This window comes from Bacillus sp. FSL R5-0585 (assembly GCF_038004545.1).
In the GTDB taxonomy this organism is placed as follows: Bacteria; Bacillota; Bacilli; order Bacillales; family Bacillaceae_G; genus Bacillus_A; species Bacillus_A cereus.
This window is the reverse complement of sequence record NZ_JBBORJ010000001.1, coordinates 3,395,490-3,453,160: the sequence shown is the minus strand read 5'-3', so window position 1 is coordinate 3,453,160 and position 57,671 is coordinate 3,395,490. Positions and strand designations below refer to the sequence as shown.

Genomic DNA, 57,671 nt, shown 5'->3' with positions numbered 1-57,671 from the left:
GTACATCTCTTACTGTGTCGTTGGATCCTTTAGAACCTTGAACGGTTGAGAAACGTACAAATACAGGTGTTTTCTTTGAAGGATTAGTAAGAAAATCTGCTTTCGTATATGTTTCTAAAGATTCATAAAGCTGAAAATAACCATGAGCGCCAACCCCGCGTGCATGAACAATCCTTTCGGGAATTCGTTCGTGATCAAAATGGGTCATTTTCTCGCGAAAATGGAAATCCTCCATTAAGGTTGGGCCTCTTAAGCCCATCTTTAAAGAAAATTCATCTTCAGCTATTTTTACTCCTTGGTTTGTTGTTAAAGCATGTTTGCATTGATTGTCAGTAACGTGATGCTTCAATTGTTCCGTTTTTTTATTCACAATATAGGCCCCTCCTTTACTCTGTTAATTTAATAGATACCCTTTTTATTAGTATGTAAACATGTATTATGATTTTTGTATGTAAAAATCATAATTAACCCCTAAAACATCAAGGTGAAGAAAGGGAGTTTGTATAGCACTCTATGCTTAAGAAAAACAGGAGTAACATACCTAAAGTTTTTAATTAAGTATGAACGATAGGTTTAACATTAAAAAATAAAAAAGCCAAGGAGAAAATTTATTTTCTCCTTGGCTTTTAAGATAATTCTTTTCGTTAAAATGCGGAAATTCTTTGCTTCGTTTTTGGTACAATAATAAATTTGATCCAGAGTAACCCGACAATCATAATGATAAGGCTATGTAAAAATTGACCTGTAGCAATGAGTATAACAATTGAAAATACAATGAGTTGGATGCTTAGCAATATAAAGATTAAGCGAAGAAATTGCTTCATTCTTTCTTCAGTACCAATCGGATATAATGCTACAATAATATTTCCCGAAAAATATTTCCACAGAGAGCGAAGTTGCATAGAAATCATATATAGGACGATATAAGCGATAGCACCTTTTACGTATATATTTGGTATGAAATATAAGGCGAAAGCACCGATCAATCCTAAGCGAATATATATACCGAAATAATCATTTCCACGTAAAAATGCGAGTGTATGTAAGTAGAAGAAAGTTGCTCGTTTTTTATGTAATAAAGGTTCAATCCAATTTGTAAGCCATTTTCTTTTATTTACTTGTTTATTCAGTTGCGGAACATCTGTGAAAATGCTAGCAAATTGATAAAAACGAACGTTCATTTTTTCTTCTTGCTCGATTATGTAATCCCACGGTATTCGTTTTGTAGGCTGTTTTTTCGTATATAGAAGTAGGAAAGCAAGTAGTAAGAGTAGTCCGCCCAATATGAGAACATTTGCGGAATAAAACAGCATGTAAATGATTAGGGCGTTACAAGTAATACGAATGATCAGCCATATATTTTTTTCGTGACTATCACGCCACATCCAATGTATGTACATGTTCCAGGCTTTCGTAATCATTAACACGATAAAGATTGTACATAAAAAAGGTACAGTTAATTGTAATGATTGCATAGCAAGTGGAACGAGAATAAGGAACGTAAATAACAATGGGAAAAGCTGAATGATGTAATTGTATAGAAGAGATTTTTTGAAATAAGATGTTAGTTTCTCTTCTAGTGCTAGTAAATAGACAGCATCAGGTTTTTGAATAAATGTACGGATAGGGCATCTCGTTATAATGAATGTAAGTACAATCGTTATAATTATTAAAGATATTCCTTTAGAAGGAGATGCTTTTAGAAACTGAGCATAATAATATGCACCAACGCATGAAATAAAGATAAAGCTATATAGTAAACCGTTAATCATACGTGCAAAGTATGTAATGATATTTTGAATATGTTGTTGGAAGCGACTGCTCCATAGCGATTCAATTGACATGTTTTTCACCTCTTTGTTCTATTATATATGTTTTACAAAAGAAAAAACGAGCAAATTGCGTTATGCAACTTGCCCGTTTTTCTTTTCGTTATTTTTTTTCTGATCACGATTCATTAATGGATAGAAAGCAAATCCAATTACAAATAAACCAATTCCGAGAAGGAACGTTTTTATATCGGATGCGCCGGTTTTAATAACCCATAGTGCGTAGCAAAGTGCGATAACTGCGACTATGCCATCTGTAATTCTTGCCCGCATTTCATTTTTATATGTTTCACCAGTTGCGACTAGTTTTAACTGGAAGATTGGTGAAACGAGATATGGAATGAGGTAGGCGAGTGTCGATACGGTAATAACGAATGTATAAGCTTCCGCAATGGTTCCTGATAATGTTGAGAATAGGAACACTTGCGACATAATGTTTGTTAATCGTAATGAGTAAATTGGACTTCCTTTTTTATTTGTTTTCGTGAAGAAGGAAGGGAAGAAACCTTCTTTTGCTGCTTGATAAGGTACTTCTGAGCTTAATAAAATCCAGCCTAAGATAGAACCGAACAGGGAAGTAAGAGCAAGTAATGCCATCAGTTTCCCGCCGCCATGACCCATTGCAGCGTTTAGTGCATCTGCTAATGGACGTTCAGAAGCTTGTAATTTATCAACGTGAAGTACACCCATTGTTAAAATTGTGATTCCTAAGTAAATTGCAACTGTAATAAGTAATCCCGCAACTGTTGCACGCTTTACCGTTTTTGGAGAAACAGCACGGTTTGATAAAAGAACGGCTGACTCAATTCCGATAAACGCCCAAAGCGTTGTAAGAGCAGCTAAATTTACTTGTGAAAGAAGACCGTGTGATGCACCTGATTTATCAATCATCGGTGTGTACCATTGTCCAAACTTAGAAGCTTCGAATGCAAATAACGTAACGACGATGAATAAAAGGAATCCAGTTACTTTCGTTGTTGTTGCTAAGAAGTTTAGTTTTCCAGCTCCGCTTACACCGTTTGTTAATATAATATGAGTTCCCCAAAGTAAGATGGAACAAATCGTAAATGTAATTAGTTTTCCGACTTCTACGTTAAACGAACCGATTGAAAATAGTAGTCGCGTATCTTTCATAATTGGGAAGAAGAGTGATAAATATCCCGCAAATGATGTAATGATGGCAACGTTACTTGCCCAGTTTGCAACCCAATATCCCCATACCATACTGAAGCCAGCCATTTTTTTCTTTTTTGGTGTTGAGAATAAAGCATATGCATGACTTTGTGGCCCTGTCGTTAAATCAGGACGACGAATTGCTAAATTACCGAAAACAAGAGCTAGCATTAAAACACCAAACCCTGTAGTTAACCAAGCTAAAGTGACACCGAGTGGGCTTGCTGTTTGTGCCAACGTACTTGGCACCATGAAAATACCAGCGCCAACCATGTTACCGACAACGAAAGCTGTTAGTACCCAAAAGCCCCATTTTTTTTGTTGCATAGAAAATACCTCCAAAGTTAGTATAACCAAGTCAAGCGAGGAGATATGTATGTCTTCCTGAGTCAGGAAGAGAAGTCCCAAACAAAACAAAAAAAGCACGTAATTTGCCGCTACATGCTTTCTATCTTATAAGAAACCCACGACATACCTCTCGATAGCTCTCCACAAACGAAACGTTTGTGACAGTTCTGCACTTATTAAATGCAGACCCAGCAAGCGTGCATGGTGGACACGACTTACTTCGGCAACCATTCCTTTCTCATTCCTTCATCAATGCCACTACATCTCCTGAAATGATACTCTTAATGATTGCAACCTCTACCTCACCGAGATACGAATGAGGATTTAAATATTAAATTAACGTCTTTAAGAGTAACAAATGAATTTTTATACGTCAATGGATATAGTAATAATCAGATTATAGAGAAGAGTTTGTGATTAAAAGTAAGAGGGATTGTTATGTAATATTTGAATTTTCGTAATATAATACATGTTATTAGCGCTAGATGATTGAAAAGGGGATGAAGTAAATGTCTGTATGTCATAAACATTCAGTAATAGGTGTGCTAGATTCGGGCGTTGGGGGATTAACAGTTGCGAGCGAAATTATAAGACAATTGCCTAAAGAAAGCATTTATTATATTGGTGATAATAAGCGTTGCCCGTATGGGCCAAGAAGTGTAGAGGAGGTGCAATCTTTCGTATTTGAAATGGTTGAGTTCCTCAAACAGTTTCCATTAAAAGCGCTAGTCGTAGCATGTAATACTGCTGCAGCTGCTGTATTGACTGCGCTGCAAGAAGCACTTTCCATTCCAGTTATTGGCGTTATACATCCAGGAGCAAGAGCGGCAATTAAAGTAACAAAGAAAGAGAAAATCGGAGTAATTGGAACTGTAGGTACGATAAAATCTAATATGTACGAAAAAGCATTACACGAGCTTGATACATATTTGGAAGTGCATAGTCATGCGTGTCCGACTTTAGCTACAGTTGTAGAAAATCGATTAGAAGATATAGCATATGTCACGCAGCAAGTGAAACAAGCTTTACTTCCATTAACGAAAGAAGATATAGATACGTTAATTCTTGGATGTACGCATTATCCACTTTTAGAGTCCTATATAAAAAAGGAACTAGGAGAAGATGTAACGATTATTAGTTCTGCAGAAGAAACGGCGATAGAGTTAAGTACCATTTTACAGCACAAAGGAATTTTGTCTGACAATCTGAATCCGAAGCATCGTTTTTTTACAACGGGATCTGTTTTATCATTTGAACATATTGCTGAGCGATGGCTAGGGTATCAAATTTCTGTAGAATGTGTACATTTGCCTATGAAAAATGCGTGTATGCATAATTAAGATTTAGTAAATTACGTTTTTAAATAAATTAGGTTCGTTTCATAAGAAGGAAAGAATAAGCTTTTAATTGAAATGATTAAGGTCATTTTAATTAAAGGAGAGGTTTGATTATGGAATTATCAAGATCTCAATTATTTGCTTTGGAGTATATTTCAAAATATGCAGAGAACGAAAAACGTGAGGCTAAAGCAACGATTAATCATATACTTAAAATGTCTAATATTACAGATGAAATATTTGAAGAGGCTGTCGCTAATTTAAAATCTCATGCAAGGATTGCTTTACACTTTCATCCAGACAGACTAGATTCGAATATGAAAAGTGTTGCTGAAGCACTGTTTGAGCAAGGAGTATATAAAAGTCAGTTTGAAACATTGCTATCTAATGGAAGCGTATCTGCTTACCCTGGTGGTGAACGTGACCTTTGGGAAAAAAGAATATTTGGAGGAGCATATCAATTAGAAGGCGTAACAAATAATCAACGGCCAAAATATGGAGCGCTAAATTTAATGTTACATCCAGATGGGCCGGCTCCGCGTTTTGGTTCCTGTTATTTTCTCTTATCTCCAAAAGTTTCTTCGCGCTCTACATATACGTATTTAGATTCGCATCAAGATCCGAAAGAAAAGGGGACTTATGAGGAGTTTGATATGATTTTAGCTGCTCTTTTGGAAGAGACATTTGTAAGAGATTTTGCAATTGGTGAAGGAAATTTGACTCCAACAATATTAATTAATCATTTACTGGCTAACCTGAAAAGGCCGTTTATAGATGTAGTAAGCAAAGAGCCAGCCCGTAATCTTAATCATTATATTGAAGCGCAGATTCATGGAGAGATTTCTCTTAAAGAAGACGTGGAGGCGCTTGTTGCAGATCCTTCATTTAAGGGTACGGATGTAGGAAGAGTTTTAGAAGAAATTTGCCTGAAGTATGCGATTGATTTGTATTGGCACATCGGTTTTGTACTTGCGGTAGACGAAGTTCCGATGGATTTTAGAGGTTCAAAAATGCCATCTTTAGCAAGACGTATTGCACGGAATCATTGCATCGATGCAAATATAATTGGCTCTGCTGTAGTGGATTTGAAACGCAATCCATTATCTTGGAGTGATCGTGGAACTTATGAAGAAGTGCTTCAGGAATTAAAATTATTATGGCATGTTTTAGTTCGATTTGGAAAACCAAATCGGAAGTAGAACGAAATACTCCGTTTTTCGGAAGTATTTATATAGAAAAGAAGCTGATCTAAAAATAGATCAGCTTCTTTTTATAAGATTAAACTAAGTTTAATACAGTTACTTTTTCACGTGTCATAGACTCAAGGCTCTTACGAATACCTTGTGCGCCCATACCTGAACCTTTTACACCGATAAATGGGAAGTGGTCAGGGCCGCGCTCTGTGCGTCCGTTAATTTGTACAGAACCAGTTTCGATTTTGTTAGCAATTGCAAATGCTTTGTTAATGTCTTTAGTGAAGACACTTGCTTGCAGACCGAACTCTGATTTGTTAGCAATTTCAATTGCTTGTTCATCTGAAGAAACACGGATGATCGGAAGGATTGGGCCGAATGGCTCTTCCCAAGCAACTTTCATCTCTTCTGTTACGTGATCGATTAATGTTGGGTAAATTAAGTTACGCTCACGTTTGTTACCGATAACGATTGTAGCACCTTTTTCTACAGCGTCGTCAACTAAACCTTGAACGAAGTCAGCAGACTTGTCGTCAATTAATGGAACGATTGTGCTGTCTTGTTCTGGAGATCCAACTGATAGTTCAGCTACTTGCGCTTTTAATAAGCTAACAAGCTCGTCCGCTACGTTTTCGTGTACAAGTACACGTTTAATAGCTGTACAACGTTGACCAGAGTAAGAGAATGCACCGCTTACGATATGGTTTGCAGCATCTTGTAAGTCAGCATCTTCACGAACGATACCAGGATCTTTACCACCAAGTTCTAATACAAGTGGAATCATTGAAGCTTTTTTCGCTAAATGTTTACCTGTGTTTGTACCACCTGTGAACGATACCATATTGATGCCTTCGTGTTCTACTAAGTAGTCACCAATTACAGAACCGCGTCCTGTCGCTACGTTTACAAGTCCTTTTGGAAGGCCAGCTTTATGAAGTGCTTCAACCATTTTAATACCACTAATTGCACCTTGAGTTGCTGGTTTGAAAATAACAGCGTTACCCATAATTAATGCTGGTGCAAGTTTTGCAGCAGATAAGTTTACTGGGTAGTTAAATGGTGCGATTGCTAATACAACACCAAGTGGTGCACGTTGGATAATCGCAAGTTTAGATTTTGTTCCGCCAGGGAAGCTATCGCCCATCATGCTTTCTCCGTGCATATGTAAAGCTTCTTCGATCGTGTAACGAATGAAGTCAGCTGTACGAACAACTTCTTTCTTCGCATCTTTATATCCTTTACCGACTTCTTTCATAATGATATCGGCAATTTCATCCTGCATATTTACGAGCTCATCAGCCCATTTATATAAGTATTTTGCGCGATCCTGTAGGGAAGCTTCGGCCCATGATTTTTGAGCTTCTTTTGCAGATGCAATTGCTTCATCTACTTCTCCGCGAGTAATTGCTTGTACTTGTCCAATTACTTCGTGTAAGTATGGAGATGGAATTTCGATTGTTTCTCCTGAAGAGCTTTCTCTCCATTCTCCGTTTAAATAAAATTTGTACGTATTGCTAGTTGTCATGATTAGTCCTCCTAAAATAGCAACTTGTAAGAGTGAGTATAAGGTGATTGTAGGGGGTTTGATAACATTTTTCAAATGAAATGTTTGTGAAAACGATTTCTTATTCTTTTTTTATTTTGTATGCCCTTTCTTACAGAACATTCCCTTATTTCAAAATGGTGTATCATATATTTTTATTTAAAGTGTGAAAAAATAATTGACAGAATACTCAATAAAGTTGTAAGATTATAAATGGAAAATAAATGAAAGGGGTGTGCGTAATGATTGTAATCGTAAATGTAATGGGCTTAGCTCTGTTAAATGGCAGAAAACATTCATATCATTACGCAACCCGTACGGATATATAGGGCATCTTTGTCTTATAAGAAGCGTACGTTGCGTATATCGTAACGTACGCTTTTTATGCATTCCTGTGCATATCGTCAAGCGGCGGTATGCTTTTTTTTGTTTATTTTCCCTTGTTTAGTTCCGATAAAAAACTTTGGAAGGTGGAAAAATGTGATGAGATTGTATGGGTTACGAAATGTAAATGTGATAGGTCTGGATAGTGGATAAAGAAATGAGAGGTAAACGAGAACGAGAAGGGAGAGGTTACATTGTTATCAGTATTACTAAAGCTAAAATGGTTTTTTAGGGAGCACTGGAAGAGATATAGTATTGCCATTGGAGCTCTTTTAATTGTGAATATAGTTGAAGTGATTCCCCCGAAAGTGTTAGGGGTTACGATAGATAACATAAAAACAGGAACGTTATCGAACGAAGCTATTATACAGTCTATTCTTATTTTAATAGGGGTTACGATCGTTGGATATGGCCTCACTTTCGTATGGCAACATCAATTGTTTGGCGGTGCATTCGTACTTGAGAAAACGATGCGCTCTAAATTTATGGGGCATTTACTTAAGATGACGCCGACTTTTTATCAAAAAAATCGTACTGGTGATTTAATGGCGAGAGCGACAAATGATTTGAAAGCAATCGCTATGACAGCTGGTTTTGGTATATTAACGCTTGTGGATTCTAGTTTATATATGCTTACGATTGTCTTTATGATGGGGTTTACAATTAGTTGGGAGCTTACATTTGCAGCGCTTATTCCGCTTCCAATTATGGCGTATGCGATGAATATATATGGAAAGAAATTGCATGAAAGATTTACAGTTGCGCAAGATGCGTTTGGTGATATGAACGATAAAGTGCTTGAATCAATCGCTGGTGTGCGCGTTATTCGTGCATACGTACAAGAGAATGCAGACGAGGAAAGATTTCATCATTTAGGAGATGACGTCTACGAAAAAAATATGAAGGTAGCAAAGATTGATGCATTATTCCAACCAACTGTGAAAATGCTTGTCGGTCTTAGTTATTTAATCGGCTTAGTGTACGGTGCATACCTTGTGTTCCAGTCAAAGGTGACGCTTGGTGAACTCGTTTCTTTTAACGTGTATTTAGGGATGATGATTTGGCCGATGTTTGCAATTGGGGAATTAATTAATGTTATGCAAAGAGGAAATGCTTCGCTTGACCGTGTGAATGAAACGTTAGCGTATGAGCCAGATGTAAAGAATCCGAAACATCCAAAGCTTGTGCAAGAGCCGGATTATATTCAGTTTGATGATGTGTCTTTCTCATATCCTTCATCAACTGAAGAAAATTTAAAAAAGGTTTCTTTCACATTAAAGCAAGGAGAAACGCTAGGGGTTGTCGGAAAAACAGGAAGCGGGAAAACGACGCTTGTACGTCAGCTTCTTCGCCAATATCCGCTTGGAGATGGAGATATTGCAGTTTCTGATGTGACTTTAGATAAAATGACGAATGAAAATGTACTCGGCTGGATTGGTTATGTACCGCAGGAGCATATTTTGTTCTCAAAAACAGCGCGAGAAAATATTTTATTCGGAAATAGGGAAGCGACTGAAGAAGAACTAGAGAAAGCAATTGAAATTGCTGCGTTTAAAAAGGATTTAGAGTTTTTACCAGAAGGGTTAGAAACGCTCGTTGGAGAGAAAGGTGTTTCTTTATCAGGAGGACAAAAACAAAGGATCTCGATTGCACGAGCTGTTATTCAAAATCCAGAAATTTTAATTTTGGATGATTCTTTATCAGCTGTAGATGCTCGTACGGAAGCAGCGATCATTGAAAATATAAGAACGGAAAGAAGCGGAAAGACGACGATTATTACGACGCATCGTTTATCTGCAGTGCAACATGCGGATTGGATTCTCGTTATGGATGAAGGTGCAGTTATAGAAGAAGGTACGCATGATCAGCTTATCCAAAAGGGAGGCTGGTATGCTGAGCAGTTTGAAAGACAACAAGGTGAAAGTGAAAGTGCGGATAGTGGGGTGAAAATATGAGCGTTTCAAAACGATTGTTTCAATACGCGATGAAAGTGAAAGGGACGATTTTTGCTGCGATGTTAATGTTATTTATTTTCGTCATTGCAGAGCTTGCTGGTCCTTTCGTCGCGAAAACGATGATTGACGATCATATCGTTGGAATAGAGAAACCTTGGTATGAAACAGAAAAGAGTGAAGAGGCTGTTTCGTATAATGGGGCTTTTTATAAGCGAAGTGATCGGTTTGAACAAGGCGAGAAAAAAGGAAAAGAAGTACGCGTGATGCAAGTCGGTTTTCAATATTATTTTGTACCGAATAAAGTAAATGCGGAAGGGTCACGGACTGTAAAAGGGGATATGATTACCGTTCAAAATGGTAAGGCGGTGCAAGTGTATAAAGCGAAAGCATTAACGAAAGAAGAAGTGTTTGCGTTTTATAAACCAGAAATAAACCGTCTATTATTACTTGGTGGTGGCTATTTCGCTTTATTAGTAGTCGTGTCATTATTTGCATACGGAAAGCAGTTCTTCTTGCAGAAGGCAGCGAACAAAATTATTCAAATTATGAGGGAAGATGTTTTTTCTCATATTCAAACGTTGCCAATTCGGTACTTTGATCATTTACCGGCGGGGAAAATTGTTTCGCGTGTGACGAATGATACAGAGGCCATTCGTGATTTATATGTAACGGTGCTGGCAACATTCGTTTCTAGTATCATCTATATTATTGGGATATTCGCTGCGTTATTTTTATTAGATGTGAAGCTCGCTTCATTATGTTTATTAATTATCCCAATTTTAATTGTTTGGGCGATTCTTTATAGAAAATACGCGTCTGTATACAATCATAAAATGCGCTCTCGCTTATCTGATATTAACGGAACAGTGAATGAATCCATTCAAGGGATGCCAATTATTCAAGCGTTCCGTCAAGAGCGTGAAACGAAAAAAGAATTTGAAGAATTAAATGGCGATTATTTTAAGTATCAAAATAAAATTTTAAATTTAAATGCAGCAACTTCTCATAATTTAGTATCCGTATTAAGAAATATCGCTTTCACAGGTGTGATTTGGTATTTCGGTGGCGCTTCATTAAGTGCTACAGGCGTCATTTCTCTAGGGATACTGTATGCGTTCGTTGATTATTTAACACGATTGTTCTCACCGATTACAAATATGGTGAATCAGCTTGCAAACTTAGAGCAAGCGCGCGTTGCATCAGAACGTGTCTTTGAATTGTTAGAGGAAAAAGGGGAACCGGTAGAAGAAGAACGTATGCCTCGTTTAAAAGGAAATGTAAAATTTGATAATGTATCATTTTCTTATAATGGAAAAGATGAAGTGTTAAAAAATATTTCTTTTGAAGCGAAACAAGGCGAGACAGTGGCACTTGTCGGTCATACTGGATCAGGAAAAAGTTCTATCATGAATGTACTCTTTCAATTTTATGAGTTTGAAAAAGGAAAGCTTACGATTGATGGTCACGATGTAAAAGAGATGCCGAAACAAGCAACCCGTGAACATATGGGAATCGTACTGCAAGACCCGTTTCTTTTTAGCGGGACGGTCGCTTCCAATGTAAGCTTAGAAAATGAAAAAATTTCAAAAGAGCGTATCATAAAAGCATTGCATGATGTTGGTGCTGAAAGATTTGCGAATAATATAAATGAAGAAATTACAGAAAAGGGAAGTACACTTTCCACTGGAGAACGTCAGCTTATTTCATTTGCTAGGGCGCTTGCTTTTGATCCAGCTATCTTAATTTTAGATGAAGCAACGTCTAGTATTGATACAGAAACAGAGGCGATGATTCAACAAGCACTAGAAGTTGTAAAAAAAGGAAGAACGACATTTATTATCGCTCACCGCCTTTCAACGATTAAAAGCGCAGATCAAATTATTGTGCTCGATAGAGGAACCATTTTAGAAAAAGGCTCTCATGATGAATTGATGAAAAAGCGCGGGCGTTATTACGATATGTATAAAACGCAAATGGAAGGCAATCAGAGTGCTTAATATGCATGGAGGAGAACTTGTGATTTTCACAAGTTCTTTTTTATTGATGAACATGTCGACTCTTTAGCGAATTACGACAGTTAAATAAGAAGTATTGTTTTACCTTTTTCTCCATAAATGCTATATTAAAAAATGTTACTTATTTTTTGTATGTAGCGTTATTTTTCCCTTTTGTTTGATTATGAAGAAAAAGGATAAACTAAATAAGAACATTTTCATTGAAAAATTGTTCAAGATTGCATACAATCAATATAGTTTTTAAATTCCTATCAGAATACTTGGAGGATTACTATCATGAAGAAATTATTTTCAGTGCTTGCAGTAACTACATTAGCGATCGGGATTGTAGCCGGCTGCGGTAAAGAAGAGAAAAAAGATACAGCTAGTCAAGACGCGTTACAAAAGATTAAACAAAGCGGTGAACTTGTAATTGGTACAGAAGGTACATATCCACCATTTACGTTCCACGATTCAAGCAATAAATTAACTGGATTCGATGTTGAATTAGCAGAAGAAGTTGCAAAACGTTTAGGTGTAAAACCTGTATTTAAAGAAACACAATGGGATAGCTTACTTGCTGGCCTAGATGCAAAACGTTTCGATATGGTTGCAAACGAAGTTGGTATTCGTGAAGATCGTCAAAAGAAATACGATTTCTCTAAACCATATATTTCATCTTCAGCGGCATTAGTTATCGCAAAAGATAAAGATAAGCCTGCTACATTTGCTGATGTAAAAGGGTTAAAAGGAGCACAATCTTTAACGAGTAACTATGCAGATATTGCTAAGAAAAACGGTGCAGAAATCGAAGGTGTAGAAGGATTTAGCCAAGCGGCAGAATTATTAGCTTCAGGACGCGTTGATTTTACAATTAATGATAAGTTATCAGTATTAAATTATTTAGAAACGAAAAAAGATGCAAAAATTAAAATTGTAGATACAGAAAAAGAAGCTTCACAAAGTGGATTCTTATTCCGTAAAGGTAGCGATAAGCTTGTACAAGAAGTAGATAAAGCGTTAGAAGATATGAAAAAAGACGGTACGTATGACAAAATAACGAAAAAATGGTTCGGTGAAAATGTATCTAAGTAGTGCATTAGTTTCAGATCGATTGTCTACTTGGATAGATATTATGCAGACTTCCTTCATGCCTATGCTGAAGGAAGCTGTTTTTACAACAATTCCATTAACGCTTATTACATTTATTATCGGTCTTATACTTGCGACGTTAACAGCGCTCGCACGTATTTCAGGTAGTCGTATTTTACAATGGATTGCTCGTATCTATGTATCTATCATTCGCGGAACGCCACTTCTTGTACAGTTATTTATTATTTTCTATGGTCTTCCAACTCTTAATATTGAAGTTGAGCCATATACAGCAGCAGTTGTTGGATTTTCATTAAATGTCGGTGCATATGCATCTGAAATTATTCGTGCTTCTATCCTTTCCATTCCGAAAGGGCAGTGGGAAGCAGCTTATACAATTGGGATGACATATCCACAAGCATTAAAACGTGTTATTTTACCACAAGCAACGCGCGTATCAATCCCGCCGCTTTCAAATACATTTATTAGCTTAGTGAAGGATACTTCATTAGCATCGTTAATTTTAGTAACAGAAATGTTCCGAAAAGCGCAGGAAATTGCGGCGATGAACTACGAGTTTTTAATTGTTTATTTTGAAGCAGGTCTTATTTACTGGGTTATTTGTTTCTTATTATCAATCGTACAACAGATGTTAGAAAAGCGTTCAGAACGCTATACATTAAAATAATCCTTTTACAAAAGGAGTTTTTGTTTTTATGATTTCAATTCAGCACTTACAAAAAAGTTTCGGAGATAATACCGTACTAAAGCATATAGATTTAACAGTTGAGAAGGGCGAGGTTGTTGTTATTATTGGGCCGTCTGGATCTGGTAAAACGACATTCTTACGTTGTCTCAATGTATTAGAAACGCCAAACGCTGGTAATATTCGTATCGGTAATAAAGAGCTTAACTTCTCTCAAAAAGTAACGAAGAAAGATATTGTTAATCTTCGTACGCAAACAGGTATGGTATTCCAGCACCATAATTTATTCCCGCATTTAACAGCACTTCAAAATGTAATGGAAGGGCTCGTTACAGTGAAAAAGATGGGGAAAGAAGAAGCGAAGAAAAAAGCAAACTATTTCCTTGAAAAAGTTGGTTTAGCAGATAAAGTGGATTTATATCCGTTCCAATTATCAGGCGGACAACAACAGCGCGTTGGAATTGCGCGCGCACTTGCGATGGAGCCGGAAGTGTTACTATTTGATGAGCCGACGTCAGCGCTTGATCCTGAACTCGTTCAAGAAGTTCTGAAAGTAATGAAAGAACTTGCTAAAGAGGGCATGACGATGGTTATTGTAACGCACGAAATGCGTTTTGCACATCAAATTGCGAACCGTGTTATTTTCATGGATGGTGGTGTCGTTGTCGAACAAGGTACACCAGAAGAAGTATTTACAAATCCAAAAGAAGAACGTACGAAGAAGTTTTTACAAATGTTGCAATAAATTAAGGAAGGTCTCAAGGCATATGCCTTGAGACCTTTTTGCCATATATATTTATTTGTGGAATCCGCCAAGGCTTTGCTCAGCCATTGCAACTAGACGTTTTGTGATTTCTCCACCAACTGAACCGTTAGCGCGAGCCGTAGAATCTGCTCCTAATTGTACACCAAATTCTTGAGCGATTTCGTACTTCATTTGATCGATTGCAGCTGTTGCACCTGGTACTACTAATTGATTTGAAGAATTTTGGTTTGCCATAGGAATATATCCTCCTTAGAGTTATAAAAGTTTTTTGGTTGGACTAGCTGGAGTTGAACCAGATTATCGCCCCGGTTGGCGCTAATCCATCGGTAATTAAGTTTGTACTCATAGTATGGATGTTACCTAGAAAGATATACAAAATAATAATTTGTAAATTTTGTAAAAAAACGTATTGATTTCGTAAATTATGAAATAAGAGTAATCGTTGTATTTTTAAGAAAACAGGCCAAACTAAGGAGGATATTAAATATAATTTTTTCATTGTAGCCTGCTACTTGTAGGCTAATTATTAGCTTCTTATTTATGATTTATTGAAATAAAAATGAAATCGGTAGCAACTTCATAGTTCTATTTTTAAGTAGGGATGGAGTGGGCGCTCCTATGTCTGGATAGTTGCTCTCTTCACTCTAAAAAAGAGAGGCTTTAAACGATAACGTATGGAGGAATCATGATGGGAATTTGCCCGCTTTGTAACGCATTAGAATCACAAACATATTCTTGTCAAAATTGCCAAAGTATACTCCAAGATTATGGGAAGTCTGTAGATTACATAGACGATTATAGTGCCTATATGGATCAAGAATTATTAAGTGCAGTAGATGGTTTAACGCATAATAATTCAAATGAATATTGCAATCATATTTTTTATTGCAGAGTATGTAATGTGGAAACTGAGGTTGTAGTAAAACTTGTGTAAATAGAAAACTTCCACCTTATTATCTAGGTGGAAGTTTTTGTTTTTGTATTTGTGAGTGAATCATAGGAGAAGGGATACATTCGGTGTTTGATGAAGTCCCGGATTTTATTTGGGACATTTTTTCCTTTGCATCACGTAAGGAATGTTCAGTTAAGTAGATGGCATATTCGTAAAATAATTGGCGTGTCAGTTCACTTTGTTCTTTTAATTTGGCATCTTGGAATACAGTTCGCCCAGGTTTAGAGTTGGCTTCAAATAACCAAGGATTTTCCTTTGTGTCTAAACCGATATCAAAACCGATTTCTCCAATATTTCCAGTTACTTGTTCATCGAGCGCGTAACTTATTTGTAAGGCAGTATGTTTTAATTTATTTTCAATTTGAACTTGTTTCGTTGAATCTGGAAAAAGCTCTTGTAATAATTTTGTATCACCGCCACTATTTACGTGCGTTGTTAAACTGCCTTTGCCGGCGATTTTGGCGACGATTGCACTAACTATCCAATTACCGAAATGGTTTTTATTTGTATGAATGCGGAAATCAACAGGTTGCCCATCGAAGCGAAGTAACGAAATACCTTGCTGTACGATAAACTTTTTTAAATCATGTCCTTTTAATACGTGGTTTAGAAGCGTTTCTAATGATTGATACTTTCTCAGTTTATTTTCTTCATTTTCGCGATAACGACAGTAGTAGCAATTCTCTGTTTGAGAATAAAATATTTGATGAATATTTCTACCAAAGCTCCCGTGTATTGGTTTCATGTACACTGATTTATACGTGCCAAGAAACCGTTCTACTTGTTCAAAATGCTGAAATGCTTCTGTATTTGGTAATAAGGGTTTAATTGATTCGTCTTTCGTAAGAAGTTGATGAACTTCCCATTTATTGAAAAAACCTGGGTTAAACCATGGAATGCAGTAGTCTTGTTCTAACTTTCTTTTTGCTCTGACAATTGGTTTGTAATTTTCCGCTTGTCGATTCGGTAGTCGATCGTAAATGACGTTTGGTAAAGGAACCTTTTTCTTTATCCATTGTTTCTCTCGAAAGAAATATCCTTCAATTGTTTCTTCTTCCCAGTTTATATGTTGAACGCCAAAGACGAATACGAACGGTCGTAATGAGAATGGTGGTGTTAACAACTCACTCAGAGCAATTGAACGATTTCCTAAAGGGTTAGAAGAATCATCATTAAAGCCAGTTGTAAAAATGCCGATTAATGGTCCGAAAATAATTGTTTGGTTTTGTGTAAATGCATGAATAGTAGTTGATTGAGGCAGTAAAAGTTTTTCGGCAATATGCTTTCCGATAATAATTTCGCGAGTAAAGGAATAATGAATTTTCACCTCTTCACTTGCAATGTGACGTATACCGAAGGATAGGGATGTAATAGGTGGTGTAATAGAAAAAACGTAAGGTAAAGTAATGCTATTTGGATGTTCATCTGAAATGTTTAATGTATATATATGTTCTTTCAAAATAGGTTTACCTCCTTTCATTATGGTGTAAAGCGACTGAATTTAAGTGGTCCGTGAAATATCTTTTCGGCTAATGAATCACTATGACGAATGTATTGTTCGTAAGGAGGAATCGTGTTGACATACATAAGCCAAATTGCGCCTTTTTGATCCATAATTGTGGAAAGTTCTAGTTCAAATAACGAAGAATAAGACTGATCTAGTGTTTGGAATACTTCATTTATAATGTCGTGTAAAGCGTCTTGCAATAGTTGCACACCTGTACTAGATAGTACGTATTTAATTTTTGAAAATGAATGCAATGAATCATCGTCTGTTGCTGAAGGTAAAAGCTGATTAGGAAATGAACTTTTTTGTATAAATTGACCGATAATATTCCAAGTTTGTTCTTTGTTTTTTTGCAAAATAGTTCGAATGTGGAGTGGGTATGTTAATTGATTTGGTGGTTGTAGCATGGTATGCACTATGTAGCGTGATGAACGTATGTTAGATTTACACCAAGATATAAATTCATCTGTCCGCTTGATTGAAAGAGAAGTATGGTATTTTTCATGTACTGTATCGATATGAAACGTTTTATTTTTGTAAGCGACTCGATATAAGTTATCTTTAGAATGTATATTAGTGGGGCGTATAATAATATCTTTAGTTTTTAACAACAATTTGAAAATGTTTTGTATCGTTGCCACTTCAAATTTGGGTATATAAGGAGACAGTTTTTTATTAGTGAGAAATAAATCATGTAGTTCACTTAAGTTAATAAGTGTGTTATTTAAAAAGGTAATGGAAGGACGGTTGTGCAAAGAGTGAATAATTGATTTTGCTTTTTCAAAGTCTGTTTCCTCGTGAAAAGAATAACGATCATATATATAAGAAGGAATAGGGAATGTTTGCTCTTTCCATTTTCCTGTATCTGTATCGTAAATAAGACCAGAAACAAGGTCTGTTTTAGAATCAATACAAAATGGCGTAAACTGGGCAACGACATTATGATAAAGCCGAGCGCGTTTAGCGATTTCGGTGTAATACGTTTGCTCATAATGAAGTTTAGAAGTTAAAAGGCCGAGAACCAACGAAATCACTCCTTTACTACTATTTGCATAATAGGCGAAGCTATATATTGCAAATACGTTTTTATACCATTATACTTTTGTCCGTATGATGATATGCTATAGTTTTGGAGAAGTGAAAGGTTGATTGTAATGAATATATGGTTAAATATGTTAACGACGACAGGACTCGGAGCAATTATTGGGGGATACACGAATCATTTAGCGATAAAAATGTTATTTCGTCCTCATCGTCCTATTTATATCGGAAAGTTTCAAGTTCCATTTACACCAGGGTTAATTCCGAAGCGGCGTGATGAACTTGCTGTTCAATTAGGAAAAATGGTTGTAGAACATTTGTTAACACCAGAAGGAATCGGAAAAAAGCTAACAAATGAAGAGTTTCAAAAAGGTTTAATTCACTGGGCGCAAGTGGAAGTGGATAAAGTAATGACTAATGAACAATCACTGCGATATATGTTAGAAAAATGGAATGTAGCGCATGTAGAAGAAGAAGTGACTCGAAAAATCGAACATGTGATTACAGAAAAAATTCATGCATTTTTAGCAGAGTATTATACATATACATGGGAACAGGCTTTACCTCATTCTGTACATGAAAAGATAGAGAATGCGATTCCGAATGTCTCGGCGTTTATTTTAGAGCGAGGAATTAGCTTTTTTGAAAGTGAAGAAGGGAAAGCACGTCTTTCAAAAATGATTGATGATTTCTTTGCTTCTCGCGGAACGCTACTTAACTTAGTCGGAATGTTTTTAGGAAATGTAAGTGTTGTGGATCGTGTGCAGCCAGAAGTTATTAAGTTTTTAGGGCAAGATGCTACAAAGCAGCTTTTAACTGACGTACTGCAAAAAGAGTGGGAAAAGTTAAAAGGAAGAGATGTAAAAGAATTAGAAGCATTTGTAGAGAAAGAAATGATTGTAAGCTCCGTGCTGTCAGCAGTTAAAGTAGAGGAAACAGTGAGTAAGTTTTTAAATCAATCTGTTCAGCAAGTATGTGAACCAGTTCGAGAAACAATTATTGAAAAAGTGGTTCCAAGTGCAGTAGCGAAAGGCTTAAAGTGGGGAACAGAAAATGTAGAGAGTATACTAAATAATCTACACCTTGCGGAAATTGTCCAGCAAGAAGTGTCTACATTCTCAACAGAAAGATTAGAAGACTTAGTTCTGTCTATTACGAAAAATGAACTAAAAATGATTACGTATTTAGGAGCGTTATTAGGCGGAATGATCGGGCTCGTACAAGGATTGTTACTATTGTTTCTTAGATAATAAGGTGAGTACATAGAAATAAAAGTGAAATTTCTTCACATCTCTTGCATAGTTTGATATGGTAAGAAGAGGTGCGTATGTAAATGCACGTAAAAGGCAGTGCGAGTGAAAAGCGCTAGCCTTCTAAAGGAGGAAAAATAAAATGACAAAGAACATTCATGATGTTGCATATGAATTACAAAAAGCAATCGCTGAAAACGAAGACTTCAAAACTTTAAAAGAGAGCTACGCAGCAGTTCAAGCTGACACAGCTTCAAAGAACTTATTCGATGAGTTCCGTACAATGCAACTTAGCCTACAACAGAAAATGATGCAAGGCCAAGAAATCACTGAAGAAGACAACCAACAAGCACAAGAAGTTGTAGCTCGCATTCAACAAGATGCTAAAATTACAAAATTAATGGAAACTGAGCAACGCCTAAACGTTGTAATCGGTGACGTTAACAAAATTATCATGAAGCCACTTGAAGAATTATATAGCGCGCAACAACAAGCGTAATAGTGGAAGACGCTCCTAGTTTAGGAGTGTCTTTTTTGTTTAGGGAATTTAATAGTTATACCACAAAAATTCCCTTTCAAAATAGCCATTTCTTATTGGTTATTTTGAAAGGGATATGTAACACATCTGTTAATTTTTTTTATTGCTGTTAATTGAAGTTTTAATATTTTTTTCGTTCAAAAACGTTTCAATCTCTTTTTGTTTCCTCCCATTTATTTTCTCAAGGCGTTTTGTAAAAGAAAAATTGGCTTTGAATAAGTTACCATCTTGGGTGAGTTTGTCTAATTCTTGATCTAGCTCTACGAAAATATCCGTAGATGATGACATAAATGCATAGATTTCTTTTGAAGGTTTTTTATAATCAGTAGGTAAATTATTATTACTAATAAACTCATGGAAATTCATATCGTTTTGTTTCGCTAAATCAATTAGTTTTTGTAATTTTTCTCGGTCAGATTCCGTGAAATTCTTATCAGAATTTGTTGAAGCGAGAGCGATAATATTTTCAGATAACTCCCAACTATAATCTATATAATTTTTTATATTTTGTTTCATTTCGTCTTCACTAATAGTTTCGTTTTTCTTTGAGGAACTAAATATATTTTCTGGAACTTTAATAGCAACATCTTTAATAGATTGTACATCGTTTTCTTCCTTAGGTTGTACACTGTTTGAACAAGCTGATAGAAATAAAAGAGTAAGTAGCATGAGTGAATATAAAGTATATTTCTTCATTTTAATCTCCTTTTACATTCATTAGTGTCTTTGTAAAATAGCAATATTCCATTTCAAATACTTTACTAAAAGTGCATATAGATGTTTTACCATTTGATAAGATATGACGGATATGAGTAAACCGACGCAAAAAGCGATGAACACATTATAAACATCGGAATAACTAATTTGATGAAACCCTTTAAAGAATCCTAATCCTATTAATAAAATAGGCGAAATAATTAATACTGGCGTGGCAATAATAAGTGCTAGAAGAATCGGTAATAAAAAGAGTAGTACGAAAAAGGCGATAATGATACATATAAAGTTTAAAATACTTAAGCTCATAACAGAAAACAGTGCTGTCATAATATTTTTTAGGCTGCGCCTATTGTCAGCGTTACTTATTACATATGAAATATTAAGTTCTTTAGCGATAGTTTTAGGATTTCCTAGCTTTTTAGAAATTTCCTCTTCAGATATTCCATCTTGTTTACCACTAATAAAATGAGTTTCGTACTCCCAGATAATATCCTCCTTTTCTGAATTAGGCATATTCCGTAGGGAAGAACTAAGTTGTTCTAAAAATTCACTCTTGTTCATAACGATCACTTTCCTTTATAAAATGATGAATTATGGCTGAAAATCCTATCTTTTTTCTAAGCAGCACACACAATCTATATCTACTTTTTGAAAGGAGATATACTAATCGTGAATAAAATTACAAATAATGGGCATTCCATTATTTACAAATGTATCACTTACTATTATTCTTTGCAAGGTACTATAAATTTGTTAATAATGTGAATAGGTGGAAGTATTTTTGTACATTTTTAGAAGAGATATAAAAATGTTATTTTAAGATAAACAAAAGGTTGTAAGCGCATTCTTTAAATCTTGTCAAAATAATGTCGAATTCATATTCTTGGAAAAATAATGCATTTGTAATATAATGATAACGATACTTCACCACATTAATTAATTAGGTGAAATTAAAATCTTTATTACACACATTATGAAATAAAGGGATGATTAGTTTTGAGTACAGGTGTAAAAGCAAACGACGTGAAGACAAAAACAAAGGGAGCAGATCTTGTTGTTGATTGTTTAATTAAACAAGGTGTTACACATGTTTTCGGTATTCCAGGAGCGAAGATTGACTCTGTATTTGATGTACTGCAAGAAAGAGGACCAGAGTTAATTGTTTGTCGTCATGAACAAAATGCAGCATTTATGGCAGCTGCGATTGGTAGATTAACAGGGAAACCGGGCGTATGTCTTGTAACTTCAGGACCAGGGACATCAAATTTAGCGACAGGTCTTGTTACTGCGAATGCGGAGAGTGATCCCGTTGTTGCTTTAGCTGGTGCAGTACCGCGTACGGATCGATTAAAACGTACACATCAATCTATGGATAATGCTGCACTATTCGAACCAATCACAAAATATAGCGTAGAAGTAGAGCATCCTGATAATGTGCCAGAAGCACTTAGTAATGCATTTCGAAGTGCGACTTCCACAAATCCGGGAGCTACTTTAGTAAGTCTTCCGCAAGACGTTATGACTGCGGAAACAACTGTAGAGTCTATCGGTGCGCTTTCTAAGCCACAGCTTGGAATCGCTCCCACACATGATATTACATATGTAGTAGAAAAAATAAAATCAGCGAAATTACCAGTTATTTTACTCGGTATGAGAGCGAGCACAAATGAAGTGACGAAAGCCGTTCGTGCATTAATCGCGGATACAGAACTTCCTGTCGTTGAAACATATCAAGCGGCTGGTGCCATTTCACGTGAGTTAGAAGATCATTTCTTCGGCCGCGTTGGACTATTCCGTAACCAACCAGGTGATATTTTACTAGAAGAGGCAGATCTTGTTATTTCTATCGGTTATGATCCAATTGAGTATGATCCAAAATTCTGGAATAAACTTGGCGACAGAACGATTATTCATCTTGACGACCATCAAGCAGATATCGATCATGATTACCAACCAGAGCGTGAATTAATTGGTGATATTGCCTTAACGGTAAATAGCATCGCAGAAAAGTTACCGAAACTTGTGTTAAGTACGAAATCAGAAGCAGTGTTAGAACGATTACGCGCGAAATTATCAGAACAAGCAGAAGTTCCAAATCGTGCTTCAGAAGGTGTTACGCATCCACTTCAAGTGATTCGTACACTTCGTTCTTTAATTAGTGACGACACAACCGTTACATGTGACATCGGTTCCCATTCTATTTGGATGGCGAGATGTTTCCGTTCTTATGAACCACGTAGATTATTATTTAGTAATGGCATGCAAACGTTAGGTGTTGCACTTCCTTGGGCAATCGCTGCTACTTTAGTAGAACCAGGTAAAAAAGTAGTTTCCGTATCAGGTGACGGTGGTTTCTTATTCTCAGCGATGGAGTTAGAAACGGCGGTACGTTTAAATTCTCCAATCGTCCATCTTGTTTGGAGAGACGGCACATATGATATGGTTGCATTCCAACAAATGATGAAATACGGCAGAACATCAGCTACAGAGTTTGGCGATGTTGATCTTGTTAAATATGCGGAAAGTTTCGGGGCGTTAGGTCTTCGTGTTAACACGCCTGATGAATTAGAAGGGGTATTAAAAGAAGCACTAGCAGCAGACGGTCCTGTCATTATTGATATTCCAATCGACTACCGTGATAACATTAAATTAAGCGAAAAATTATTACCAAACCAATTAAACTAATGGAGGCAGATTTGAGATGACTGTTGCGCAATTAATCGATATTGATGCAAAAAGAACGAAAATGAGTAATGAAGTATATCAAACATCTACAATGCTTGCGCTATTAGATGGTATATATGATGGTGTGATTAGCTTTGAGGAATTGAAAGAACGTGGTGATTTCGGCATCGGCACATTTGATCAATTAGATGGTGAAATGATTGCATTTGATAACGAATTTTATCATTTACGTTCAGACGGTTCAGCAGAAAAAGTAGAGCCAGAAGAAACAACACCGTTTGCGACTGTAACGTTTTTTGAAAAAGAAATGAGTTATACGGTAGAGCGTCCGATGAATCGTGAAGAAGTTGAAGCGTTATTACATGAATTAATGCCAAGTAAAAACTTATTTTACGCTATTCGAATGGACGGTACGTTCCGTGAAGTAAGAACGAGAACTGTTCCAAGACAAGAAAAACCGTATACACCACTCGTTGAAGTGACGAAATCGCAACCAATCTTTTCGTTTGAAAATACAGAAGGTACGCTTGCTGGATTTTGGACACCAGATTACGCACAAGGTATCGGGGTAGCTGGATTCCACTTACATTACATTGATGATGAAAGAAGCGGAGGCGGACATGTTTTCGACTATGTTATAGAAAACTGCACGATCCAAATTTGTCAAAAAGCTCATATGCATTTAGCACTTCCAGAAACAGCAGATTTTATGGCGGCTGCATTATCAAGAGAAAATTTAGAGGATAATATTGCAACTGCGGAAGGTGCAGAGTAAGAGGGAAAGACTGTTCCATTTTGGAACAGTCTTCTTTTATTCGTAATGTTATTATTTGTCGATAAATCGATATTTCTTGTTGAACCGTTGATATATTGTAAGTTACGATAGATATATTTGAAAAATCGTTGATATATTGTAAGTTACGATAGATATATTCGAAAAATCGTTGATATATTGTAAGTTACGATAGATATATTTGAAAAATTGTTGATATCGCTTATTTTTTTGAAACAAACGGATGTCCCTCATAATAAAAACGCCACGGATAGTGTACAGCTTCTTCTGCATAGTCGATATTAATACGAGGTCCTGCTGTTATTTTATATTGTGATGATATGTGTTCTTCTTTTGGAACTAATTCAATATGTAACGTATCACTTTGTAACGATACACCGCGTTCTTTTAAAGTGATGCCAAGTGCACGGCATAGTTTGCCAGGACCGTTCGTTAAATTTTTGTACTGCGCTTTTGTAATTTCGGTCTTATTGTAGCGCGCTAGTTTTATTTCTTCTATTCCATCTACCGGCTCAAGAGCTCGAATGAGAACACCTTGCGGGGTGCCCACTGGCGCTGTAATAACGTTAAAGCAATGATACATACCGTAAATTAAATATACGTAAGCATGCCCTGGTGCACCAAACATAACTTCTGTGCGATCTGTCCGTCTGCCTCCGTAACTATGTGCGGCCTTATCATCTGGGCCTTTATATGCTTCTACTTCTACAATGATTCCGCTTCGCTTTATTCCGTCTACAATATGAACAAGTTTTTGCCCGAGTAATTTTTTTGCGACTTCTAACGTATCGCCTTCATAAAAAGAAGGAGGTGCCTGCATTGTACTATCTCCTTTGCTAAGTGTATATGTATATAGTAAACCAAATTTTCAGTAGTAATTCTAACTCGTTCTATTTGCTACATTTATTTCATAAATTATGGATAGAGTACAACAGCGAAGAGGGGGAGTGCGACATGATTTATCGCTTACTAGCTCTTAATATAGATGGGACACTACTATACAACAATGGAAAAATTGCAAAAGGATTAAGAGAAACAATTGAATTTGTGAAAAGAAAAGATGTATACGTTACGTTATTTACGAGTCGTAATTTTCAATCCGCTCATAAAGTAGCAAAGGCGTTAAAATTAGATTCTATATTAGTGACACATGGTGGTGCTTTCGTTTCAGCAACGTTAGATAAGCCGTACGTTCAAAGAAGATTATCTGAAGAGAAGACTTTTAATATTGTGCAAGTGTTAGAGCACTTTGATTGTAACGTACGTATTTCTCATGAACGGTTTTCAATCGGAAATCGTGAGAGAAATACACCAAACTTAATTGCGCGCACTGTGTTATCAAGTGCAGACCCGTTATTTTATCCAGTTCAATTTGTAGATTCGTTAGGTGATGCGCTTCGGGACCATCCGGTAGCGGCGCCAAAAATTGATGTTATTTTCCAAAGTAAAGGTGAAAAAGAAAGAGGACTGAACACATTAAGAAAAGCGTTCCAAGATGTAGAGTATGTTGAATGTGATTCAAAACGAATAGAAATTTTACCGCAAAATGTATCAAAATTACGTGGACTACAATTGCTTGGAGAGCATTTAAATATTTCGCTAAATGAAATGGTTGCGATTGGAGATAGTATGGAAGATTTAGAGGTTATTGAAAACGTGGGACTTGGGGTAGCGATGGGGAACTCGCCTGTAGAATTAAAGCAAGCAGCAGATTGGATTACACGTTCAAATAGCGAAAACGGTGTAGAGTATATGATTAAAGAGCATTTCCGTAAGCAATTCCCGCTTCCGTTTCTGAAGAATCACAAAAATACACCGAAACGATGACAGAAAAACGTAGCTTTTTGGCTACGTTTTTTTGTTGAGCTTATTAAAAGGAATGGAAACGTTTTAAAATATGAATTGTGTATGAAATCTATACAATTCACTTGAATCCTTTAGAAAACTAATGTAAAGTGAATGATGTTGCCAAAATAGTTACACCACATGAAATATTCTTCAGATTAATTTTATTGGGCTCCCATATGTAAAAGTATTTCCGCATGACAGTTTAGTTCACGTATTATTTCAAAAATGAATTGTAGCAATCTTATTAAGTAGTTGTAGTGTTTCTTTGTTTTATTTAAATGGATTATTTTAAGTTAATGTGAGTAAGGTTTGGTACATATGATATGTACTTCTTTTTGTGGTTTTAGGAAGTTTAAAAGGGGGAATGAATTTCTTGAGGAAATCATTTAATCAAAAAATTAAAAAGTTAAGTAGTAGTTTAATAGTTGTATTACTAATATGTATGAATTTTTTAATCCACTTACCATTTAAAGCAGAGGCGGCTACAACAGAATTAAAAGGTTTAGGTGATGTATCTTATTACAACGCTATCATTTTTGGAGATCATAGTGCAACGAGTGCGGATATTGAAGGTGCGATGGCTGTTCAGAAAAATATGAACGCATCAAGTTATACAGTCGTAGCGGCTGCAACTGGAGCAAATAACTTAGCTGGAGCAACTTGGGTAGATGAAGGATATCCATCATTATTACTAGGCGGTCAATTTACGAAAGCGGGAGCAGGACAAGTAATTATTCAAGATGGAACAGTGGCGATGACAAAAGACGGTGACCCAGATGGCGCAATGAAAACATCATATGACCGTATCTCTTATAAAGAGCAAGCGGAGATTGATGCTAAGTTTAAAGAATTTAGAAAAGACGTTGATGGTGTAATTGGGGATGCAAGTAAACTACAGACTGATAAGCCAAAACCTAATATGAGCTTTGGCATCGGTGAAGATGTAAATAACCCTAATATTTATGTCTCTTCAGGCCAAACTGGAAAGAAAACATTTGATGTAAAAGACGTTTTTCTTCCGAATGTAGAGAATAAAGACTTTATTGTTATTTATTCAGATGCAGAAGAAGTGAGTTTTGGTGGCGGTGCAATTTTGTATGATACAAGAAATACTGGGATGGCGACGGATTTAATTAATACATCTCAAGCATATGACCCTAATTCATCTTTTACTGAGTTAGCTAGTAAGGTAATTTGGGTATTTCCTAATGCTACAAAGATAACAACTAAAGGTTATGGTGTAGTAGGTAGTGTGTTTGCACCTAATGCAGTTGTAGAAACAAAAGGTGGTTCTATTAATGGACAAGCCTATGTTGGAGGATTACACCAAAGAGATGGTTTTGAGGTTCATAACTTTAAATTTAACTGGCCAAAGTGGAATAAGCCAGCAGCTGAAAAAGGACATTTACAAATTAAAAAAGTTGATGAAAACGATGGAAATATTGTTTTAAAAGACGCAAAATTTGATGTTATAGACAAAGATAATAACGTTGTGGCTACTGTTACAACAAACGAAAAGGGTATTGCGGAAGTTAAAGATTTACCACTTGGTGACTATTTTGTAAAAGAAATAAATGCACCAGAAGGATATATAAAAGTTGATACACCAGTCAAAGTAACAATTGATAATACAAACGTAATTGAACTTGTTATGAAGAATACGAAAAAAGTAGAGAATGGCCAATTTAAATTATTGAAAAAAGATAGTGAATCCGGTCAACTTCTGCCAGGTGCAAAATTTGATGTTATCGATAAAGATGGGAAAGTTGTGGAAACAATTGTTACAGATGATAAAGGTGAAGCCTTATCGAAACAACTTCCAGTTGGAAGCTATACATTAAAAGAAGTAGAAGCACCGAAAGGATATGAATTATCATCTAGTTCAGTCTCTGTTGATGTAGAGGCTAATAAAGTAGTGACTGTAGATGTGGTGAATAAAAAGATCCCCGAAAAAGTAACAGGTCAATTTGAAATTGTGAAAGTAGATGCGGAAGATAAAACGAAGGTATTATCAGATGCAGAATTCGAAGTGTATAAAGATGGTAAAAAGGTAGCGGAACTGAAAACAGATGAGAGTGGAAAAGTGATGTCACCGAAATTACCGCTAGGTGAATACACAGTGAAAGAAACGAAAGCACCAGCGGGCTACAAACTTTCAAATAAAGAATGGAAAGTAACAATTCAAAATGAGAAAGAAGTAGTAAAAGTAGAGGCAGAAAACGAAAAAATCTTAGGTTCTCTACAAATTATTAAAATGGATGATAAAGATCAAACGAAACGCTTAGCAGGCGCAGAATTTACATTGAAAGATGCGAAAGGAAATGTTGTAAAAGAAGGAATTACAACAGATAAGGCTGGAACGGTTAAAGTAGACGGACTTGTGCCAGGTGAATATACGTTAGAAGAAACAAAAGCACCAGAAGGTTATGAGTTAACAAAACAAATAATTCATGTAACAGTTGACGGTGAAAAAGTTGTTGGTGTAAAAGTAACGAACAGTAAGAGCCTTGGTCAATTCGAAATTGTAAAAGTAGATGCGGAAGATAAAACGAAGGTATTATCAGATGCAGAATTCGAAGTGTATAAAGAGGGTAAAAAAGTAGATACGTTACGAACAGATAAAACTGGTAAAGTAATTTCTCAGAAATTAGAGCCAGGAACATACACATTAAAAGAAACGAAAGCACCACAAGGATATGAGTTGTTAAAAGAAGAAATTGAAGTCGTTGTGGAAGCAAACAAAGTAGTAGAAGTACAAATAGAAAACGCAAAAGAACTAGGAAGCTTACAAATAATCAAAAAAGATGCGGAGAGTGGAAAAGTTCTAGCAGGTGCAGAATTTAAATTAAAGAACGAAGCTGGTCAAATAGTTGGAGAAGCGAAAACAACGAATAAAGACGGCGTTGTGAAATTCGAAAGCTTAGTGCCAGGAAAGTATACGTTAGAAGAAACGAAAGCACCGGAAGGTTATAAAGCGCTAGAAGTAACAGTAGAAGTAAATGTTGTAGCGAACGAAGTAGTAAAACAAGAAGTTATGAATGAAAAAGTAAAAGAAGAAATTACAGGTCAATTAGAAATTACAAAGGTAGATGTTAATAATACAAATAAAACATTAGCAGGCGCAGTGTTTGAAATTTGGAAAGACGGAACAAAAATTGACACATTAACAACAAATAAGAGCGGTAAAGCAATTTCTCAGAAGTTAGAACCAGGAGATTATATTTTAAAAGAAATCCAAGCGCCAGAAGGATATACTTTATCCGATAAGGAAATGAAATTTACGATTTCTAATGAAAAAATTGAAGTTGTAAAACTTCAAATTACAAATAAAAAAGATACAGAAAAAGGTCCGGAAAAACCAGGTGAAGGAACAGAGAAGCCAGGTGAAGGAACAGAGAAGCCGGGTGAAGGAACAGAAAAGCCGGGTGAAGGAACAGAAAAGCCGGGTGAAGGAACAGAAAAGCCGGGTGAAGGAACAGAGAAGCCAGGTGAAGGAACAGAGAAGCCAGGTGAAGGAACAGAGAAGCCAGGTGAAGGAACAGAAAAGCCGGGTGAAGGAACAGAAAAACCAGGTGAGGGAGTAGAAAAACCTAATTTACCAGAAAAAGGACAAGGTTCTTCTAATAATCAACAACTTCCAGCTACAGGACACAATACGAATTACGTTCCATTCATCGGTTTTATGCTTCTGCTATTAGGCATACGTTTAAGATTCATGGCTAAAAATAGCTAAAAGATGTATAAAAGGCATCAGAGATATATAATCTCTGATGCCTTTTAAGTGAATACAGATAAAATGAAAATATCTATATGGAATGATAAATATGTTAAGCTTCAATTACGCTAAGCATTCTGTTTATAAATGCAGCTGCGTGTGCACGTTGTGATGGTCCTTTTGGTACGAATTGATTAAATTCATTACCTTTTACAATTCCATATCCATACACTCTTTGTACTTCTTCTTTAGCGTAAATTAAGTTTTGGTCTACGAATGGTAGTTCAACTTGTTTTGCAAAAATACCAGCGTGTTTTAGAGAACGATCGATCATAATAACAGCTTCTTCGCGTGTAATTGTAGTATTTGGATCAAATGTATTATCACCACGTCCGCGGATTATACCTGCGCTTGCTGCACGATTAATACCGTCTCTTAACGATGGGTGTACTTGTTCTAAGTCTGTGAAATTAGCATTTCCACTTGGTAATTGTAAAGCACGAGTAATTAGTGTAGCAAATTCAGCACGCGTTACAAGACGTTCTGGGAAGTACTTGCCGTTCCCTTCTCCTTGCATAATGCCTCTAGCTGCTAATTGACGAATGTCTTGTTCATACCATCCACCTGTAATGTCATCAGTTATGGGATTTTTTTGATTTTCCTTATAGTATGTTTCAGTTCCTTTTAAGAAAGCATCCCATTGTCCGCGTTGAATCATAAACGCAGGGCAGTTTTTTCCTGACCAAAATTGGTGTTTTTGGACCTTATCTAGAGAAATATTTAAGTCGTTCATTAAATAAGCTGCCAATTTACGGGCATTTTCTACCGCTTTTTCATAGTTTCCATCTTGATTAACGGCAATTTCAATTCCGATAGATTCATAGTTTCCAGTTTTATTTCCAGCATGCCATCCAACTTCATTTACTGGAAGATGTTGATAAATTTCTTTATCATCTACTGTGAAATGCCAAGATGCGGCGCGATCAGCTGTTCCGCGTGCTTGATTATCTAAGAATTTTGCATGATTTAGAGCATTGGCACCCTTCGCTGTATTAGCTGTTTCGTGAATCGTAATATATTTAGGTACCATCGGGTAGCCAGGGCGAATATCGTCATTTCCTTTTGGGACAATCATTTCTTTAAATGTAACGCCATAAATATTGTTTGTTTGTAGAGCTTCTGGCGATCTCAATAAACTATTTTTAGCAGTACGACTGTTTTTTAATAATGAAGCTTTTGTACCTTCAAATGTAGCAGAAGGTGCATAAATCCATTTTGCTGTTTCGTTTATTTGGACTTTAAACCAATTTCCAGCTTGTTCAGTAGGAGTAATGACTTGTGGCTCTAGTTTCCCTTCTTCTTTAAACGATTGGAACGGAAGTGCATGTATGGAAGCTTCTTCTTTTACGATTAATTTTTGGTTAGATAGTTTATGAATCTCTTGAACTTCTAAACTATTATCATTGTTATCTATCCATCCAGCGCCAGTTGACGTCGTTATGTAGTAAGCATTTCCTTTTTTCTTTGTCGCCGTTACGACTTGTTCTGTAATCTCGATATTCGATTTGTTTTTTAAATCATTCGCGGTATATAATGAATGTTTTTTTGAAGTGTATAGTAGGAATTGGCCAGTAACCTCGATATCTTCTTCATGAGTACTATGCTCATTAACATGTTCTTTAATACTTTTAAAAACTTGATCCTCCGTATATACTTCGGCGGATTTTTCAGCACTCTCTGCAAATGAATAAGTAGGTGCAAGAACAGTTTGTAATGCAAGAGAGAGAGTTAAAACACTATAAAATTTCTTTTTCATATTTGTTTTTAACACATTAGATTGTGGAATCTAGTGTTAACAGTCCTCCTTTTATATTGTATTTTCACTATGTATCGATTTTAACACTAATAAATTTTAACAAGAGAAAATGATGATGTCTATATACATGAGCGATATTCATAAAAAGAATTATTTGAAAAAATGTAAGAGAAACAGGTAAAACCTTCTGTATTGACCTGTAAACGCCCTTCAAGTAAACTAAAGAGAGTTTGCAAATGAAAAGGTGATAATGTTGTTAATTTCAATTAAAACGTTACAAGATGATCGTTTTTTACGTCCGCTACAAAATATTGGCGGCTTATTTTTTGAAGATAGTACGATTGGATTTGAACAAGAGGAAGCAAATCTGATCGTTGATATACACATTGAGGATAATGTGAAAGCATCCGCTCGATTAACGGATGTTAGCACAGGAAATGTGTATGAAGAAACATTCTCGAAAGATTTATCTGCTTTCACAGATGAAAAAGAGCGTATGAAGCAAGTGAAACACGTTGTTTCTTATGTATATCTTTCTGTTCTTCAGCAATTAACTGGTATTGAACAAAGCTGGGGTATTTTAACGGGAGTACGTCCGACGAAACTTCTTCATAAAATGCTTCAAAATGGTATGTCAAAAGAAGAAGCGCATCAAGAACTTCGTGAAAGTTATTTAATTCATGAAGAGAAAATTGAACTTCTTCAGCGTATTGTTGATTGCCAATTAGCAGTTGTTCCGGATTTATACCGTTTGAAAGAAGAAGTAAGTATTTATATCGGTATTCCGTTCTGCCCAACGAAATGTGCATATTGTACATTCCCGGCTTATGCGATCAATGGACGCCAAGGGTCTGTTGATTCGTTCTTAGGTGGTTTACATTATGAAGTTCGTGAAATTGGTAAGTTTTTAAAAGAAAAAGGTGTAAAAGTTACGACGATTTATTACGGCGGTGGTACACCTACAAGTATTACAGCAGAAGAGATGGATATGCTGTATGAAGAAATGTATGAAGCGTTCCCAGATGTGAAAAATGTGCGTGAAGTAACAGTTGAGGCAGGTCGCCCAGATACGATTACTCCAGCAAAGCTAGAAGTGTTAAATAAATGGAACATTGACCGTATTAGTATTAATCCACAGTCATACCATCAAGAGACACTAAAAGCAATTGGACGTCATCATACTGTAGAAGAAACAATTGAGAAATACCATTTAGCTCGTGAAATGGGAATGAACAATATTAATATGGACTTAATTATTGGTCTTCCTGGTGAAGGGTTAGATATCTTCAAGCATACGTTAGATGAAACAGAAAAGTTAATGCCAGAATCATTAACAGTTCATACGTTATCATTTAAACGTGCTTCTGAAATGACGCAAAACAAACGTAAATATAAAGTAGCAGGTCGCGAAGAAATTACAGCGATGATGCACGAAGCAGAAGAGTGGACGCAAAAGCATAATTACGTACCATATTACCTATATCGTCAAAAGAATATTTTAGGTAACTTAGAGAATGTTGGTTATGCAATGCCGACGCAAGAAAGTATTTACAACATTGTAATTATGGAAGAAGTACAATCAATTATCGGACTTGGTTGTGGTGCATCAAGTAAATTTGTTCATCCGAAGACGGGAGCAATTACGCACTTTGCGAATCCGAAAGATCCAAAATCATATAATGATGGCTTTGTGAAATATACAGAAGATAAACTGAAAATTTTAGAAGAGCTATTTGCATAAGAAGAAAGAGGTTGTTCCGAGTCGGAACAACCTCTTTTTTATCCTGCAGTAACGGGCGGTCCGATTATATCTTGTCAGTTTTTGTCGGTAAGTCGATATATTCGAAAAATCGCTGATATAAATTGAGTTGTGGTTGATATATTTTGAAAATCGCCGATATAATTTCATTTACCGTCTAACGGTACCGTATGTAAAACTATGTCGATAATAATCAGAAAAATTAGTCAAATCATTAGAGGACAATGTCTACTTATGGACGAAATGATAGATTTATGAAAGAGAAAAGGGGGAAATTGTTGGCATGTATATGACGATAGGGAGAATTTTTGATTTATCAGTTGGTAAGTATCCAAATAAAGAGGCGTTAGTGGAACCTGAAAAAAATATTCGCTGGACGTATAAACAGTGGGATGAACAAATAAATAAAACAGCGCACGCTCTATTAGAAGAAGGGGTAAGAAAGGGAGATACGGTATCTGTTTACTTATATAATTGCCATGAATTTGTAAACGTTTACTTAGCCTGTGCGAAAATTGGTGCGATTTTTAACCCGATTAACTTCCGCTTAAAGGCGAAAGAAGTATCTTATATTCTTCAGGACGCATCCTCGAAAGTCGTTGTCTTTGAAAAAGCAGTTGAGTCAACTGTTGCTATAATTGAAAGAGATTTTCCAAATACATCTTTTTGGTCTATAGAAAACGATAAACCTTCCTATGCAAGTTCCTACCATGAAAAAGTGAATGAAGCATCTTCTGAGAAAGTAAATATCGAAATTGATGAAATGGATTATTGTTCAATGCTTTATACGAGCGGTACGACTGGGCATCCGAAAGGCGTATTACATCGTCATCGCGAAATGACTGAGCATAGTATGATTTGTACGTATTTCCTTAAATATAATAGAGATAGTGTTGGGCTTGTTGTTGCGCCTTTATATCACTGTGGTGAATTAAATGCCGGAATCATACCACGCATTCAAGTTGGCGGAAAGAATGTTATTTTGCATCATTTTGATACAGAAACAGTATTACATACGATTCAAGAAGAAAAGATTACGACGTTCTTTGCAGCGCCGACGATGTGGAATATGTTGTTGCAAAAAGATTTAGCTCAGTATGATTTAACGTCAATGAAAATCGGTATATATGGCGGAGCAGCAATGGCACCGGCGTTAGTGAAGGAATGTAAAGAACGTCTTTATATTGATCTTGTTCAAATATACGGAATGACAGAAATGGGGCCAGTTGTTGCGTTTCTCGTAGAGGAGGATCAAATTACGAAAGCTGGTTCAGCAGGCACGCCATGTTTTAGCCATGAAGTTCGTATTGTGAAACCGAACGAGGATGCACCGGCAGAACCAGATGATGTATTACCTCCTTATGAAGTGGGAGAAATTATTTTACGCGGCCCAACTATGATGGCTGGCTATCATAATCGTGAAGAAGCGAATAAAAAATCGATGTATAAAGGATGGTATCATTCTGGTGATCTAGGCTATTTTGATAAAGACGGTTATTTATTCGTTGCTGATCGCGTTGATGATATGGTAATTAGCGGTGGCGTAAACATTTATCCTCGTGAAATTGAAGATTTCCTTCATAGTCATCCAGGTATATTAGATGTGGCGGTACTTGGTGAGCCAGATGAATTATGGGGAGAGCGTGTTGTGGCAGTTATTGTGAAGAAAGATGAAACAATAACAGAAGCTGATTTAGAAACGTATTGCAAAGAAAGTGATGAACTAGCAGATTATAAACGTCCGCGTCATTATTTATTTGTAGATGAACTCCCTCGTAATGCGAGCGGGAAGTTGCAGAAGTTTGTACTGAGGGAGTCGTTGAAAGGTGCGAAAAAATAGAAAATGCAGGATGCCCCATATCTATGGGGTATCCTGCATTTTTCTGTATTAAACAGAAGAAACAATATCTTTGTTAATTCTCATTTCTTCTTGGTGAAGGTTAATTAGCGCATTTGAAATAAGGTGGAAAAACAAAAGGGATGTAATGCACAAAAAGAAAAGACACCCTAAGGTGCCTCTCTCCGACTTGAACCATTTCATTTCATACGAATCGGAATCTATCCGTATTACCATTACCCCTTTGTTATGAGTGTAAACACACACTATAAAGCAGAATCGTCTATATACACTAGATTGTTAGTTCACAAAAGACAAGAGATTTGAGATCAATATCGAAGTGACGCCACATCCCCTATAATAATTGATATGTTACGCCTTTTAAAAGAATCTGCTTTATAGAACGTGCCCACAAGTTATATTTTACTACATGTAATATTCATTTAGTGTATTTTTTGATGAATATGTATAATTACATAAACTGTATGAAAAAAAAGAGAGTATACTCTAATATTGTGTAATAAAGATGAAGCCCGCCTACGAATAGGGGGCTTTTCTTACTTTTTATAAATATTTATTCCAATTATATTATCAGATGAGTCTAAACGAATATAAACGTCAGCTGATAAAAGGTGTGCATTATATATTCGTTGTTTATATGTTGATATCTCGAAGCGTTTTCCATTTAATTCACATTCTAGAATAATCATATCGCCATGTTCTTTCCAAGTTATTAATTTAGCAGTTGTATTCATATAAACCTCCTCTGAATCATTTTATGAAAATTAATAGAGATAGTGTGAGAAAGGAGTTTATATAACAAAAAAAGACACCTTAAGTGTCTTCTTTGATTACTATAAAAGTCGTTGAATAAAATAGGTTTCTATTTTTATTTGCGTGAAAAGCCTTCTTCATCAAGGTATTCCGCAGCTTCTGGATAAGAGTTGAATGTACCGTCTAAGTTTACACCAGCGTACACGTTCCACATGTCATCCTCTGAAATAAGAGTAAGAATATGACCATCTTCGTTCTGCCATTCTTCTTCTTTCGCAGGTTCTACAGGTGCTACTACTTCTTCTTGTGATAGAAGGTCAATTGATTTCTCAATTACTGAACGTAACTCCTCTGCTGAAAACTCACGGATGTTAACCATGCCTTTATCATCTGTTTTATAACCTTTAATACCGCTTGCATATACAAATCCATTTCCATTTGGGTGTAAATGAAATACAACGTTCTTTTTATCTAAACGACTTTCTTCAAAGTGGAAGTTTACACGTTTTAATGATACGTTCTTTCTTTCTAGTTCTGGGAAAGATTCAATAATCGATAATTTTTCTTCAAAAGTTAGCATAGTGCCTCCAAGTATATAGTAAAAGATTTAATTTGTTCATTATAGCATAGTTGCAATTGTTTCCAAAGATAAGGGGAAAACTTTTCGTTGAATACGTTTACGTCACGAGAATGTAAAAAGTGAGCTAACGAATGTATCTTTTTAGGTGTACAATGGAACATGGACTTTATACAAAGGTGGTTTTTTTATGTTTCAAAAAATAGCAAAGGAATGTTTAGCAGGATTTACTGTTGCGATTGTTGCGTTACCACTTGCGATTGCATTTGGTATTGCTGCGACAGGAACGTCTGAGGGAGCGCTTGTTGGATTGTATGGTGCAATTTTTGCAGGTTTATTCGCAGCGTTATTTGGCGGGACACCTGGGCAAGTAACAGGACCAACTGGACCAATTACCGTTATTGCAACAGGAGTTATTGCGACGCACGGGTTAGAGGCAAGTTTTATTGCCTTTATGATGGCAGGGTTATTTCAAATTTTATTCGGTGTATGTAAGCTCGGTTCTTACGTTCGATATATTCCGTATCCTGTCGTTTCGGGATTTATGAATGGTATTGCATTAATCATTATTTTAGGCGAAATAAAGCACGTACAAAATAGTTTTTTACTTGTTGTGTTAACGATTATTGTAATGATTGTTTCTGGTAAATGGATTAAGGCGATTCCGTCTAGTTTAGTAGCACTAGTCGGTGTGACAGCTTTGCTACCTTTATTTTCTTCCTTACTCGAAGGACTTACAGTAAAGTTACCGATTATCGGAAATCTTTCACTAAATAAAGTAATTGAAAAGATTGGAACCATTCCAGAAGCGATGCCTACGCTTCATATTCCATCTTTAAGTGGAACAGGAATAGCAGCACTTATTTTGCCAGCGCTTAGTATTGCTTTATTAGGATCGATTGACTCGTTGTTAACATCGGTCGTAATGGATAATGTGACAGGTACACGTCATAAAAGTAATAAAGAACTGGTCGGACAAGGTATCGGTAATATGATGAGCGGATTGTTTGGCGGATTAGCAGGTGCAGGTGCGACTGTAAGGTCTATCGTGAATATAAGAAGTGGCGGTAAAACGGCACTTTCGGCATGTATGCATAGTGTTATCTTATTTATTTTTATTATGGGTCTTGGTTCGGTCGTACAATATATTCCACTTGCTGTATTATCAGGTATTTTAATTTTAACTGGTATTGGAATGTTCGATTGGGGAAGCATGAAAAAGATGCATGTCGCTCCTAAAGGTGATGTCGTTGTTATGCTCGTAACGATGATTGTAACGGTGAAGTTCGATTTAATGATTGCTGTTGCATTCGGTATTATTCTTTCGTTCATCATATATATGGTGAAATGTAAAGAACGCAAAACTTCTATCGTAAAAGAAAAAGAAGAAACGTACACAATTCAAGGGCCGCTCTCTTTCCTATCAGTAGATCGTATTTTCTCTACTTTACAAGATGTGAAGTCACCGGTTGTTTTACGTATGAAAGATGTGCGTTATATGGATGTATCAGGAGCTATGGCATTATTAAATTTTGTTGAGCAATCAAATAAAGTAGGAGCAAGTGTAAAGCTTGAGCAAGTACATCCGAGTATTGAAAAAACAATCGCAGTAATGGCAAGCAATGAACAGAAAGAGCAATTGAAAATCTTAAGTGTTTAGATGGTAATTAGAATATCTCACAATCTTACATAAATTATAATGTAGAGTTGTGGGATATTTTTATAATGTTTTTAGTAACATGTATCGCAGTGATAGAGAGGAAGGGCTCTTTTTGCGTAACAGAAAAGGTTATAGTGTGTACATATATAATGGAAGGAATTAGAAAAAATATTGTAAAGAGACAGGCTTAAAAGGGTTCGCTTTTCTATTTTGAAAAAAAAACCAAGTATTCAACCTATAATAAATTTGTTATGATAACCAATGGGATAAAATGAATCCTTATTGTTTAAAACAATATGTTTGAGAGTATATGTATAAAAGAAAAGAGAAAAAATATGAATAAAACATTTGTAAAAGGAGCAGCAATTTTAACCATTACAACTTTTTTGTCGAAATTGCTTGGTAGTTTTTTTCAAATTCCATTACAAAATATTGCAGGAGATGAAGTGCTCGGTATTTTTCGTCTTGTTTTTCCTGTATATATGATTGCTCTTACATTATCGGTAGCCGGAGTTCCACTTGCAATTTCAAAACTAATTGCGGAGTTGAACGAAAAAAATAAGCAAAAGGAAATTGCGAAATTATTTAAATCAGCGTCAATTATTGGGATAGCATTTGGCGTTTTCGGCTGTTTAGTCATTGTATTATTTTCTATTGAAATTGCAAATATGCTTGGTGGACAAGAAACTAGAATGCCGTTGCTTATTACTTCACTAGCGTTGCTCATTGCGCCATACATGGCGGTGTATAGAGGGTATTTTCAAGGTTTCGGTGATATGAAACCAACAGGGGTATCACAGGTCATTGAGCAATTTGTACGTGTGTTTTTTATGTTAATAATTGCTTACATACTAGTATCATGGGATAAGAGTAATACTGTTATTACTAGTGGTGCGATGGTTGGCTCTTTTCTTGGAGTCATTAGTTCGCTTATATATTTGCGTATAAAGTATAATAGAAGTCCATACTACAATAAAAGCAATTCCTATTCGCTCCGAGATTTGAGAGAAAACGGCAAAAAGATATTGCGGGTATCGATTCCAATCGCTATTGGAGCTTTATCAATGCCACTTTTAAATTTAGTAGACTCCCTTACAATACCACATGTATTACAAGGATCATCAACAGAAATTCAAGAACAATTTGGAATATACAGTCGCGGTTTTGCATTCACGCAAATAATTGTTATTTTTGCAAGTGCAATTGTATTTCCGTTAATACCACTCTTAACTTCCGCATTGGCCAAAAGAGATATAAATTTGGCGAAAATAACAATTCAAAATACAAATCGACTAGCGCATGTTTTGACAGCACCGTTAACAATATGGTTGATGGCATTAACAGTACCGTTAAATGTCGGATTGTTCACAGATGTAAAAGGTAGTAGTATGTTAACAGTTATGATTGGCAGTTCGTATTTTACTGCGGTTATGGTATTATCAATAGGTGTTTTACAGGGCATTAACCGTTCTGCACAAGCTGCATGGATTGTTATTGGTGCGAGTTGTGTGAAAGTCGTGTTAAACATAATGTTCGTGCAGAAGTTTGGCATAGATGGAGCGGCGTATAGTACATTAATTACTTACGTATTGATTTGTATTGTAAATCATTTGTATATTCGAAGCTATATTGCCTATTCTATTCATTTAAAAAGCTTTTTTGGTGTGCTAGCAATAGCATGTATTTTGGGACTAGGATTGTATGAATTATGTAATTTGATAAATATTGCATCTTCAAGAATTATGACGTTATTATTCAGTGGTATAGCATTAAGTATTACAACCATTTTGTATGGTGTATGTGCTTTAAAATTAAAATGGATATCAATAAACAAAATACCATTTTTAAAAAGATAAATATAGAAATTTAATTTTTTATTATAATTCATATGAACTGATAAAGAGGAAACTATGTAGGGTATCAAGTGTTTAGGTAAGGAATGGGTACTAGTTTATGTTAGATGAAATAAACGGTTACCTAGTTTTGGAGGAGATTTAGGGTGCGTTTAGTCTTATCAGGATATTATGGTTTTTATAATGTTGGAGACGAGGCGATTCTACAATCAATTATTGAATCGTTAAGTAAAGAGAACCCGGATATAGAACTAGTAGTACTATCAAATGATTCTAAATATACAAAGGAAATGTATGGTGTAGAATCGGTAGATCGCTGGGATATAAAAGCTGTTTATCATGCAATCAAAAACAGTGATGGAGTTATTAGCGGTGGCGGGAGCCTTCTTCAAGATCAGACAAGTACGAAGAGTATTCTATATTATACGGGTATTATGGGACTCGCTCGATTATTAAAAAAGCCGTATTATATTTATTCACAAGGAATAGGTCCAATTACAAAAGGATATAATCGTCTATTAGTAAAATGGAACTTGTCAAAAGCTTCCTATGTATCAGTTCGAGATGAGGATTCGTTTTTATATTTAAAAGAACTTGGCATAAAAAACGATATTGAAATTGTTCCAGACCCTGTTTTAACATGGAAACGGACAAAACAATCGGATTGGTTGCAAAAGCATTCGATACATGGAAAAGTAATTGCGGTTAGTGTGCGTTATTGGAATGCAAAAGAAGATTATATAAAAAAATTAGCTGCGGCATTAAAAAAATTAAAGCAAGAAGGATACCAAATTCTATTTGTTCCAATGCATGAGCCATTTGATCAAAAAGCTTCGCGTGAAGTAGTAGACTTAATGGGAGAAGAGACGTATATGCTTCCATATAAAATGGATATCGACGAGAAAATATTCATTTTATCACAATGTTCATTACTAATTGGTATGCGGCTTCATGCACTAGTTTTTTCTGCTGTAGCCAAAACTCCAATGGTCGGGATTTCATACGATCCGAAAATTGATTCGTTTTTAAGTCAAGTGAATCAGCCAGTTATAGGAAGTGTGGATGGCGAATGGAGTGCTGAATATTTATATGAAATTGCGAAAAAGCAATTAATGCAACAAGGAACTGTGCAGCAAGAGTTACAATTGACAATAGATGAGCTTCGGTTGCAAGGCAAACAGGCAACAAAGAAACTCATTAATCATATGGAAAAAGGCACTTTATTAAAAAAGTAAAGTGTCTTTTATTTTGTTTTGAATGTAATGAAAATTCTAATTACAAAACGTTTTATTTTAATTCCTATTTATTATGCTAAAATGATTGTGATTATTATATAATCAAATTTGTGATAATAAATTCGTAGATTACGAGGAGGATAACCTTGAAGACTTTTTCAAAAGGTATAACAGCAGTGGCATTAACGGGATCATTACTTTTAACTCCTATTTCAAGTTATGCGGCAAATGATGATATTACAGGACATATGTTTGAGACGAATATGCGCTCACTTATTACTAAAGGAGTTTTAATGGGGTATGGAGACAATGTATATGCGCCTGATAAATTAGTAACAAGAGCAGAGTTTGCTACATTCATAGCGAGGGCTTTAAATTTACCGAAAGCTGATTCGAATTTCGAGGATGTGCCGAAGACTTACGGTTTATATGATGGTGTAAGTAGAGCATATGGAGCAAAAATTATTAATGGTCGTACGAACGAGACGTTCTCACCAAATGATGTGATTACACGTGAAGAAATGTCGATAATGGTAAAGCGAGCGTTAGACTATAAAAATATTAAAGTAGCTGTAAGTCCGCTTACCTTTACTGATAAAGATAGTATTAACTATAAAGAGCATGTGCAAGTTATGGTGGCTACTCAAATTATTAAAGGGTATCCAGAAGATAATACATTTAGACCACATTTATCAGCTACAAGAGGGATGGCTTCAGCTATGTTGGATCGCATGCTTCAGACGATTGAAAAAAACGGAAATAGCAATCCTGTAGAAACTAAGAAATATGTTGTGACAAATGTAAGAGAAAACGGAACAGAGCAAGAAGTAGAGCGCTATAATACGTATAAAGAAGCGGTTACGGCTGCTCAAAATAAAGGTATGAATGCGGTAAAATACGAGAACGAATTTTTATGGATTAAAGATGGTTTTGCAAGTGCGAAAAGAATAACTGGGCAAAACATCATTAATATTTATGATGAGAATTTAGCAACAGTATATACGTATATTCAGTATGGAACAGAATTGAAAGTGTTAGAAGTTGGCGAAGATCGTGTGAAAGTTCAACTTTCTGGTTTGACAGGTTATGTGAAGAAGAATGAAATCACTTTAATTCCTAAAAATGAAATGAAACAGTCTTCTTATTATGTGAAATCAGATGGATATTTATACCATAAATATTATACATATAATACAAGTTCACCTGGATATACAGAATTTAGATATGGTGTGGCACCTTCTTTCATGAAGCAAGGACAGCAAATGTATAGTGTAGATGGAAAGACATTCGGAGACGAAACTTTCTATCAATATTTCAATTATTTATCATTACGTTCGAAAACAGATTATACAGCTGAACAACTAGATAGTTATGTGAAATCGATTAAGCCAGACTCTCCATTAATTGGTTTAGGAAAGAAATTTAAAGAAGTAGAAAGCAAGTATAATGTAAATGCATTATTCTTATATTCATTAGCAATTCATGAAAGTTATTATGGAACAAGCGCTCTTGCAAAAGACAAAAATAATTTATTTGGTTTAAAAGCAACAGACGATAGTCCATATGGTAACGGAGAAGCATTCAATTCAAAAGAAGATTGTATTGAACATGCAGCAAAATTATACATGAATGAAGGATATTTAAATCCAGGACATTGGCGTTATACAGCAACATATACAGGTGATAAAGCTGCTGGTTTAAATGCGAAATATGCATCTGATGCGAACTGGGGTAAAAAAGTAGCGGGGCATATGAACCGTTTTGATTCTTATTTAGGTAAAAAAGAATACAACAAGTACAAACTTGCACGTGTGATGAATAACGTGGAAGTGAAAAAGAATCCTAGTATATCAAATGAGCGACTGTATCGTTTAAATACAAATGTAGTTGTCACAGTTACTGGTGAAGAGATAATAAATGGAAAAGCGTGGGTTAAAGTTATTTCAGATAATCCTACTGTAACAGAAGCGTATATTGCAAAAGAAAGCTTAGAATACGTAAAACATTAATTAAATAAAAAAGAAGGTGCTACTAATATTTCGTAGCACCTTCTTTTTATCCCGCTATTTGCCGGGCAGTAATCCCCCACCTCAAAATTCAGTGGAAGCAAGGAAGTTAGGTGGGGAATGAACTGCCCGTAAAAGCCCGATGGGTTCAACTAATAATCAGTGGGGGATGAACAAAACCCCCACTGATTAAAGTTTCACTTTATTCAATTTCAAAATCAACAATGATATAGGCGAGTATAACAACGAAGAAAATGCTAACGGCTGGCGCTGTTAATACGTGGCCAGACATAAAGCCAATGCCAAGTGATAGAATGAGTGTGCTCGCTAATAGCATATACTTTACGCTCATGATTTTCTTAAAGTTTGTGATCATGCGGATGAATAATGTAATACCAAAGTATAGAAGTGGTATTAAGTAAATAAGGAAACCGATAATTCCAAATGCGAAAAATAGGTCATGGAAGTCCATTTCAATTAATTTAATTTTATCTGTGTAGTTACCAGCATAACCCATTCCGAATAGTTTTTGTGAAAGCGGTGCGTCTTTATAGTACTGTTTGTATGTTTTTAAGAATTTGTCGCGATCGCTGTAAATTAAACTTTTTACTTCAGAATCTGTAAGTTCACCTTTTGCATGTTTTTTTGCATCTTCTGGATCTGCTTTAATTACTTTTCCTTCTTTTCGATCTTTCTCTTCTTGTACTGATTTTTTGTATTCGTATATTTGCATGTGAATGCCCATATTTTTTGCGATAGGAGTATGCGGTGTAAGAGCAATTAAACCTCCTAGTATAACTGCGACAACAACGGTATTTACAATATGTGTGAATCCTTTTCCTTCTTTTTTACGATTTATCATATATTCAATGAATGAGAAGAAAAGTGCTACGCCTAATGTAATAACAATTGCGCCATATCCGACTTTCGTTCCGACCATAATACTTGCATACATCGCAAGTATTGTTGGAATCCAGTAATATATTTTCGAGAAAGAAGTTGTTTTATGAATCGAATATAAGACAATGATTGGGAACATAATGGCGAAAAGAGAACTTAAATCATTTCCAGCGAAGAACCAACCTCTTGAACCGATTTTTGAGTGAGGATAGCTTGGGAAATCCGTTCCAGTTTGCATTGCGACAATCATTGTAATGCTTAAAATTAAAGTTGCATATAAGAAATATGTAATGATTTTATGGAATACATACTCTTTATTTTTTAGCTCTTTAAAGGCGATAATATATCCAAACAGTAGCACAATTGGATATATGCTCTTTAAGATGAATTTAACTTCTTCTCCAAATGAAACTGGAGATTTAACCATCATATTATTTACAAGGCCGATTGCGAGTGCGATTCCAAGTAAACATAAATAGAGGATGTACTTTTTCGCATCTTGTTGTTTGTGATGAAGAAGTAGGTATCCTAATGCAAGAAGCATAAAGGCGAAACGGACTACAACTCCAACTGTTGCGCTCATGTGTAGTATATAGATTGAAAAAGATGTTAATAAATCTAAAATTGGTTGAAACACAATGAATAGCAATAGGAAATGTGGGAAGTAGTTATCCGTTTGTTTCAACTTATTAACCATATGTTCCTCCAGTTCTTCATTCCTTTATTACAACACCCAAAAGATGGGTATAAAGCCTTTTTTACATAGTAAGGCGAATGAATTTCAATATTTGTTTTTTTATCAAACTTAAGAATACACCATTTCATTGTAATGGTAAATAGATGAAAAGCATGGATAAACCGACTTTAATTTCTATATTTTTCAACGGAATTGTATGTTTTATACGGTAAATGTACAAATTGCGAGATTATTAGACAGAAAATTGAGAAAAAAGAAGGATTTTTCAGTGGTTTTCTATAATTATATAAGTATAATCTTTATGGAGAAAAGAGGGGTATATATAATGGAAATAACAAGTAAAACAGAATCTGTCGTTGTGAAATATGAAGGCCACGTTGCAACGGTTATGGTCAATCGCCCAGAGGTGTTAAATGCGTTAGATGAGCCGACCTTAAAAGAGTTATTACAAAAGTTGAAAGAAGTAGCGGAAAGTTCTGCGCATATCGTTGTGTTATGCGGGAACGGCCGTGGTTTTTCTGCGGGTGGGGATATTAAATCGATGCTTTCAAGTAATGATGAAAGTAAGTTTGATGGCATTATGAATACCATTTCTGAAGTTGTCGTGACATTATATACGATGCCAAAGCTTGTTATTAGTGCAATTCATGGACCGACTGCAGGTCTTGGGTTAAGTATTGCGTTAACAGCTGATTATGTAATGGCGGATATATCATCTGTTATTGCAATGAACTTTATTGGAATCGCTTTAATTCCAGATGGAGGCGGTCATTTCTTCCTTCAAAAGCGTGTCGGTGAAAATATGACGAAGCAAATTATTTGGGAAGGTAAGAAATTATCAGCGACAGAAGCGCTTGATATCGGCTTAATTGATGAAGTAATCGGCGAAGATTTCCAAACGGCTGTGAAACAAAAAATTAATGAATGGTCACAAAAACCGATTAAAGCAATGATTCAAACGAAGCAAATTTTATGTGAAGTAAATCGCTCTAATTTAGAGCAAACATTGCAATTAGAAAAGCGTGGTCAATATGCAATGAGACAAACAGCGGATCATAAAGAAGGTATTGCTGCATTTTTAGAGAAACGTTTACCAGCATTTAAAGGGGAATAAAGTTTGTCCATTCCTCACTGATTATTAGCTCGTTAATTCGGGATAAAGGGGAGAAAGTGCTAACACATTTTAGTATAATTGTGTTAGCACTTTTTTTTAGGAGTAATACATGAAGAAAATAATCGGTGTTATCACTATTATTCTGCTTACATATTCTGCTTTGCATAGTACACCATCTTTGGCAGTTCGGACTGCGTTATTTTTTGAGGGACATCCAAGTGTTGCATTTTCTGACGGGGTGACGAAAGAAAAAGATGTGAAAAAAGAAGCGATTCCAGATGAGTATCAAACTCTATATGGTAAGGACGAAGACTTAGAGCACTATTTCTTTCCACATGTAAGAGCACATGGATCAGGAATTGATATGTTAAGTGCGTGCGTGAAGAAAAAATGGTTTTTCTATAAAGCAGAGCTCGGATGTTATTAAATATAGGAGGATGAATGATGTCAGCATATAACAAGTTAGTAAGAGATCGTGTTCCAGAGAAGATTTTAATGTCTGGAAAAACGTATACAGCACAAAAATTAACAGGTCAAGCATACATACAAGCTTTAGCGAAAATTGGAACGGAAGAAATTCGTGAATTTGCTTCTATGAAAGAACGCGAACATGCACTAGATTCTCTTGCAGATGCGCTAGAGGTTATCATTTCATTAGCACGTGCAGAAGGTGCATCGATTGAAGATGTGGAACGCCTTCGTAAGCAAAAAGAGATAGAGCGCGGTGGATTTGAAAGAGGGATTTATTTATTAGACGTTTCAGAAGAATAGTTTTATAGGAAAAGCATAGCGTTAATGAGTAACGCTATGTTTTTTTGTTGCAATGAAGCTAATAATGAAGAAGATAGCTGTTAATATCCAGCCGATTGTAATAGAAGTAGTAGTATGAATGGCATAAGAGATTTGTAAACAAAATAATGATGCTAAAAACCAAATGAGTGCAATGTGTATATATTTTTTGGATATATTCATATTTCAGGACTCCTTTTGTATACTAAAAAGAATTTTACTACAATTTAGAAAATTAAGCTATATAAGTAGAGGTTTTCTGGAGAATTTTGTATACTGAATAGTAGAGAAAATGAGGAGGAAACGACAATGGCACATCATACGAAAGAAACGATGGAACTGATTAAGGAGCTTGTCTCTATTCCGAGTCCATCTGGAAATACAGCAAAAATTATTAATTTCATTGAAAACTATGTCAGTGAGTGGAACGTAGAAACGAAGCGTAATAATAAGGGAGCTCTTATTTTAACGGTAAAAGGGAAGAATGATGCGCAGCACCGCTTATTAACGGCACACGTTGATACGTTAGGTGCGATGGTGAAAGAAATTAAGCCTGATGGTCGCCTAAGTCTTTCTATGATTGGTGGATTTCGCTGGAACTCTGTAGAAGGAGAATATTGCGAAATTGAAACATCAAGTGGCAAGACATATACAGGAACGATTTTAATGCATCAAACATCTGTACATGTATATAAAGATGCAGGTGAAGCAAAACGCGATGAGAAAAATATTGAAGTTCGTATTGATGAGCGCGTATTTTCAGCTGATGAAGTACGCGAATTAGGAATTGAAGTAGGAGACTTCGTTTCATTTGATCCGCGCGTTCAAATTACAGAGAGTGGATACATAAAATCACGTCATTTAGATGACAAAGTAAGTGTTGCGATTTTATTAAAATTAATTAAAAGATTACAAGATGAAAACGTAACATTACCATATACGACGCATTTCTTAATTTCTAATAATGAAGAGATTGGATACGGTGGTAACTCTAACATTCCAGAAGAAACTGTTGAATATTTAGCAGTTGATATGGGAGCGTTAGGTGATGGACAAGCATCTGATGAATATACAGTATCTATTTGTGCAAAAGACTCTAGCGGCCCGTATCATTACGCACTGCGTAAACATTTAGTAGAGCTTGCGAAAACGAATCATATTGAATATAAAGTAGATATTTATCCATACTACGGATCTGATGCATCAGCTGCGATTCGCGCGGGATTTGATGTGAAACATGCTTTAATTGGAGCGGGTATTGATTCTTCTCACGCATTTGAACGTACACATGAAAGTTCTATTGCGCATACAGAAGCATTAGTGTATGCATATGTAATGTCTAATTTAATTGAAGAATAATTTCATAGATAATAGAGAGCTGATTAAAGATATTATTTTTAATCAGCTTTTTATTTGGCAAAGCGATTAGGAGACATGTTCTAATCGCTTTTTTATCCCGCTATTTGTGAGCTGATTAAAGTTTTTTTATATACATTCATTATAAGTTATATATATGCGATTTTTGTTATACGGCCGGAAACGTATTTACTATAGATATATAATGTTATACACTATGAAAGGAATTAATTAATAGTTAATATTTTTTAGTTAGCTTGATTAAAAAAATTGTATGAATATGAAGTTTTGAGAGGAGATTTATTTTTCATGAAGTACAAAGCAATAGCCGCAGGTTTATTAGCAGCAAATTTACTAGCACATCCAATTAGTAGTTTAGCAGAAACGAAGAAATTTCCTGATGTTTCAGATAGTGCGTGGTCAAAAGACGCAATTTATTATTTAGTAGAGAGAAATGTAATTAACGGTATGCCAGATGGTAACTTTATGCCATACGGAAATTTAACACGCGCCCAGGCAGCAAAGATTATCGCAACAGCAATTGGTGCTAAAATAGATCCAAATGCAAAGCCGTCTTATAATGATGCAAAAAATAGTTGGGCAGCTTCATTTATTGCAGCCATGGAAAAAGAGAATATTATTAAAGGGCGAGAACCAGGAGTATTTGATCCTGAAGGAAAAGTAACTCGTGCTGAAATGGCAGCTATGCTTGTAAGAGCATATAATCTGAAAAGCAAAGTAACAGGACCAGTTCCTACAAAATTCGCTGATTTAGAGAATCATTGGGGTAAAGAAGAAGTTAATATTTTAGTAGAATTAAAACTTTCTTTAGGTACAGAGAATGGCTGGAAACCGAATGATTCTATTACGCGTGAACAAGCAGCTCAGCTTACTGCGCAAACAGATAAATTTAGCAAGAATAGTGATCGTCCAGTAGAAACAAAGAAAATGTACATAGATAGAAAATTCATTACATATCACGCACCATCATTAAGTTCTGGGATTAGTGCGAATCAGCATAATCCACAAATGGTTGAAATTAAAGAAGAACGAGATGGATGGATTAAAATTGCAACAAGTAAAGGTGATAAATGGACACCTCTAGTAGAGAAAACAGAAGTTATTAATGAAGGGTTCACTACTTATGCAGAAGCTTCTTCTTCTTCAAAAGTAATGGGAACACATAACGCACAACAAGTAACTGTTATTGAAGAGAACGGCAGCTGGATTCGTATCCGTATGGGCGCTGGTTTCCAATGGGTTAATAAAAATCAATTAAATCCAGTGAAGCAAGGTAACTTCTTAGAAGGAAAAGCGATTATCATTGATCCAGGTCATGGTGGAGCGGATTCAGGTAATCCAGGTTATTATGAGAAAGAAAGTGAAACTGTATTAGATGTATCACTACGATTACAGAAGATATTTGAGAAAAAGACACCATTTACTGTGTTATTCACTCGTACAGATGATACACGTCCAGGAACAAGTGCTTCTGATTCTTTAAAGAAACGTGTAGAATTTGCTCAAAAAAATAATGGGGATATTTTTGTAAGTATTCATGGTAATGGTACGGAAAAGAAAAATGGACAAGGTACAGAAACATTCTACTATGAATCAGCGACAGCAAGAGGAACAAATCCTAACGTATCAGAAAGTCGTTTACTAGCAGAAAAAATTCAAGAGCGTCTTGTAGATGCACTGGGAACAAAAGATCGTGGTGTGAAAAAAGGCGATTTATACGTAATTAGAGAAAATACAATGCCAGCTGTATTAGCAGAATTAGCATTTGTAGATAATAAAAGTGATGCAGATAAAATAGCTACACCAGCGCAGAGACAAAGTGCAGCGGAAGCTATTTATCAAGGTATTTTAGATTACTATGAGGAAATGGGTAACAACGTGTCTTCTTTCCGTTAATAAATAATAAGAGATTGCCATTGGCAGTCTCTTTTATTTATTAACGTTTCTCTTTATTTCCGGCATATGATATCATTTAATTTTATATACAAAAGAAAAGTATTTGAGTAATTGTAATCATAACAATTTTAAACGATAGAGGATGATAATAGATTGAATAATCATAGTAAAACACCTGCCTGTATATATACGTATGCATTTCGTGAGGAGGAGCGTGCTTTATGTTACTTGGAAATGCGCTCGTTCTTTGGAATGGAGTCGCACGTTAATATTTTAAAAAGTGATGTAAAAATTGACCCGAGTAGAAGTGCGTTTATGAAAGAGCGCGTTGAGGTTATGTATGAAGGGGACGACTTAGAAAGCATTTTAAAACAAGTGGAACAAATTGATTTAGCGGGGGCGTCGTTTAAAGTTATCTTCGTTAAAATCAATGACCTCGTTGGAGAAAATAAAATTGAATATGGAGAAAGACGTCTTATTGAACGAGACCTTGGCATGCATATTGAAGGAGAAGCGGATGTTCGTAATCCAGAGCGTGTATTCGGGATTGTTCCTCTTGGAGGACGCTGGTACTTCGGGCACTATGTAGAAAGCGAACCAGTTTGGTATCATCACATAAAAAAACCGCATAGTTATTCGACATCACTTAGCACACGTGTTGCGAGATCAGTTGCAAATATCGCTGTACCAAATCCAGAGGGAGTACGAGCAATTGACCCGTGCTGCGGTATTGGAACAGTAGTAGTAGAAGCACTTTCTATGGGGATTAACATCGTTGGTAGAGATATAAATCCACTTGTAGTTCTTGGAACAAGAAAAAATATCGCACATTTCGGATTTGAAGGAACAGTAACAAAAGGACCAATCGAGGAAATTACTGAGAACTACGACGTTGCCATTATCGATATGCCGTACGATCTATTTACGCACGCCACACCAGAAGATCAACTATCAATTCTCTCAAGTGCACGCCGCATCGCGAAAAAAATAGTCGTTGTCACGATGGAAACAATGGACGACATGATCCATGAAGCAGGATTTGAAATTACAGATCGCTGTATTACAAGAAAAGGATCATTTACTAGACAAATTCTTGTTTGTGAATAAGAAAGGAAGGTCACCCGTTTGGGTGACCTTTTTAGTTTGTATTGATGTGTAATTGGTTGGTGGTTTAGGTAGATGAATTAGCGAAATTTGTCGGTAAGTCGATATTGCATGTCGAATCGCCGATAAATTTAAAAAATCGCTGATATATTGTGTTGAATCGCTGATATATTCCGAGAATCGCCGATATTGTTACATTAGAATGTTACTGTTCTTTTAATTTCTCTTGTTGTGCAAGTAGTAAATTGCGCAAGATGTGTCCGCGGTAACTTTCTAGTTTTCGTCCTTCATGATAGCGCACACCTAATTTTTTTAATTCAGCTACGTACCAGCCCTTTGTTCCGTAATACATGGGATCACTTCCTTTTTGCTTTTGAACAGTATATGTTTGGGAGCGAAGTAACTTTACATTGAAAATAATAATGATAAAAGGAATTTTGCATGTGTATACCAGTGAAATTGCAAAGTTATCGAGGTGTTTTATAACGTAACGTCCAAGCCGTGTATAAAAAAGTAGACAGTTGTATATGAATTTGTTGAAAAAAGAATACACATTACTGAGGGGATTTGAAAAAAGTAATGCTATACGCTTTGGCATGATACTTGCGTTGGAAATAGTATCAACATATAGGGGAGAGATTGAAATGAAGGTTAGTAAAATATATACAACGATTGATGCACACGTAGCTGGGGAGCCGCTTCGAATTATTACAGGCGGCGTGCCAGAAATAAAAGGAGAAACGCAGCTGGAAAGACGCGCCTACTGCATGGAACATTTGGATTACCTTCGTGAAGTTCTGATGTATGAACCGAGGGGGCATCACGGCATGTACGGTTGTATTATTACCCCGCCTGCAAGTGCTCACGCTGATTTTGGCGTATTATTTATGCACAATGAAGGTTGGAGTACGATGTGTGGGCACGGTATTATCGCTGTTATTACAGTTGGAATTGAAACGGGTATGTTTGAAGTAAAGGGGGAAAAACAAAAGTTTATTATTGATAGCCCGGCTGGGGAAGTCATTGCGTATGCAACATATAACGGGAGTGAAGTAGAGTCCGCATCATTTGAAAATGTTCCTTCCTTTGTATACAAAAAAGACGTTCCTATTAAAATAGATAACTATGAATTTCAAGTAGATATCGCGTTTGGAGGAGCATTTTACGCGGTAGTAGACTGTAAAGAATTTGGCTTGAAAGTCGATTTCAAAGACTTATCTGCTATTCAAGCGTGGGGCGGTAAAATTAAGCACTACATCGAGAGCAAAATGGAAGTGAAGCATCCACTTGAAGAAGGATTAAAAGGGATATACGGCGTTATTTTCTCAGATGAACCGAAAGGAGAGGGCGCAACTTTACGAAATGTAACAATCTTTGCTGATGGGCAAGTAGATCGTTCTCCTTGCGGTACAGGAACTTCCGCAAGAATCGCAACTCTTTTTGAAAAAGATGCTTTACAAAAGGGAGAAATTTTCGTCCATGAATGCATTACTGACGGGAAATTCGAGGGGGAAGTATTGTCGGTAACCGCAGTAGATACATATGAAGCTGTCGTTCCAAAAGTAACGGGGAATGCCTTTATTACAGGATTTCATCAGTTCGTTTTAGATCCAAGAGATGATTTGAATCGGGGATTTTTGTTAGGATAAGAGGAGGGGGTGGAAAGATATGCTAGTCATAAGCGCGAACGAACAAAGAAACTTAGTAAATATGAATGAAGTTATTGAATACGCGGCGCTTGCTTTAAAAGAATTTTCCGCAGAAAGAACGATTACACCAATAAGAGGTTCGTTACCATTTGCGAACGAGCAAAATACGGCATTAATTATGCCTTCAGTAGCGGAAGGGCTTGAGGCACTTGGAGTAAAAATAGTAACGGTAGTCCCGCAAAATAAACAGATAGGAAAGAAAACAATCAATGGGATTGTGATGCTATTAGACTTTCAAACGGGAGAACCGCTCGCACTTTTAGAAGGATCGTACTTAACGATGATCCGAACAGGCGCCTTATCAGGAGTAGCGACAAAATATTTAGCTCGTCATAACGCAAAAACTTTATGCATTATCGGCACGGGTGAACAAGCGAAAGGAATTGCTGAAGCAATATTTGCGATTAGAGATATCGAAAAAGTTATCTTATACAATCGCACAGAAGAAAAAGCGTATGCATTTGCGCAATATATACAAGAGAAATTTGGAAAACCAGCTTACGTTTACAGGGATTCAAATGAAGCAATACGTGAAGCAGACATTATCGTCACAACTACGAATGCATCCACACCAGTCTTCTCAGAAACACTACAAAAAGGCGTCCACGTAAACGCCGTCGGCTCATTCAGACCAAGCATGCAAGAACTACCCTCACATGCCATAGCTAAAGCAAACAAAGTAGTAGTCGAATCAAAAGAAGCAGCACTAGATGAAACAGGGGATCTTCTAGTTCCGATAAGAGAAGGTTTATTTGACGCAAGCGACATCTACGCCGAACTCGGACAAATCATAAGCGGAGAAAAAGCCGGCCGCGAAAACGACGAAGAGATTACTATTTTCAAATCAGTTGGTTTGGCAGTGGTAGACATAATTGTTGCGAAGTATTTGTATGAGAGAGCGGTGGAGAGTGGGGTTGGGAATAGGATTGAGTTTTGAGACTGCCTTTCGGTGGTCTTTTTTGTCTTTAATCCCATTCTACATTTCCGAGTATATATAACAATCATTTTAGAGGCATTTTCTGTAAGCTGCTAGTTTTTTTACTTATTTTACGAGGTCTTTTTATTTTATTATCCTTATAAATATAGTTTATCGCAAGAATTCATTAATAGATGTCAAACTTTCTAGTTTTACAAAAAAGTTTGACTTTACATACAGGTAGTGGTAATTTAAAACTTATAAGAAAACTCGGGATTAATTCCGAGTTTTCTTATGGGTATAACTAGTTTGAGGGGGCCGAAAGATGAAACGGAAATTATTTGCATTACCATTTGTTCTAATACTACTTATTGCATTAGCGGCTTGTTCTGGGGAAAAAGATTCTTCGAAGCAAGCGGGCACTAGTAAATCAGGGACTCCGAAAGATGGAGGAACGTTAACGATTGGTGTTAGCGATAATCCAGATACGATGAATCCGCTTTATGCGAACGATCGTGTGTCATTAACTGTGCAGCAAGCTTTATACGCGCCGCTATATCATATGGAAAACGGTAAGAAAAAGTTTGTTCTTGCTGAGAGCTTTACGCCTTCAGAAGATCAATTAACGTGGACATTGAAATTAAAAGATAATTTGAAATGGCATGATGGTAAGAAAATTACATCAGACGATATAGCATTTACATTCCAATCTATTTTGGATGAAAAGCAAAATAGCTCAAGTCGTGAAAACTTTATTTTTAAAGGAAAGCCGCTTGAGGTGAAAAAGGTAGATGAGTTAACAACTCAATTCGTTTTACCACAAGTAAGCGCATCTTTTGAAGGTGTGATGAATGATTTCTTCCCAATTCCGAAACATGTATTTGAAGGGGAAGCAGATTTAGCGAAGAGTAAGAAAAACTTACAGCCTGTAGGATCAGGTCCGTTTAAGTTTAAAGAGTATAAATCAGATGAGTATGTTGCATTAGATCGATTCGATGAGTATGTAGGTGGAAAAGCTAAATTAGACTCTATCGTATACCGCGTTGTAAAAGACCGTAATACAGCAAATGTTTCACTGCAAAATGGTCAAATCAACATGAAAATGATTGAGCCGCAAGACTTTAAGAAACTAGATAGTACTGGGAACTTCTCAATGGTGACATTCCCTGAAGGTAGATTATTCTACTTATCTTATAACATGAATACAGATTTGATGAAGAAAAAAGAAGTGCGCCAAGCAATTGCGCATGCGTTAGATAAAAAAGAAATGATTAACTCAGCATTCGTTTCGGGTGAATTTGCAGAACCAGCAAATTCAATCTTAACGCCAGACGCTATGTATTATGCGAAAGATATTAAAGACTATAAGTATGATAAAAAAGAAGCGAAAGATTTATTAGCAAAAGCTGGCGTGAAAGATAAAGAAAAAGTACGCGTGATGTATGTAACGAATAATAAAATCATGGAAAGCTTAGCGCTTTATACACAACAAAAATTAAAAGAAGTTGGCTTAGAAGTTGAACTAAATGCATTAGATGCTAGTGCAGCAAGTGAAAAAGGCTTAGATAAAGAGAATAAAGAATATGACATTACATTTGGTGGTTACATAATGGGACCTGAGCCAGATTCATATAAGAGCTTATTCTTAAGTAATGCTGAATACAATTATGCACGATATAAAAACGCTGATTTCGATAAGTTATGGGAAGAAGCTGCAGTTGAAACAGATAAAACAAAACGTGCAGAGCTATACCATAAAATTCAAGAAACAGCTAGAGAAGATGTACCTTATCTACCAATCGCATATCCGAAAGCAGTTATTGCAGTAGATAAAAAGTTTGATGGATTAAAAGAAGCGAAAGCAATTCCTGTCACAATGTTTGAAGATCTATCTAAGATTTATGAAGTGAAATAAGAAACACTAAAGAAGCTGGTGGAAATCAGCTTCTTTAGCTTGAGGGGGGAAGTTTGTGTATAAAGTAATTGCGAAGAGGCTTTTAAATGCAATTCCGCTTTTATTTGTTATTTCTATTATTTCTTTTCTATTAATAAAACTAGCACCGGGGGATCCAGTTCGAAACTTTGTAACGCCAAATATGAGTCCAATTGATGTGGAGCGTATTCGCAAAAGTTTAGGACTAGATCAACCAATTTACGTGCAGTATTTTTTATGGTTAAAAAACATTTTAACAGGAAACTTTGGTTACTCACTTCAAAATCATCGTCCTGTTTTGGAACTTATCACAGAAAGATTACCTGCAACAATTGGATTAATGGGATCATCTTTACTCGTCTCATTCGTAATCGCAATACCGCTTGGACTATTTACAGGTGTGAAAAAGAATTCATTCTTTGACCGCATTGTAAACTTTATTTCATACGTTGGTATTTCTATGCCGGTTTTCTGGTTTGCACTATTATTAGTCTACTTATTCTCTTTAAAATTGAACCTACTTCCGAGTATGGGTATGCGCACCGTAGGTAAAGATTCTGTCTGGGATATTGTGCAACACGGCATTTTGCCTTGCATGGTGCTTGCGTTCCAAAACGTATCTGTTTATATGAGATATATTCGTTCAAGTACGATTCAGCAATTAGAAGAAGAATACGTACAAATTCAATATGCGTACGGCGCTTCAAAGAAAACGGTGTTATTTAATCACGTACTTCGAAATGTATTAATACCAATCATTACAATTTTCGGATTATCGATTCCAAGTTTAGTAGGCGGAGCGTTTATTACGGAAACAGTATTTTCATGGCCGGGTCTTGGTTCACTTGGGGTAAATGCTATTTTTAGATTTGATTATCCGATTATCATGGCAATTACATTACTATCATCATTCATGTTAATTCTCGGTAACTTAATTGCTGATATTTTATATGGCGTAGTAGATCCGCGCATTCGAATGAGGGGGTGATTTGGCATGAATAATAGGAGATTTCAAACGATAAAACATAGCTTTACGAAAAATAAGTTTGTTGCAATGGGAGTTATTATACTTGCGGTTTTAACGGTCGCATCAATTTTCGCATTCGTATCGCCGTACGATCCTAGCAAAATGTCAATTCCAGATCGCTTACAAGAACCAAGTATGAGTCATCCTTTCGGAACGGATGATTACGGAAGGGATTACTTAACGAGAGCGTTATATGGCGGACGAGTTTCACTTGCGGTCGGTTTTCTTGCGATGGTTGTTTCTATTACAATCGGTACCGCAGTTGGAACAATTAGCGGATATTTTGGCGGAAAGTTAGACAACTTTTTAATGCGAGTTGTTGAAGTACTGATGTCAATTCCATCATTCTTCTTAATGCTACTATTAAATGCGTATTTAAAACCAGGAATTACGACGTTAGTTCTTATTATCGGATTACTAACATGGATGGACACCGCCCGTATTGTAAGGGCAGAAACGTTATCTGTAAAAGAGCGTGAGTACGTTTTATACGCAAAAGTATCAGGGCAAAAATCACTAATGATTATTGTAAGACATATCATTCCGAACATTTTATCAACCATTATTATCGCTGCGACATTAACGATTGCGACATCGATTTTAATGGAATCATCACTTAGTTTCTTAGGTTTAGGTATTAGAGAACCAGATTCTTCTTGGGGCAGCATGCTAAACAATGCGCAAGGATATATTGGTGAAGCTTGGTATTTAACACTCTTCCCAGGATTCCTTATCCTTTTAACGGTACTTAGTTTTAACGTAATTGGTGAAGCATTGAAGAAAGCTTTCGCACCAAAAGGAGCCGGACATGAAAACTAAAGTGTTAAGCGAAAGGAGTGAGAAGCGTGTCTGAAAAACTACTAGAAGTGAAAAATTTAAAGACTTCTTTTTTCATAGAAAGTGGCGAAGTTGAAGCGGTTCGCGGCGTTACATTTCGCTTAAATAAAGGAGAAGTAGTCGGTATCGTTGGGGAATCTGGAAGCGGAAAGAGTGTAATGGCGAAGTCTGTTATGTCTCTCGTTACGTCACCAGGAAAAGTGAAAGAAGGGGAAATCCTTTTTCATAATGAAAACATACTTTCTAAATCTGAAAAAGAATTACGTTCTATTAGAGGAAATCAAATTTCACTTATCTCTCAAGACCCAATGTCAGCGCTAAATCCAGTCGTGAAAATTGGGAAACAAATGACGGAAGTAATTATACGTCATCAAAAAGTGAAAAAGAAAGAAGCAGAGCAGATCGCGATCAACTTGTTAAAACAAGTCGGCCTTTCGTCACCAGAAGAAAGGGTAAAACAATATCCGCATGAACTAAGCGGTGGTATGA

Annotated in this window: 48 protein-coding genes and 1 riboswitch (2 of these 49 cut by a window edge); of the genes, 32 read left to right on the top strand and 16 right to left on the bottom strand. The window is 35.9% G+C overall.

Annotated elements, in window-relative coordinates:
* The 3 genes from MKY38_RS17780 to MKY38_RS17770 all read right to left on the bottom strand — a co-directional run.
* A protein-coding gene (locus MKY38_RS17780; RefSeq protein WP_070179748.1) for a catalase crosses the window boundary here: on the bottom strand, positions 1–370 show its beginning. 1,628 nt of this gene lie to the left of the window's left edge; only the first 370 of its 1,998 coding nucleotides appear in the window; its start codon is at positions 368–370; the stop codon falls past the left edge of the window.
* 274 nt (positions 371–644) lie between these two features.
* Entirely contained in the window at positions 645–1,844 is a 1,200-nt protein-coding gene (locus MKY38_RS17775; RefSeq protein ID WP_070179749.1) for an ABC transporter permease, read from the bottom strand.
* A 60-nt stretch (positions 1,845–1,904) separates the two neighbouring features.
* Positions 1,905–3,329, bottom strand: a complete 1,425-nt coding sequence (locus MKY38_RS17770) for an amino acid permease (RefSeq protein WP_001186301.1) — start codon at positions 3,327–3,329, stop codon at positions 1,905–1,907.
* A gap of 147 nt (positions 3,330–3,476) precedes the next feature.
* A riboswitch (Lysine riboswitch) is annotated at positions 3,477–3,658 on the bottom strand.
* Positions 3,659–3,859: 201 nt separating this feature from the next.
* Here MKY38_RS17770 and racE point away from each other — a divergent pair.
* Positions 3,860–4,690, top strand: coding sequence for a glutamate racemase (gene racE / locus MKY38_RS17765; protein WP_341049321.1), 831 nt, complete (start codon positions 3,860–3,862; stop codon positions 4,688–4,690).
* Positions 4,691–4,800: 110 nt separating this feature from the next.
* Positions 4,801–5,886, top strand: a complete 1,086-nt coding sequence (locus tag MKY38_RS17760; protein ID WP_341049318.1) for a DUF3626 domain-containing protein — start codon at positions 4,801–4,803, stop codon at positions 5,884–5,886.
* Between the two features lie 79 nt (positions 5,887–5,965).
* Here MKY38_RS17760 and gapN read toward each other — a convergent pair whose 3' ends face one another.
* Complete coding sequence (gapN, locus tag MKY38_RS17755) at positions 5,966–7,405, bottom strand: NADP-dependent glyceraldehyde-3-phosphate dehydrogenase (RefSeq protein WP_000213634.1); 1,440 nt, start codon at positions 7,403–7,405, stop codon at positions 5,966–5,968.
* 596 nt (positions 7,406–8,001) lie between these two features.
* Between gapN and MKY38_RS17750 the strand changes: the two genes are divergently transcribed.
* The 5 genes from MKY38_RS17750 to MKY38_RS17730 all read left to right on the top strand — a co-directional run bounded on the left by MKY38_RS17750 (position 8,002) and on the right by MKY38_RS17730 (position 14,299).
* Positions 8,002–9,762: an ABC transporter ATP-binding protein gene (locus MKY38_RS17750; RefSeq protein WP_000953783.1), complete on the top strand. Its 1,761-nt coding sequence runs from the start codon at positions 8,002–8,004 to the stop codon at positions 9,760–9,762.
* Complete coding sequence (locus MKY38_RS17745) at positions 9,759–11,759, top strand: ABC transporter ATP-binding protein (RefSeq protein ID WP_341049315.1); 2,001 nt, start codon at positions 9,759–9,761, stop codon at positions 11,757–11,759. Before MKY38_RS17750 ends, MKY38_RS17745 begins: the two co-directional genes overlap by 4 nt.
* A gap of 294 nt (positions 11,760–12,053) precedes the next feature.
* A complete protein-coding gene (locus MKY38_RS17740) occupies positions 12,054–12,851 on the top strand; it encodes an amino acid ABC transporter substrate-binding protein (RefSeq protein ID WP_000732840.1) in 798 nt (265 codons plus the stop codon).
* Positions 12,838–13,536: an amino acid ABC transporter permease gene (locus MKY38_RS17735; RefSeq protein ID WP_000281501.1), complete on the top strand. Its 699-nt coding sequence runs from the start codon at positions 12,838–12,840 to the stop codon at positions 13,534–13,536. Before MKY38_RS17740 ends, MKY38_RS17735 begins: the two co-directional genes overlap by 14 nt.
* Before the next feature lie 28 nt (positions 13,537–13,564).
* Positions 13,565–14,299: an amino acid ABC transporter ATP-binding protein gene (locus MKY38_RS17730; RefSeq protein WP_000623610.1), complete on the top strand. Its 735-nt coding sequence runs from the start codon at positions 13,565–13,567 to the stop codon at positions 14,297–14,299.
* Between the two features lie 51 nt (positions 14,300–14,350).
* Here MKY38_RS17730 and sasP read toward each other — a convergent pair whose 3' ends face one another.
* Positions 14,351–14,554: a small acid-soluble spore protein, SasP family gene (sasP, locus tag MKY38_RS17725; protein WP_000013338.1), complete on the bottom strand. Its 204-nt coding sequence runs from the start codon at positions 14,552–14,554 to the stop codon at positions 14,351–14,353.
* A gap of 454 nt (positions 14,555–15,008) precedes the next feature.
* Between sasP and MKY38_RS17720 the strand changes: the two genes are divergently transcribed.
* Positions 15,009–15,254 (top strand): hypothetical protein, encoded by a 246-nt coding sequence (locus MKY38_RS17720; protein WP_000510476.1) that lies wholly within the window; start codon positions 15,009–15,011, stop codon positions 15,252–15,254.
* Positions 15,255–15,273: 19 nt separating this feature from the next.
* On the opposite strand, the gene MKY38_RS17715 is transcribed toward MKY38_RS17720, so the two are convergent.
* Together MKY38_RS17715 and MKY38_RS17710 are read right to left on the bottom strand one after the other, a co-directional pair.
* Entirely contained in the window at positions 15,274–16,731 is a 1,458-nt protein-coding gene (locus MKY38_RS17715) for a YheC/YheD family endospore coat-associated protein (protein ID WP_065224688.1), read from the bottom strand.
* Positions 16,732–16,751: 20 nt separating this feature from the next.
* Positions 16,752–17,804: a YheC/YheD family protein gene (locus tag MKY38_RS17710; protein ID WP_114555746.1), complete on the bottom strand. Its 1,053-nt coding sequence runs from the start codon at positions 17,802–17,804 to the stop codon at positions 16,752–16,754.
* A gap of 129 nt (positions 17,805–17,933) precedes the next feature.
* Here MKY38_RS17710 and MKY38_RS17705 point away from each other — a divergent pair, with 129 nt between their 5' ends.
* Together MKY38_RS17705 and MKY38_RS17700 are read left to right on the top strand one after the other, a co-directional pair.
* A complete protein-coding gene (locus MKY38_RS17705; RefSeq protein ID WP_065224749.1) occupies positions 17,934–19,070 on the top strand; it encodes a DUF445 domain-containing protein in 1,137 nt (378 codons plus the stop codon).
* 142 nt (positions 19,071–19,212) lie between these two features.
* Entirely contained in the window at positions 19,213–19,569 is a 357-nt protein-coding gene (locus MKY38_RS17700) for a YlbF/YmcA family competence regulator (RefSeq protein ID WP_000164614.1), read from the top strand.
* 129 nt (positions 19,570–19,698) lie between these two features.
* On the opposite strand, the gene MKY38_RS17695 is transcribed toward MKY38_RS17700, so the two are convergent.
* Positions 19,699–20,304, bottom strand: a complete 606-nt coding sequence (locus tag MKY38_RS17695) for an NDxxF motif lipoprotein (RefSeq protein ID WP_065224686.1) — start codon at positions 20,302–20,304, stop codon at positions 19,699–19,701.
* 21 nt (positions 20,305–20,325) lie between these two features.
* Positions 20,326–20,886 (bottom strand): HAAS signaling domain-containing protein, encoded by a 561-nt coding sequence (locus tag MKY38_RS17690; protein WP_065224685.1) that lies wholly within the window; start codon positions 20,884–20,886, stop codon positions 20,326–20,328.
* Positions 20,887–21,321: 435 nt separating this feature from the next.
* On the opposite strand from MKY38_RS17690, the gene alsS reads away from it, so the two are divergent.
* Together alsS and alsD are read left to right on the top strand one after the other, a co-directional pair.
* Positions 21,322–23,010, top strand: a complete 1,689-nt coding sequence (gene alsS / locus MKY38_RS17685; protein WP_137071702.1) for an acetolactate synthase AlsS — start codon at positions 21,322–21,324, stop codon at positions 23,008–23,010.
* 16 nt (positions 23,011–23,026) lie between these two features.
* A complete protein-coding gene (gene alsD / locus MKY38_RS17680) occupies positions 23,027–23,785 on the top strand; it encodes an alpha-acetolactate decarboxylase (protein WP_065224683.1) in 759 nt (252 codons plus the stop codon).
* Between the two features lie 220 nt (positions 23,786–24,005).
* On the opposite strand, the gene MKY38_RS17675 is transcribed toward alsD, so the two are convergent.
* The gene (locus MKY38_RS17675) at positions 24,006–24,623 is read right to left on the bottom strand and encodes a DNA-3-methyladenine glycosylase (RefSeq protein WP_001148797.1); all 618 of its coding nucleotides are present in this window, start codon (positions 24,621–24,623) and stop codon (positions 24,006–24,008) included.
* 134 nt (positions 24,624–24,757) lie between these two features.
* On the opposite strand from MKY38_RS17675, the gene MKY38_RS17670 reads away from it, so the two are divergent.
* Together MKY38_RS17670 and MKY38_RS17665 are read left to right on the top strand one after the other, a co-directional pair.
* Positions 24,758–25,630 carry a Cof-type HAD-IIB family hydrolase gene (locus MKY38_RS17670; RefSeq protein WP_000640415.1) on the top strand — a complete coding sequence of 291 codons (873 nt, stop codon included), beginning with the start codon at positions 24,758–24,760 and terminating at the stop codon, positions 25,628–25,630.
* Between the two features lie 385 nt (positions 25,631–26,015).
* On the top strand, positions 26,016–29,384 hold the full coding sequence (locus tag MKY38_RS17665) for a SpaA isopeptide-forming pilin-related protein (protein WP_341049300.1): 3,369 nt from the start codon (positions 26,016–26,018) through the stop codon (positions 29,382–29,384).
* Between the two features lie 94 nt (positions 29,385–29,478).
* On the opposite strand, the gene MKY38_RS17660 is transcribed toward MKY38_RS17665, so the two are convergent.
* Complete coding sequence (locus MKY38_RS17660) at positions 29,479–31,182, bottom strand: S-layer homology domain-containing protein (RefSeq protein ID WP_341049298.1); 1,704 nt, start codon at positions 31,180–31,182, stop codon at positions 29,479–29,481.
* Between the two features lie 250 nt (positions 31,183–31,432).
* Here MKY38_RS17660 and MKY38_RS17655 point away from each other — a divergent pair, with 250 nt between their 5' ends.
* Positions 31,433–32,923 carry a coproporphyrinogen III oxidase gene (locus tag MKY38_RS17655; RefSeq protein ID WP_001999181.1) on the top strand — a complete coding sequence of 497 codons (1,491 nt, stop codon included), beginning with the start codon at positions 31,433–31,435 and terminating at the stop codon, positions 32,921–32,923.
* Between the two features lie 301 nt (positions 32,924–33,224).
* Positions 33,225–34,781 carry a fatty acid--CoA ligase gene (locus MKY38_RS17650; RefSeq protein ID WP_000281993.1) on the top strand — a complete coding sequence of 519 codons (1,557 nt, stop codon included), beginning with the start codon at positions 33,225–33,227 and terminating at the stop codon, positions 34,779–34,781.
* A 554-nt stretch (positions 34,782–35,335) separates the two neighbouring features.
* Here the strand turns inward: MKY38_RS17650 and MKY38_RS17645 are convergent.
* Both MKY38_RS17645 and MKY38_RS17640 read right to left on the bottom strand, forming a co-directional pair.
* Positions 35,336–35,533, bottom strand: coding sequence for a hypothetical protein (locus tag MKY38_RS17645; protein WP_001098262.1), 198 nt, complete (start codon positions 35,531–35,533; stop codon positions 35,336–35,338).
* 134 nt (positions 35,534–35,667) lie between these two features.
* Positions 35,668–36,132, bottom strand: a complete 465-nt coding sequence (locus tag MKY38_RS17640; RefSeq protein ID WP_000954998.1) for a hypothetical protein — start codon at positions 36,130–36,132, stop codon at positions 35,668–35,670.
* 187 nt (positions 36,133–36,319) lie between these two features.
* Here MKY38_RS17640 and MKY38_RS17635 point away from each other — a divergent pair, with 187 nt between their 5' ends.
* The 4 genes from MKY38_RS17635 (at position 36,320) to MKY38_RS17620 (ending at position 42,886) form a co-directional block, all read left to right on the top strand.
* Positions 36,320–37,789: a SulP family inorganic anion transporter gene (locus MKY38_RS17635; protein WP_048655873.1), complete on the top strand. Its 1,470-nt coding sequence runs from the start codon at positions 36,320–36,322 to the stop codon at positions 37,787–37,789.
* A gap of 335 nt (positions 37,790–38,124) precedes the next feature.
* Complete coding sequence (locus tag MKY38_RS17630) at positions 38,125–39,645, top strand: putative polysaccharide biosynthesis protein (RefSeq protein WP_078439315.1); 1,521 nt, start codon at positions 38,125–38,127, stop codon at positions 39,643–39,645.
* A 143-nt stretch (positions 39,646–39,788) separates the two neighbouring features.
* A complete protein-coding gene (gene csaB / locus MKY38_RS17625) occupies positions 39,789–40,877 on the top strand; it encodes a polysaccharide pyruvyl transferase CsaB (RefSeq protein ID WP_044584175.1) in 1,089 nt (362 codons plus the stop codon).
* Positions 40,878–41,023: 146 nt separating this feature from the next.
* A complete protein-coding gene (locus tag MKY38_RS17620) occupies positions 41,024–42,886 on the top strand; it encodes an S-layer homology domain-containing protein (protein WP_341049293.1) in 1,863 nt (620 codons plus the stop codon).
* Between the two features lie 199 nt (positions 42,887–43,085).
* Here MKY38_RS17620 and MKY38_RS17615 read toward each other — a convergent pair whose 3' ends face one another.
* Positions 43,086–44,480, bottom strand: coding sequence for an O-antigen ligase family protein (locus MKY38_RS17615; protein ID WP_065224678.1), 1,395 nt, complete (start codon positions 44,478–44,480; stop codon positions 43,086–43,088).
* A gap of 301 nt (positions 44,481–44,781) precedes the next feature.
* Between MKY38_RS17615 and MKY38_RS17610 the strand changes: the two genes are divergently transcribed.
* The 3 genes from MKY38_RS17610 (at position 44,782) to MKY38_RS17600 (ending at position 46,365) form a co-directional block, all read left to right on the top strand.
* Positions 44,782–45,594: an enoyl-CoA hydratase gene (locus MKY38_RS17610; protein WP_001999174.1), complete on the top strand. Its 813-nt coding sequence runs from the start codon at positions 44,782–44,784 to the stop codon at positions 45,592–45,594.
* A gap of 109 nt (positions 45,595–45,703) precedes the next feature.
* Positions 45,704–46,021: a hypothetical protein gene (locus tag MKY38_RS17605; RefSeq protein WP_065224677.1), complete on the top strand. Its 318-nt coding sequence runs from the start codon at positions 45,704–45,706 to the stop codon at positions 46,019–46,021.
* A gap of 17 nt (positions 46,022–46,038) precedes the next feature.
* Positions 46,039–46,365 carry a nucleoside triphosphate pyrophosphohydrolase gene (locus MKY38_RS17600; RefSeq protein WP_001277350.1) on the top strand — a complete coding sequence of 109 codons (327 nt, stop codon included), beginning with the start codon at positions 46,039–46,041 and terminating at the stop codon, positions 46,363–46,365.
* Between the two features lie 21 nt (positions 46,366–46,386).
* Here MKY38_RS17600 and MKY38_RS17595 read toward each other — a convergent pair whose 3' ends face one another.
* Positions 46,387–46,566, bottom strand: a complete 180-nt coding sequence (locus MKY38_RS17595; protein ID WP_001027083.1) for a hypothetical protein — start codon at positions 46,564–46,566, stop codon at positions 46,387–46,389.
* A 126-nt stretch (positions 46,567–46,692) separates the two neighbouring features.
* Between MKY38_RS17595 and MKY38_RS17590 the strand changes: the two genes are divergently transcribed.
* From MKY38_RS17590 to MKY38_RS17580, 3 genes are all read left to right on the top strand, one after another.
* A complete protein-coding gene (locus tag MKY38_RS17590) occupies positions 46,693–47,742 on the top strand; it encodes a M42 family metallopeptidase (protein ID WP_000930085.1) in 1,050 nt (349 codons plus the stop codon).
* Between the two features lie 306 nt (positions 47,743–48,048).
* The gene (locus MKY38_RS17585; RefSeq protein ID WP_078439312.1) at positions 48,049–49,656 is read left to right on the top strand and encodes an N-acetylmuramoyl-L-alanine amidase; all 1,608 of its coding nucleotides are present in this window, start codon (positions 48,049–48,051) and stop codon (positions 49,654–49,656) included.
* Between the two features lie 153 nt (positions 49,657–49,809).
* Positions 49,810–50,763: a TRM11 family SAM-dependent methyltransferase gene (locus MKY38_RS17580; protein WP_341049285.1), complete on the top strand. Its 954-nt coding sequence runs from the start codon at positions 49,810–49,812 to the stop codon at positions 50,761–50,763.
* 202 nt (positions 50,764–50,965) lie between these two features.
* Here the strand turns inward: MKY38_RS17580 and MKY38_RS17575 are convergent, their stop codons facing one another.
* Positions 50,966–51,196: a YflJ family protein gene (locus MKY38_RS17575; RefSeq protein WP_100240272.1), complete on the bottom strand. Its 231-nt coding sequence runs from the start codon at positions 51,194–51,196 to the stop codon at positions 50,966–50,968.
* A gap of 208 nt (positions 51,197–51,404) precedes the next feature.
* On the opposite strand from MKY38_RS17575, the gene MKY38_RS17570 reads away from it, so the two are divergent.
* From MKY38_RS17570 to MKY38_RS17545, 6 genes are all read left to right on the top strand, one after another.
* Positions 51,405–52,409, top strand: a complete 1,005-nt coding sequence (locus MKY38_RS17570; RefSeq protein ID WP_341049282.1) for a proline racemase family protein — start codon at positions 51,405–51,407, stop codon at positions 52,407–52,409.
* 19 nt (positions 52,410–52,428) lie between these two features.
* Entirely contained in the window at positions 52,429–53,406 is a 978-nt protein-coding gene (locus MKY38_RS17565) for an ornithine cyclodeaminase family protein (protein WP_341049280.1), read from the top strand.
* 304 nt (positions 53,407–53,710) lie between these two features.
* Complete coding sequence (locus MKY38_RS17560) at positions 53,711–55,300, top strand: ABC transporter substrate-binding protein (RefSeq protein WP_078384531.1); 1,590 nt, start codon at positions 53,711–53,713, stop codon at positions 55,298–55,300.
* Positions 55,301–55,355: 55 nt separating this feature from the next.
* A complete protein-coding gene (locus tag MKY38_RS17555) occupies positions 55,356–56,306 on the top strand; it encodes an ABC transporter permease (RefSeq protein WP_000278778.1) in 951 nt (316 codons plus the stop codon).
* Positions 56,307–56,312: 6 nt separating this feature from the next.
* Positions 56,313–57,164 (top strand): ABC transporter permease, encoded by an 852-nt coding sequence (locus MKY38_RS17550; RefSeq protein ID WP_001065285.1) that lies wholly within the window; start codon positions 56,313–56,315, stop codon positions 57,162–57,164.
* Positions 57,165–57,190: 26 nt separating this feature from the next.
* Positions 57,191–57,671, top strand: partial view of an ABC transporter ATP-binding protein gene (locus tag MKY38_RS17545; RefSeq protein WP_341049276.1) — the beginning only. 512 nt of this gene lie beyond the right edge of the window; the window shows 481 of its 993 coding nt (coding positions 1–481); its start codon is at positions 57,191–57,193; its stop codon lies off the right edge, out of view.

Bases quoted from the DNA above. Each gene is read 5' to 3' on its own strand.
- MKY38_RS17775 (WP_070179749.1), bottom strand. From the start codon at position 1,844: ATGTCAATTGAATCGCTATGGAGCAGTCGCTTCCAACAACATATTCAA.
- MKY38_RS17770 (WP_001186301.1), bottom strand. From the start codon at position 3,329: ATGCAACAAAAAAAATGGGGCTTTTGGGTACTAACAGCTTTCGTTGTC.
- racE (WP_341049321.1), top strand. From the start codon at position 3,860: ATGTCTGTATGTCATAAACATTCAGTAATAGGTGTGCTAGATTCGGGC.
- MKY38_RS17760 (WP_341049318.1), top strand. From the start codon at position 4,801: ATGGAATTATCAAGATCTCAATTATTTGCTTTGGAGTATATTTCAAAA.
- gapN (WP_000213634.1), bottom strand. From the start codon at position 7,405: ATGACAACTAGCAATACGTACAAATTTTATTTAAACGGAGAATGGAGA.
- MKY38_RS17745 (WP_341049315.1), top strand. From the start codon at position 9,759: ATGAGCGTTTCAAAACGATTGTTTCAATACGCGATGAAAGTGAAAGGG.
- MKY38_RS17740 (WP_000732840.1), top strand. From the start codon at position 12,054: ATGAAGAAATTATTTTCAGTGCTTGCAGTAACTACATTAGCGATCGGG.
- MKY38_RS17735 (WP_000281501.1), top strand. From the start codon at position 12,838: ATGTATCTAAGTAGTGCATTAGTTTCAGATCGATTGTCTACTTGGATA.
- MKY38_RS17730 (WP_000623610.1), top strand. From the start codon at position 13,565: ATGATTTCAATTCAGCACTTACAAAAAAGTTTCGGAGATAATACCGTA.
- sasP (WP_000013338.1), bottom strand. From the start codon at position 14,554: ATGGCAAACCAAAATTCTTCAAATCAATTAGTAGTACCAGGTGCAACA.
- MKY38_RS17720 (WP_000510476.1), top strand. From the start codon at position 15,009: ATGGGAATTTGCCCGCTTTGTAACGCATTAGAATCACAAACATATTCT.
- MKY38_RS17705 (WP_065224749.1), top strand. From the start codon at position 17,934: ATGAATATATGGTTAAATATGTTAACGACGACAGGACTCGGAGCAATT.
- MKY38_RS17700 (WP_000164614.1), top strand. From the start codon at position 19,213: ATGACAAAGAACATTCATGATGTTGCATATGAATTACAAAAAGCAATC.
- MKY38_RS17695 (WP_065224686.1), bottom strand. From the start codon at position 20,304: ATGAAGAAATATACTTTATATTCACTCATGCTACTTACTCTTTTATTT.
- MKY38_RS17690 (WP_065224685.1), bottom strand. From the start codon at position 20,886: ATGAACAAGAGTGAATTTTTAGAACAACTTAGTTCTTCCCTACGGAAT.
- alsD (WP_065224683.1), top strand. From the start codon at position 23,027: ATGACTGTTGCGCAATTAATCGATATTGATGCAAAAAGAACGAAAATG.
- MKY38_RS17675 (WP_001148797.1), bottom strand. From the start codon at position 24,623: ATGCAGGCACCTCCTTCTTTTTATGAAGGCGATACGTTAGAAGTCGCA.
- MKY38_RS17670 (WP_000640415.1), top strand. From the start codon at position 24,758: ATGATTTATCGCTTACTAGCTCTTAATATAGATGGGACACTACTATAC.
- MKY38_RS17665 (WP_341049300.1), top strand. From the start codon at position 26,016: ATGAATTTCTTGAGGAAATCATTTAATCAAAAAATTAAAAAGTTAAGT.
- MKY38_RS17660 (WP_341049298.1), bottom strand. From the start codon at position 31,182: ATGAAAAAGAAATTTTATAGTGTTTTAACTCTCTCTCTTGCATTACAA.
- MKY38_RS17655 (WP_001999181.1), top strand. From the start codon at position 31,433: ATGTTGTTAATTTCAATTAAAACGTTACAAGATGATCGTTTTTTACGT.
- MKY38_RS17650 (WP_000281993.1), top strand. From the start codon at position 33,225: ATGTATATGACGATAGGGAGAATTTTTGATTTATCAGTTGGTAAGTAT.
- MKY38_RS17645 (WP_001098262.1), bottom strand. From the start codon at position 35,533: ATGAATACAACTGCTAAATTAATAACTTGGAAAGAACATGGCGATATG.
- MKY38_RS17640 (WP_000954998.1), bottom strand. From the start codon at position 36,132: ATGCTAACTTTTGAAGAAAAATTATCGATTATTGAATCTTTCCCAGAA.
- MKY38_RS17635 (WP_048655873.1), top strand. From the start codon at position 36,320: ATGTTTCAAAAAATAGCAAAGGAATGTTTAGCAGGATTTACTGTTGCG.
- MKY38_RS17630 (WP_078439315.1), top strand. From the start codon at position 38,125: ATGAATAAAACATTTGTAAAAGGAGCAGCAATTTTAACCATTACAACT.
- MKY38_RS17615 (WP_065224678.1), bottom strand. From the start codon at position 44,480: ATGGTTAATAAGTTGAAACAAACGGATAACTACTTCCCACATTTCCTA.
- MKY38_RS17610 (WP_001999174.1), top strand. From the start codon at position 44,782: ATGGAGAAAAGAGGGGTATATATAATGGAAATAACAAGTAAAACAGAA.
- MKY38_RS17605 (WP_065224677.1), top strand. From the start codon at position 45,704: ATGAAGAAAATAATCGGTGTTATCACTATTATTCTGCTTACATATTCT.
- MKY38_RS17600 (WP_001277350.1), top strand. From the start codon at position 46,039: ATGTCAGCATATAACAAGTTAGTAAGAGATCGTGTTCCAGAGAAGATT.
- MKY38_RS17595 (WP_001027083.1), bottom strand. From the start codon at position 46,566: ATGAATATATCCAAAAAATATATACACATTGCACTCATTTGGTTTTTA.
- MKY38_RS17590 (WP_000930085.1), top strand. From the start codon at position 46,693: ATGGCACATCATACGAAAGAAACGATGGAACTGATTAAGGAGCTTGTC.
- MKY38_RS17585 (WP_078439312.1), top strand. From the start codon at position 48,049: ATGAAGTACAAAGCAATAGCCGCAGGTTTATTAGCAGCAAATTTACTA.
- MKY38_RS17570 (WP_341049282.1), top strand. From the start codon at position 51,405: ATGAAGGTTAGTAAAATATATACAACGATTGATGCACACGTAGCTGGG.
- MKY38_RS17565 (WP_341049280.1), top strand. From the start codon at position 52,429: ATGCTAGTCATAAGCGCGAACGAACAAAGAAACTTAGTAAATATGAAT.
- MKY38_RS17560 (WP_078384531.1), top strand. From the start codon at position 53,711: ATGAAACGGAAATTATTTGCATTACCATTTGTTCTAATACTACTTATT.
- MKY38_RS17550 (WP_001065285.1), top strand. From the start codon at position 56,313: ATGAATAATAGGAGATTTCAAACGATAAAACATAGCTTTACGAAAAAT.